Raw genomic sequence first — 57,671 nt, 5'->3', positions numbered from 1 at the left:
ATGTAGGCTTTTGGTTAGTGAATTGTAAGATTGTCCGCAAACTATGTAAAACTCATCGTACAATTTGTATTAAATTGATGGATGCCCCTTTTGGGTTGATGGATGCCCTGTTTGAATTGAGGAATGGACAAATTCACCTGTGAAATGAAAGCAAATTGTCGTTGAAATTTATGCAAAGTGCGTGTTGTGCCCCTTGATTGCCTTTGGCATAAGAAGTCTGGAAGAACAACCCGTTCTGGTGGTGGAAAATGACTTTATTCTCGGTCCAACGAAAAATTGGAATGGTGGTCCAACTCTTGTTCCAGTTCCTTTTGAAAAGCATCCACTTCCTCAGCGGAATGGCCGAATGCTTTTTGGAACTCTTCCAAAACAGGGACCATATGGTTACGGACGCTGTCAATATCAAAATACAGCCGTCCCGTCCTTCGGATAAAAAAGTCCAATGGGGTCAACGCCATTTCATACGCTATGGTGAACTGGGCCTCCGCACGGACCATTCTTTCCAAGGAATCCCCAGATTTGGTCTGGGCATATAGCTCCAAAATGGTCTCGGTCTGTTTGCCATAAGTGGTCACGAGGTACCACGCATCGTACTCGGAAAAGCCACTGTCGTGCAATCGGTCAAAGACCGTGGCAATGTATTTCTGGACGTGTTTGAATTTCTTGAAATCGTTGCCACAAAGTGGGATCTTGTCCGTAGTGCACGGTTTTAGGTGGATGTCATGGTCTTCCTCCATGTTTCTGGCAATGCGGTTCACCACCCGCTCCGCCATTTTTCTGTACCCCGTGAGCTTGCCCCCGGCAATGCTCACCAATCCCGTATCCGAAGTAAAGATCTCGTCCTTTCGGGAAAGCTCCGATGCGGATTTTCCCTCTTCATGGATCAAGGGGCGCAAACCGGCCCATGAGGATATGATATCCGACAGTTCCAGATGGATGTCCGGGAACATATGGTTCACTGCCGAGATCAGATAGATGGCATCGGCGATGTCCGTGGTGACATGGTCCTTGTCCGCATTGAAATTGGTATCGGTGGTGCCAATGTAAGTGACCTTTCCGCGGGGAATGGCGAACATCATCCTGCCGTCCGGAATATCAAAATACACCGACTGTTGTACCGGTAACTTTTCCCTTGGGAAGACCAAATGCACGCCCTTGGTCAAATGCAGGCGTTTTCCTTTTTTGGACTGGTTCACGCTACGAAGTTCATCTACCCAAGGTCCCGCGGCATTGATGACATATTTGGAGGAGATATGGTATTCGCCCCCAAATACCTCGTCCCTGAACGTGACTCCGGCCACGCGTTCATTTTCATATACAAAATCGATGACCTTGGCATAGTTCACTGCCTTTGCCCCAAATTGGAGACTGGTCTTTATGTTTTCCAGGGTAAGCCGGGCATCATCGGTCCGGTATTCGGCATAATAGCCCGCTCCGTTCAATATTTTCTTGGGTAGAAGGGGCTCCAGTTTCAGGGCCTCCTTTTTTTCCAACATCTGTCTTTTGTCATCCCCTTCCACTTGGGCAAGGATGTCGTACACTTTCAACCCGATGGAGGTGAGCCACTTTCCATAGGACCCCCCTTCGATCAAGGGGAGCAGCATTTTCTCGGGAATCACCAAATGGGGTGCCAACTTGTGCACAATGGCCCTTTCGGAACCCACTTCCTTCACCAACCAAAAATCGAACTGCTTCAAATATCGGAGCCCCCCATGGATGAGCTTGGTGGATTTGCTACTGGTGCCTGACGCAAAATCGCCCTTTTCGAGCAAGAGGACCTTCAGCCCACGGGCAGATGCATCCAAGGCTATGCCAGCCCCTGTAATGCCCCCACCGATCACCACGAGGTCGTAAGCCTCCTGTGCCAAAGTTTGAAGGCTGTTTTTTCGGTCCGTGTTTGAAAAAGCTATGCTCTCACCCATAGTGTCTACTTGTTGAACTCGTATTCCCGTTCCACCCGGCAGATCCTTGTTTTATACCAGGAATACCATTTTTTGATCCCGTTCCTTTGTGCCTGTATGTGGTCCATGTTCGCTTTCCAATTGGCAATGGCCTCCAAACTGTCCCAATAGCTTACAGTGATGCCCAGACCGTCACGGGCACTTTCCACTCCCAAGAACCCCGGCTGCTGTTGGGCCAGTTCTTCCATTTCAAGAGCCATTTGGGCATAACCATCGTCCCCTTCGGTCCTTAGGTTGGTAAAAATTACGGCATAATACGGTTTGTCCAGTTCCATTTTTTCAGGTGATATATTCTTTCTCCAAAAAATAATTGACCAGGGCCTCCTTCATCAAAACGGTCTGTTCCCCGGCCTTTAGCGGTGGCAATTGTTCCTTTACCTTATAGTGTGGCCATCCTTCATCATCAAAAAAATCAAAGTCGTAATAACCGTAGGGTTCCAACAACCTGCAGATGGCAATGTGCATCAGGTTTACCTTTTCGTCTTTTTTAAACTTTCGATGGTAATTGCCAAGTTCCTGCACACCCACCAAATAGATGATACCATCCAATTCCAAGGGGTCACCGTCGGAAAACTGTCCCGACAGTTTACTCACCAAGTACTCCCAACGTTCCTTTAATTTTTCGTCTCTGGACATCTGTTCTAACTAATAACCCAAAGGTACAAATCAATATGCTATATTTGTTAAGATCGGATATGAGCATTTTGGACATCATTATCGGGATTCTTTTGGTCTGGGGCCTCTACAAAGGCCTCAAGAATGGTCTTTTTGTGGAAGTGGCCTCATTGGTCGCGCTCATTGCCGGGATATATGGAGCCATCCACTTTTCGCACATTACCGGGGAATACCTTGCCCAACAGTTCGATTGGAGTGAGCAGTACCTCAAGCTCGCCGCATTCCTCATCACTTTTTTTGCCATCATCGTCGTGGTGAACCTTGCAGGCAAATTCTTGACGAAGATTGCGGATTTTGCCATGTTGGGCCTTCTGAACAAGATTGCCGGGGCCATCTTCGGCATGTTGAAAGTGGCTGTTATCCTAGGGGCCTTGTTGATTTTCTTCGAACGGTTTGCTGCTCCATTGGGACTGATCAATGAAGAGACCAAACAGGAATCCATTTTCTACGAACCAATAAAGGAAATCGGCGCCCTTGTATTCTCCTATGTATTGGATGATGAAGAAAAGGACCCCGAAGTACCTGTAGAACCACAGACAGAGACCATTTAAAAGGTTCCTTTTTTCCGATTAAAGGAGCTTGGGTCACCGGTCCAAAAGACATCAAATCCCACTTTTTTGCCATTCAACGTAAGAATCTGCCCTCCTGTGGAAATTTTATGGCAAAGGAGCCGTACTCCACTAGCTTAGCAAACAGAACACTACGGAGCTTAGAACACTCCTGAAAACACCCCGAGAATGAAAAAAATATATGTCGCATTGATGGCCATGGCATTGCTATTCGTATTTGGTCAATGCAGTACAACATCTCCCGAAGAAGAAGAGAAATACACCGAGGCCCAACTCGGAAATGAAAAGGTGACCATAGATCCCGTAGCCTTGGAAGATGAGATCGTGGACATGGTGAACCAACATCGAAATTCGATTGGGTTGAATCCTCTTCAAGACAATCCCGCTTCATATAAATATGCCGAGGAACACAACGATTACATGATTTCCAAAAACAGGTTGAGCCACGACAATTTTGAGTCCCGTGCATCCAAAATAGCCGAGGAGTCACATGCCGTGGGCGTTTCAGAAAATGTGGCCAGATACTACACTTCAGCAAAGCTGACCGTGGATGCCTGGTTGGAGAGCACATCGCACAAAGAGGCCCTGGAAGGGGATTATACCCACACCACCCTGAGCATCCAACTGGACAAGGAGGGCAGGCCATACTTTACCCAGATTTTTATAAAAGTGGAATAACGAACCTTCTACTCACATATAAAAGACCTGCACCCATTGCAGGTCTTTTTTGTTATTCCCTATGTTGCCATCTAGGTTTTTTTTACCTTTCGTAAAATCTTTGATCATGGCAATACAGGCTCCTTTTAACCTCAATAAATGGCTCGAGGAAAACCGAGACACCCTTAAACCCCCGGTGGGCAACAGAAACCTTTATAAAGAGTCCGGGGACTACATTGTTATGGTCGTTGCCGGGCCCAATGCCCGAAAAGACTATCACTACAATGAGACCGAGGAACTGTTCTATCAGTTGGAAGGGAATATTGAGGTACACATCCAAGAAGATGGAAAGAAAAGGACGATGAAATTGGGCCCCGGTGATATGTACCTGCATCCTGCCAAGGTTCCCCATTCCCCTGTACGCCACGAAGGCTCCATAGGGTTGGTGGTGGAACGCAAAAGAGCCGATATGGACGTAGATGATGGACTGTTGTGGTTTTGTGACAACTGCAACCACAAACTCTATGAGGCCTATTTTACCCTCAACGACATCGAGAAGGACTTTTTGGCCCACTTCAAGCACTTTTATGGTTCCGAAGAACTGCGCACCTGCGACAATTGCGGAACGGTTATGCCTGTTGATGAACGTTTTGTAGCCAAGGAAGAATGATACTGTTCGTTTCAAAAATCATTATAGCCGTTGTGGCCTTGCTCCATTTCTACTTTTTATGGTTGGAGATGTTCGCATGGACTACCAAGGCAAAAAAGGTGTTCCGCAATTTTCCTGAAGACCTTTTCGAGCCCACCAAGACCTTGGCGGCAAACCAAGGGCTGTACAATGGCTTTTTGGCCGCAGGGCTAGTGTGGTCCCTCATCATCCAAGACCCTCAGTGGCAGATATATGTCGCTTTGTTCTTTCTGGGCTGCGTAGCCGTTGCCGGGATATATGGGGCACTGACCGCTTCCAAAAAGATCTTTACCGTCCAAGCCTTGCCCGCCCTCTTGGGGATTGCATTGCTCTTGGCCCATCAAATGCTTTGAAAATCATCATTTTTCTTGTGAAGTATTATTTGTATTTTCGTCAAAATATAACAATTCACACGTAAAAAGTTATAAATGTCAAAAACAGCTACTGCTTTTGGAATGGACGAGGCCTTGGAACAACTTGGCCTTCAAGAAGCCAACTATGGAACATCGACAGGCTCGCAAAATTTTGGTTCAGGGAATATCATCTCCTCTTTTTCCCCAGTCGATGGGGCACTCATCGGAAAAATAAAGACCACCTCTCCTGCCGATTATGAAAAGGTGATGGTCTCCGCCACATCCGCTTTCAAGGAATGGCGTATGGTTCCCGCACCGCAACGTGGGGAAATTGTAAGACAGTTTGGAGATAGGTTACGCGAACTCAAGGAACCTCTGGGCAAATTGGTATCCTACGAAATGGGGAAATCCTATCAGGAAGGTTTGGGCGAGGTTCAGGAAATGATCGATATCTGTGATTTTGCCGTGGGACTGTCCCGACAATTGCACGGATTGACCATGCATTCGGAAAGGCCCGGGCACCGCATGTACGAGCAATACCATCCACTTGGCGTAGTGGGTATCATATCCGCCTTTAACTTTCCTGTAGCCGTTTGGGCATGGAACACAGCCCTTGCTTGGGTCTGCGGGGATGTCTGCGTATGGAAACCCTCAGAAAAGACACCTCTTTGTGGCATTGCCTGTCAAAATATCATAGCCGAGGTCTTGAAGAAGAACAACCTTCCCGAAGGCATTTCCTGCCTCATCAATGGAGATTATAAGGTGGGCGAACTCATGACGCGGGACAAACGTATTCCATTGGTTTCGGCTACGGGATCTATCCGAATGGGAAAAATTGTGGCCCAGGCCGTAGCGGCCAGATTGGGCAAATCGCTTTTGGAGCTGGGGGGCAACAATGCCATCATCGTTTCGCCTGATGCCGACATTAAAATGACGGTGATCGGGGCCGTGTTCGGGGCCGTCGGCACCGCTGGCCAACGCTGCACCTCTACCAGAAGATTGATTGTGCATGAATCTGTTTACGATAAGGTGAAGGATGCCATCACAGAAGCCTACAAACAACTGAAAATCGGCAATCCGTTAGACCAATCCAACCACGTTGGCCCCTTGATCGATACCGATGCCGTCAAAATGTACCTCAGTGCCCTGGAAAAGGCGAAAACGGAAGGAGGGAAAATATTGGTCGAAGGTGGTGTGCTGGAAGGTGAAGGATATGGCAGTGGTTGCTATGTGAAACCCGCCATCGTGGAAGCCCAGAACAGTTTCAAGATCGTACAGGAAGAGACCTTTGCCCCCATATTGTACCTGCTAAAATATTCCGGTGGGGTCGAAAATGCCATTGAGCAACAGAACGGAGTGGTACAGGGACTTTCCTCTGCGATAATGACGAACAGTTTACGGGAGGCCGAACACTTTTTGTCGGCCGCTGGCAGCGACTGCGGAATCGCCAACGTGAACATTGGAACCTCGGGGGCCGAAATTGGTGGTGCCTTTGGTGGCGAAAAAGAAACTGGGGGCGGTCGTGAAAGTGGCTCAGATGCCTGGAAAATATATATGCGCAGACAGACCAACACCATCAACTACACCACGAAACTTCCTTTGGCGCAAGGAATAAAGTTTGATCTATAAAAAAGCCGCCCATTTAGGATGAACACTAAATGGGCAGTCTTTAAAACCAACTTAACTAACTCAAACTTAATTTAAAACCCTACTCCAATGCCGGATCTTTGTCGGGAGAAATAGGGTTGTTTACCTAATATTCGACCCTAATTTCTCACTATTTTGACAGGTTTCCATGGGGTATCATACAAGTGGTCCCAAAAAGTGTATGGTTGGTTCTTTTTGATATATTTCCTGCTCCTATTTTTTACAAACCCTCTTCGACCATTTTCTAAATAGCTCAAATTCTATGAATTATATTTAAAATTTTAAGATTTTTTTAATATTTTGGATATACAGTTTCATCAACCTAATCAACCTCAAAATGAACCTAGAAATTTCAACAATTTGGTTTTGGATCATCTTGGGTGTCACCGGGATAATCTCAGGGGTAGTTGGCTATCTTTTTGGCAAGGTCAATGCTGGTTCCGACTCGGACAATTCATTTCAGATCAATTTGTTGGAAATCGAAAATGCTAAATTGAAAGCGGACCTGGACACGTGTAAAAAGAGGTTGTCTGCCGCAAAACCTTCCAAGGAAAATGTGATTGATCCTCCTGTTCCGATTTCAAAACTTGCGCCGACATTCCATGCCAATGAGGCAAAAACGGCCTTCGGGAAGAACATCAAAGAGAATGATCTTAAAATAGTGGAGGGCATTGGTCCAAAAATCGAGGAACTTTTCCACAAATTCGACATCAAAACCTGGAAAGCACTTTCGGAGACCTCTGCAGACACCTGTCAAGAAGTGCTCAATTCCGGAGGCAAAAGATACCGAATCCATGACCCGGCCTCATGGCCCATGCAGGCAAAAATGGCCTATGAAGGGCACTGGAAACAACTTGCAGAATGGCAGGAAAAACACCGTGCAGGCAAATACTAGATAGACTGACCAGTCTTTCTATATCTTCCCATTGGCCTCAACCCATTTGAAGGTCTGCTGCTTTTGGGAAAACTGCATCCGTTCGGCTATGCGCTGTAATCTGTCGGGAAGTTTCATCAGGTAATCCCTGGCCTTTTCCGCTTGATCGGAGAGACCTCCCAAACGTCCTATTTCCCAATATTCGTTCAGCTTTTTCAAAATTTCGATGTAGTCCTGTGCAGTATAGACCCCCAATCGTTGCGCACAGTTGGAGAACTGCTCGAACGCTTCACCAATGGAGCCTCCCGATTCCCTCAAAAAGTGTGCGGGCATCACGATTTTTTTCTTCATCATATCGGCGAAGGCCAAAACCATACCATTGGGGTCCTGTCCCATAATGGTCTTTACAAACTCGCGATAGGCCAAATGGTGCCTCATCTCATCACCTGCAATTATGGTACACATCTTTGCCAACAATCCGTTGCCCTTCTGTTTCGCCATTTTTCCGACCCTTTTGTGCGAGATGTTGGTGGCCAGCTCTTGGAAAGTGGTATACACGAAATTCTTATAGGGGTCCCTGTCCGTTCCAATGTCGAAGCCATCAGCGATCAAATGTTGGGTGGTGATCTCCACCTCACGCATATTCACGCGTCCAGAAAGGTAGAGGTATTTGTTCAGTACGTCCCCGTGCCTGTTCTCTTCGGCGGTCCATGCCCTTACCCATTTGCTCCACCCGTTGTCCTTTCCACTGTGCTGATCTATTCCCTCAACGTCCATCAACCAAGATTCGTAGGTGGGAAGTGCTTCTTCGGTAATGGTGTCCGCCACTAGCGTCACCCAAAAATCATAACCGAGTTCCTTTGCTTCTCCCCGAATCTGTTGCACTTCATCAAAAAAATCATCACTCTGGGAATCCGGCAAAAAATCCGTAGGTTGCCATATTTTTTCGATGGGCACCAAAAATTCTTCCATAAACCCCTCAACCTTAGGTTCTATGGCCTGCATCACCTCCAATCGTACATTTTTAATCGACATATAGCTGCTTTTTGCAAAGGTCTCGATTAAAATTCTATTATGGATGGAATAATGCTAATTTCTTCCCCGCTCGCCGGGATAAAGGGTGTGAACAGGATCACTCTGCCAAAATTCCTTGGTGTCCACGTCCAGCATGGTCAGCTTTCCCATAAATGCAGCACCGGTGTCCACGTTCCAAACATTGGCGGCATTTTGCGGTGGAACCACTCTGAGTTTGGAAATGGGGGTATGCCCAATGAAGACTTCTTTGTAGTGGGTCAATCGTTTGGGAAATTTAGGGTCTGTGGGTTCCAGATCAGGGCTTAGCGCAGTTGCCAATTCCCATAACGTCCTGTCCCAATAGAAGGATTGTTCAAAATACTCAAAATCGATACCCTTGAGGTTGGTGTACCCGGCATGGAGGTACAGTCTGTTATCCTTGGCCAAATAATAGTTCTCCAGCCCCGCATAAAAGTCCAGGTGAAGCTCCCACTTCTGCCTATTGGCGCCTAAATACGAATCTCTAGTCGCCGTTCCCCCATGTATCAGCCATTGGGGATTCTCCCTTTGGGTGAGCAGCCATTCCCTGCAAAGCTCATCGTGGTTGCCCCGTATGAAAGTACAATTGTGGGTGTCCTTTATCCGTATCAAAAAGTCGATGGTCTCAACGGCCGTGCTCCAGCCATCCACATAATCCCCCAAAAAAATAATGTGGTCCTCTGATGAAACATTGGCCTTGTCCATGAGTTGCTCCAAGGCCCTTACTCCGGAATGGACATCTCCCACAACCAGCGTGCGCATAGAAAAGTTTTTCGCAATATTACACACAAATGACCGGGCACCTATGAAATTGAGGCAAAGTTTATCAACCGGAACGAAGACCTTGATGCAAAAAAGGAATACCCATTTTTGGTCGTGGTATGATTTTCTATGTACCTTAGGATATTTCGAAAACTATGAAAAAAGTATTCTGTGTCGGTGAACTGTTGATCGATTTTGTTGCTGAAAGACAGGGGAGCAATCTGGTCCAGGCCACGGATTTTACCAAGAAAGCGGGCGGAGCTCCGGCCAATGTGGCCTGTGCCATCGCCAAGTTGGGAGGCAGGGGCATCTTTTTGGGCTGTGTGGGCAACGATCCCTTCGGAACATTCCTCTTGGACACCCTCAAAAAGGAGGGGGTAGATATTTCCTTGGTACAACGGTCCAAAACGTTCACCACACTCGCCTTTGTCTCACTGGCCGAGGACGGGGAACGCGATTTTGTGTTCTGCCGCGGGGCCGACAAGGCGTTGGAATATGACCCCAACCTACGAAAAATTCTCCACGGCAACATTCTTCATCTGGGAGCTGCCACCGCACTGTTGGGCGGTTCGTTGGAAAAGGCCTATGGCAAATATCTGTTTGATGCGCTCACCAAGGAAATGTTCATCAGCTTTGACCCCAATTTTAGGAGGGACCTTTGGAAAGATGATGAGGACACCTTTATAAAAAAATGCACCCCCTTCATTGAAAAATCGCATTTGTGCAAGTTCAGTTTGGAGGAAGCACAGCTTTTGTCAGGAAAAAAAGATCCGAACGAGGCTTGCGACGTTCTCCATGAGGTAGGTACCAAAATCATCACCGTAACCATGGGTAGTGAAGGGACCCTGCTGAGCATGGCCGGGACCAAAAAAACCATCCCGAGCATCGAGGTTTCCCCTGTTGATACCACTGGGGCAGGAGATGCCTTTATCGGATGTCTGCTCTACCAGATTTCGGGCCTAGGCAATTTTGACCCCGTTTTTGAAGACTTTACACTTCTGGAAAATATGGTCGCCAAGGCCAATGTGGCCGGGGCCATTACCACGACCAACTACGGGGCCATCGTCGCCCTTCCCACAAAAGACCAGATCGGAATCTAAATGAACCAGGCTCAGTTACATCGGCTCGTGGCCCAACAGTCAAAGGAAAAGGACAGCACAGCACTCTTCGAGCTTCGGTTGGCCACCAATCTTACCCTCATCCAACAGTTGTTTTTTTCGCTTTATCCTGAAAATCAACATGGAGCATATTTCAACAAATTGTTGGATTTGCTCCCCAAAGTTTTTGCTTCCAGACCCTCGGACCTAAAGGAACAGGACCTTCTCCGATTGAACGCCGGGAACTGGTACCAATCCGAAAAAATGTTGGGGATGCAGATGTATGTGGAGCATTTCAACAAAGACCTGAACGGGCTGCGCCAAAAAATCCCTTATCTGAAAGAACTGGGGGTGAACTTTCTGCATTTGATGCCGATCACCTCCAGACCCAAGGGCGAAAATGATGGGGGCTATGCCGTGAACAGCTACCTTCAGGTGGACAAAAGGTATGGAACCAAGGAAGACCTGCTCGCACTCACTTCCGAATTCAGAAAGGAGGGCATCTATTTGATGTTGGATTTTGTGGTAAACCACACTTCTGACGAATTCCCATGGGCCAAAAAGGCCATCAAGGGCGATAAAAAATACCAGGGGTACTACTATACGTTTGACGACCGCACCGTTCCGGATGAATTTGAAAAGACTCTTCCTGAGGTGTTTCCGGAAACCTCGCCCGGCAACTTTACCTACATTCCCGAAATGGAAAAATGGGTGATGACGGTCTTCAACAGCTACCAATGGGACCTCAACTACACCAACCCGGAAGTGTTTTTGGAAATGCTGATCAACTTGGCAAAGTTGGCGGATATGGGCGTGGACGTGGTACGGTTTGATGCACTCGCTTTCCTTTGGAAGAAGATAGGGTCCATCTCCCAAAACCTTCCCGAGGCCCATACCCTTGTTTCCTTGTTCCGGATGTGCCTCCAGGTGGTGGCTCCAGGTGTTATCCTTTTGGCCGAGGCCATTGTGGCCCCAACAGATATCGTAAAATATTTTGGAGAGGGACAAACGTTGGGCAATGAATGTGAGGTGGCCTATAATGCATCGTTGATGGCCCTACTCTGGAACTCCATCGCCACCAAAAAAACCAATCTACTCTACAAAAGTCTGGCGCACGTGCCCGGAAAGCCAAAAGACTGTACCTGGATCAACTACATCCGCTGCCATGACGATATTGGCCTGGGTTACGAGAACCAATTGATATGGGAACTGGGCTGGTCACCCGAACTCCACCGCAAGTTTTTGTTGGATTACTATTGCCAAAAACTGGACTGGTCGCCAGCCATGGGATTGCTTTTCATGTACAACCCAAAAACGGGCGATGGGCGCATCACTGGAAGTGCCGCATCGCTTTTAGGGCTGGAAAAAGGCGTAATGCTCAAGGATAAGGAGCTCATAGATCGATCTATTGCCAAAATCATCATGCTGCACGGCATTGTATTTGCCTTTGGTGGTATTCCTCTGATCTATGCTGGGGATGAAATCGGCACCCTCAACGATTATTCTTTCCGAAATGATAATGCCAAAAAAGGGGACAGCCGATGGGTGAACCGACCGCTCCAGGATTGGGATGCCGTTTCACGGCTTGGGGAAGAAACCTCTCCCCAAGCCCAGATTTTCCACACCCTACAAAAACTGATCCAGATCCGAAAGAAGAACCCCTTGTTCGCGGACAACAATGATATGGAGCTTTACCATACGGGCAACGACCACATCCTTGCCTTTGGACGGAGCAATGGTGACAGACAAGGGCTATTGGTCCTCTGCAATTTTGACGAAAAGCCTCAAGTGATCGAAACGGGCTGGATCAAAAAAATGGGCTATTTCACCAAAGGTGACCCTCTGGATCTGGTGTCGGACCAGCAAATCTCCGTGAAAAGTGGACTATTGGAAATCTTGCCCTATCAAATGATCTGGTTAAAAAAGGGCTAGCTGTACCGAACTTTCCTTAATACACGCTGCGATTCCTTCAGGGATTGATAAATGCCACTATCATAGGACTTAAGGATGGATCTGGAACGGTCCATCTGCTCCTTGGCCTCTTCAAAGCCGTTTAGGTAACAGATGAGATAGGTGGCGGGAAGATGGGTCAGGTCCCTTTGTTCCGATTCGGTCAGGGGAATCCTGTTCTCCACTTTTTTCAGGAGTGCATTGTTCGTATTGTACACATGGTAGAGCGTTTTTTTGTCGTACTGTGGCGGCTCAAACACCAGTTTGCTATTGATGGTATATTTTCCGTTCTCCGAAAACGTGATCACCATTTCTTCCAAAGGATAATATTTCTGTTCGGACCCTAATCCCAGTTGCACATACTCCAAGGTGGCAAAGGAATCATTGTCATAGTCGATGGTGATCTCGTCCAAGGCGGAATAAAACAGTTTCACCTGCTCATTGATGAGCTCAATGTCCACCCGGGAATAATAGGTCTTGTTCTTGATTTTCTTTTTGATGCCCGCCCAGCAGACCACGAACTGTTCCTTGAAGACTTTATAATTGCTGGTGAGATCGGGGTGTCGGGTATTCATGAAATTGATCACGGCATCCAGGGTGAGCTCAATGTTGTTCCTGGCATGTTGCTCAATCGTGGCGACTTTTTCGGAGTTGATGTCTTTCAACTCTATGCCATACGCCTTGGGAAGACTGATGCTCCCTTCCCTGAAAAACACTGAACCGCCATAGTATTTCCAGATGTTTTTCCGCAGGGCACATACTTTTCCATTGGAACGAATGGTGACCAACCCGACCACTTTCCCTTCTGGCAGGTGCGGAAAGGGGATGTTCTCGTACGAAATGATGGGCGGATTGTCCAAATAGGCATTGACCAAGTTTTGGATCTTGCTGTCATCGAAGAAATCGACCCCTACGATGTCATTGTCCGCATCCTCCACTCCGATCACGATAAAAGAGTTGTTCTTGGGGTTGCTGTTGGCCAAGGCACAGACATGTTTTAGAAACTTTGCCTTTCCTTCTTTTTCACCTATGGATATAAAACGCTTTTTGTCATAAAAACTGTTCTCATCATTATGCGCTAAAAGATTTTTTACCAGTAGGCGTTTGTTGATCATGACATCAGGTTTCGGGATTCGGGTTGAGGGTGAAAGGCTTGTTTTTTAATCATATTTTGCCCCTTTTCTTTCAGATTTCTTGAGATATGCCATAAACGCCCCTATTTTTTTGCCTTCTGTGATGGTCTTTGAAAAAACCCGGTCAAACTCTTCTTGTGAAATGTGTTCTCTGTCCAAACAGCGATATAATTGTAATCTCAGCTCACCGCAGGATGCCTTTGCTATACTCAAAAACTGAGTAAATTCCTTATTTCCGTTTCGTTCAAATCCTTCAGCAACATTATCCATAATGGACCCTGATGAGGCGTTCATTTGGTTCTTGAGGCTATAATCCTTGCCTAAGGAAGTCTTTTCCATGAAATGCCAGACATCGTTGCAAATCTCCCTTGCCAATTTCCAGATTTCCAATTCTTCAAAACTGTTCATCTTGCTTGTTTTAAACGTTAAACCCGGAACACGAATCCCGCAACTATGTTTTGTTCACAATTGTGCTGCTTGCCTGGGCCGTGGGCATGACCACCAGGTCCGCAATGTTGACGTGATACGGCCTTGTGACCACAAAATGAATGATGTCGGCGATATCTTCCGGTTTCAGGGGCTGAAACCCTTTGTAAACATTGGAAGCCCTTTCCTTATCCCCTTTGAACCGAACATTGCTGAATTCCGTTTCCACCAGTCCCGGGTTTACCGCCCCAACGCGGATACCGTAGGCATTCAGATCCATGCGCATGCCCTGGTTGATGGCATCCACGGCATGTTTGCTGGCACAATACACATTTCCGTTGGGATAAACTTCCTTGCCTGCTGTAGACCCAATATTGATGATATGTCCGGACTTGCGTTCCACCATCTGGGGCAAAATGGCTTTAGATATATATAAGAGTCCCTTCACATTGATGTCCAGCATGGCATCCCAATCATCCGGGTTTCCCTTGTCAATGGGGTCCAGTCCATGGGCATTTCCGGCATTGTTCACCAAAATATCGATTTGGGAATATCCCATGGGCAAGCCTTCAATGGCGGCGAAAACCGCTTTTCTGTCCCTCACATCAAAATGGAGAAGGTGTACCCCAGTCCATTTTTCCAGGTCCTTTTTGATCTCATCCAATCGTTCTTTCCTACGGCCACAGAGAACAAGGTTGAACCCTTGCTTTGCAAAAAGTTCGGCCGTTGCCTTTCCTATTCCACTGGTGGCCCCAGTGATCAATGCTGTTGTTGCCATCTCTTTTACTCTTTAAGGAACATCGTGGCCTTGGCTGGCCACTAAAAGGGCAAACCAATCCTGAAGTTCCAGTTCAATCTGAGCGGCTTTTGCCGACAGTGTTATCCTCTCTTTGCTCGTGGTCCCTATCACCGGATAGATGTTGGCCGGGTGCCTTAAGATCCACGCCAGGAGCAATTGGCTTTCATCTGCCCCATATTTTTCCATCAATGGACCCATCACCTTTGCAATACGCTTCGTTCGCCCATCCTTTTCACGGAAGAAATCACCCAAAGGGCTCCACGCCATGGCCAACCTCTTGCCGGCAATACAATCGTCAAAAGTGCCATCGTACATGGGCTCATCATGCGTCAGTGAAAACTCCACTTGGTTTGCGGTAACCGGAATGGCCTTTTCCAACATGGCAGTTTGCGAGGGCGTGAAATTAGAGACCCCAACCTGTTTTACCTTTCCGCTATCGAGCAGATGTTGTAGCGCTTCGGCCATTTCAAAAGGTTCCATCAATGGGCTTGGACGGTGCATCAAGAGCAGGTCCAAGTAATCTGTCCGAAGCTTTTTCAGGCTTTGCTCGGCCGACCAGATGATGTAATCTTTATCGTATTGGTAATGGTTGATCTTGTTGTCCCTACCCCGTGTCAGCTGGATTCCACACTTGGAGACCAATTGGATGTCCTCCCTATTTATACCGCTGTCGGCAAAGGCATTGCCAAAATCCGCTTCGGTGGAATAGCTGCCATAAATGTCGGCGTGGTCAAAGGTGGTCAATCCATTTTCAATACAATGGTGCATCAATTCCACCATTTCTTTTTGTGAAAGTTGCTTGCCCCAACTTCCCCATGTCATGGTTCCAGATACGATTCTGGAAAATTTGTCTATCTTTCGCATATGGGATGAAAGTATAAAATTAAACCCTTAAATCCTTCATAAAACTAGGGGTTTGGCTTTTATTTTAACCATTAATTAACAGGTGGATTTTAAATAAATTTTCATTTTGCACACCCTAGCAAAATCACTGACAGTAATACCTAACAATAGAAGTTATAATGGAAGAAAACACTACTATCGATATTAGTGCTGTGAATGAGAAAATCGCCCAAGAGAGTGCTTTTATTGATCTTCTAAAGGTTGAGATGAACAAGGCCATTGTGGGCCAGAACCATATGGTGGAGCGTTTGCTCATCGGCCTATTGGGAAAGGGACACATCCTGCTCGAAGGGGTTCCCGGACTCGCAAAGACACTGGCCATCAACACTTTGGCAAAAGCCGTCAAAGGAAGTTTTAGCCGGATACAGTTTACTCCCGATCTTTTGCCCGCCGATGTGGTCGGAACCCTCATATACAACATCAAGGAAAACGATTTTTCCATCAAGAAAGGGCCCATTTTTGCCAATTTCGTATTGGCGGACGAGATCAACCGTGCGCCCGCCAAAGTACAGTCCGCCCTACTTGAGGCCATGCAGGAAAAGCAGGTTACCATTGGGGACGAGACCTTTAAACTGGCGCCTCCCTTTTTGGTCATGGCCACCCAGAACCCCGTGGAACAGGAAGGTACTTACCCGCTTCCCGAAGCGCAAGTGGACCGTTTCATGTTGAAAACAGTGATCGACTACCCAAAACTCAACGAAGAGCAACTCATCATCAGACAAAATCTCAGGGGTGATGTTGAGGAAGTAAAACCAGTTGTCTCCATTAACCAGATCTTGAGCGCACAAGATGCGGTCCGTGCGGTCTATATGGACGAAAAAATAGAGAAATACATCCTGGATCTCATCTTTGCCACCAGGTATCCCGAAAAATATAATTTGGGGGGCCTCAAGCCCCTGATCAGTTTTGGAGCATCCCCCAGGGGAAGTATCAATTTGGCCAATGCCTCCAAATGCTATGCCTTCATCAAACGAAGGGGCTACGTGGTGCCAGAGGATGTAAGGGCCGTGGTACACGATGTTCTCCGACACAGGATCGGGATCACTTACGAGGCCGAAGCGGAAAACATCACTTCCGAAGAGATCATCAACAAGATTGTCAACGAGGTAGAAGTGCCGTAACGGTTCAATGTTTCTCGGTCAAAGTAGCAATACTTTTTAGCCAACCCGAAAACCTATCTCCTGAACCAAATGGATACAAAAGAACTACTTAAAAAAGTACGTAAGATTGAAATAAAGACCCGGCGTCTTTCCGACCATATTTTTGGTGGGGAATACCATTCTACGTTCAAGGGTAGGGGTATGACCTTCAGTGAGGTACGGCAATACCAGTTCGGGGACGATGTAAGGAGCATCGACTGGAACGTGACCGCCCGGTACAACGAACCTTTTGTAAAGGTGTTCGAGGAGGAACGGGAACTCACCATGATGCTGATGGTTGACGTGAGTGGATCGGAGCTTTTTGGCACCGCCGATCAGTTCAAGAAAGAGGTCATCACGGAAATCTCGGCCACACTTGCCTTCTCGGCCATGCAGAACAACGACAAAGTGGGCGTCATCCTTTTTTCCGATGAAGTGGAACTCTACATCCCGCCCAAAAAAGGAAAGAGCCACGTGCTGCGTATCATCCGGGAACTGTTGGAATTCACTCCAAAGAGCAGCAAGACCAACATTGCAGAGGCATTGAAGTTCCTCACCAATGTGATGAAGAAAAAAGCCATCGTTTTTGTACTCTCGGATTTCATTGCCGATGATTACGACAACACGCTGCGAATCGTGGGCAACAAGCACGACGTTACGGGCATAAGGATATTCGACGAGAAGGAAGAATCCATCCCCAATTTGGGCATGGTGCAGATGCAGGATGCTGAGACCGGTGCCTTGCAACTGGTGAACACACAATCCAAAAAGGTACGCTACGCCTATGGCGAGTTCCACAAACAAAAGGTGGCCTATTTCATGGATTCGTTCACCAAATCAGGATGCGGGGTCATCAATTGCCGGGTTGACGAAAGCTACGTAAGAAAACTATTGGGATATTTTAAACGAAGGGGATAATGCAAGTTGAAAATTCAAAATTGAAAATTCAAAATGTCCCAACACCATTTGTGTTGATGGCGCTGCTGTTCCTTTTTCTTTTGCCCAACACCCTATTTTCCCAAACGGAACCCAAAATCTCCACGGAAGTGGATACCTTTTCCATCAAAATTGGGGAACAGATCCATTACACGATCACCGTTGAAACGGATTCCACAGATGTGGTCCATTTTCCCGAAGGGCAGACCTTCTCCCCCTTGGAAACCGTGGAGGCCATCATGGCCGACACCATCAAGAACAAAAACAGGGTCACCCTGCAACGGATCTATGCCCTGACCCAATTTGACAGCGGTGCCTACACCGTACCCCCACAGATTGTCACGGTCAACGAGAAGCAATTTTTCACGGATTCCTTCCGAATCAAAGTGGCAGATGTGGCCGTGGACACCACCAAACAAAAGATGTACGACATCAAGCCGCTCATGCAAGTGGAACGTAGCCGTGCCAAGCTCTTAAAAATAGTGCTTTGGGTCCTATTGGGCCTTGTTGTCGTGGGTGGACTGGTCTATTGGTTTTTCCTTAGGAAGAAACCTTTGACCGAGGAAGAGAAAGTAGCCTTGTTGCCACCCTATGACCGTGCCCTTTTGGAACTGAAAAACCTGGAAAATTCCAAATACCTCATCCAAGACCAATACAAGGAATACTACTCTGAGCTTACCGATATTGTGCGTTCGTACCTGGAAGACGAGGTGCATGTGACCGCTATGGAAAGTACCACGGGACAGTTGATCACCAAACTGGAACTGTTGAAGGATGCCGGTGAGCTCAAGCTGGATGACGATACCATCCAGCAGTTCAAAAAAATTCTGGAAACGGCCGATTTGGTGAAGTTCGCCAAATCAAAACCGGCAACTTCTGTCGCGGAACAGGATAGAAAACTGGTGGAGCAAATCGTGGTGAAGACCCATGAGGCCATGCCCGAACCTACCGAGGAGGAACTTTTGCGGGACGAAGAATACCTAGAGGAACTGGCCAAGAAAAAACAACGAAAGCGAATCTATTGGGCTGCCGCCATATTCGTCGGGATATTGTTTCTCGGAGGTGTTTTCTCCGTAGTCTATTTTGGTTTCAAGCAAGTAAGGGATACCGTTTTTGGCTATCCCACCAAAGAGCTTTTGGAAAACGAATGGGTGTCCAGTTCCTATGGCTTTCCCCCAATACAATTGGAAACCCCGGACGTCTTGGTCCGACAGGATGTGGAACTGCCCAAGGAGACCCAGGAACTCATCAAGGAGTTACAGGCCTTCTCGTATGGCAGTTATGTGGGTGTTTTTTCGGTAAGCGCCAGTTCGGTGACCTATAAAGAAGAGTCCGACCCCAATTTTGAGGCCGCAGTAGGTTCCATTTTGGCCGGTTTTGAAAAATTGGGGCTGAAGAACATCATCACCAAGCAGGAAGAGTTTGCAACCACTTCAGGCGTAAAGGGCATCAAGACCTTCGGAACCGGAACTTTTGAAAATCCAGCCAGCGGTGATTCCAAAAGGGCCAAGTACAATATCCTTTCCTTTGGCGGAAAAGGCTTCATGCAACAGGTGGTCATCACTTGGGAAGAGGGGGACGAATATGCAGAACAGATCGTGGACCGTATATTGAACAGTTTGGACGTAAAAACACAGGCATAAATGTTTGAGAATATAGAATTTGCAAATCCTGAATTTTTTTGGCTGCTCCTGTTGCTGCCATTGGCTTTGCTATGGTATTTTTTCAAACGGAAAAAGGAAACCGCTTCCCTTCGCATTTCAAGCATCAAGGGGTTCACTGTAAGCAGTTGGGCCTCAAAGGCAAGGCCCGTGCTTTTTACGTTGCGCATCTTGACCTTGGCGGCCATCATCACCGCACTGGCACGACCGCAGACCGAGGACATTTCCACGAGGACCAAGACCACAAAGGGTATCGACATTGTCATGGCCATTGACGTATCATCAAGTATGCTGGCCCGCGACCTGAAACCCAACCGTCTTATAGCCCTCAAAGAAGTGGCGGCCAACTTTATCGAACAGCGCCCCAACGACCGCATCGGCATCGTGGGTTATGCCGGGGAAAGCTATACCAAGACCCCGATCACCAGCGATAAGACCATCGTGCTGAACGCGCTCAACGAAATCACCTATGGTGAACTGGAAGATGGTACTGCCATCGGGATGGGGCTTGCCACCGCGGTAAACCGCCTCAAGGAAAGCAAGGCCATTAGCAAGGTCATCATTTTATTGACGGACGGGGTGAACAATTCTGGGTTCATCGAGCCCAAAACAGCTGCCGACCTTGCCGTGGAATTTGACATAAAGACCTACACCATCGGACTGGGCACAAACGGAAACGCACTCACACCCATTACATACAACCGAGATGGTTCCTTCAGATATGGCATGAGGCAAGTGGAAATAGATGAAAACCTTCTAAAGGAAATTGCGGAAGTCACTGGCGGAAAATACTTCAGGGCCACGAACAACGAATCTTTGGAAGAAATCTATGATGAAATCAATAAATTGGAAAAAACGGAAATAGAGGAATTCAAATATTACAAGTATGGTGAGAAGTTCAGGCCTTTGATATTTTTGGCAGGGGCTTTGCTGTTGTTGGAATGGGTATTGCGCAATTCCATATTTAAAAGTTTTATTTAGGAAATGATTCAGTTTGACCAGAAAATATATTTCTATCTGTTGGCCATTGTTCCCGTAATGGTCCTGGCTTTCCTTATGCTCCAAATCTGGAAGAAGAAGACACAGCGCCGGTTTGCAGACTCCAAACTGTTGAAACGTTTGGCCCCGGATAGGTCCAGTTTTAAATCTACCCTAAAGCTCATCTTTCTTTTGCTCGGACTTTCGTTCCTTGTGCTTGGACTGGTCAATCCCAAAATCGGAACCAAACTGGAGACCGTAAAACGGGAAGGGGTGGACATTGTATTTGCCCTGGACGTTTCCAAAAGTATGTTGGCCGAGGACATTGCCCCCAACCGATTGGAAAAGGGCAAGCGCATTGTATCGGAAATCATCAACCAATTGGCCAGTGACCGTATCGGCATCATCGCCTATGCAGGACAGGCCTATCCGCAACTTCCCATCACCACGGACTATGGTGCGGCAAAAATGTTCCTGCAGAGCATGAACACCGATATGCTGTCTTCCCAAGGAACAGCTATAGATGCCGCCATTGACTTGGCCAGCACCTATTACGATGATTCCCAACAGACCAACAGGATCCTTTTTATTGTTTCTGACGGGGAAGACCATTCCGAAAGTTCCACGGCCGTCTCAGTGGAGAAGGCCACGCAGAACGGCATACGCATCTTCACCATTGGTGTGGGCAAGGCCAAAGGAGCGCCCATTCCCATCAAAAGGAACGGAATTGTGGAAAGTCTCAAAAAAGACAATGAGGGCGAAGTGGTCATCACGAAATTGAACGAACCCATACTCACCGAGATTGCGGATAGGGGCAATGGAGAGTACATTGATGGTTCCAATACCGAAAAAGCTGTGGAATACATCAAGGAACAGTTGGATCGGATGGACAAGACCGAGTTTGAGGCCAAGCAATTTGCTGAATACAAGGACCAGTTCCAATGGTTCCTTGCTGCTGGCTTTTTATTTTTATTTTTGGACATTTTCGTTTTGGACAGAAAAACACAATGGCTGAAAAAACTGAATCTTTTTAATGAGCATGACGATGAATAAGGTAAGATTGATGTTTGCCCTGCTGCTTTGTTTTGGTTTTGCACAGGCACAGGACGAGACAACGGAAAAAGAGAACAAGGAAGCTGAAAAAGCACTCCGGTCATCCACCAACATGACCTGGGAGGCCAACAACGAACTTACCGCCAACGATTTTGTCAACTCGGAGGCCAAGTACAGGAAGGCCATATCCAAAAGCAAACAGAACGTAGCGGCACCCTTTAATCTGGGCAACGCCTACTATAACCGTGAAAGCTATGGGGAGGCCTTTGGCCGGTTCAAACAGGCAGGCGAAGCAGCCACTGAGAAACCTGAAAAACACAAGGCCTACCATAATATGGGCAATGTGTTCATGAAGAACAAGGAATATGAAAAGGCCGTTGAGGCCTACAAACAGTCCCTTCGTAGCAATCCGGATGACGACGAGACCCGATATAACCTTGCCCTAGCGAAAAAAATGCTGGAGAAGCAACAGGACGAGCAAAAGAACGACCAGAACAAGGACAACGAGGACAAACAGGAACAGAAAGATCAGGAACAGGACCAGAACAAGGACCAGAACAACCAAGGGGGCGACAACGAGAAGAAGGACGAAGGAGAACAGGACGAGAACAAGGACAAGGGCGACCAAGGGGATAAAGGAGAGGACAAGCCCGAGGAAAACCAAGAAGGGGACGGGGACAAGAAAAAGGAGCAGGAGAAAAAGCCCAACGAGGGTGACCAGCCCAATGACCAAAAGCAACAGCCCCGACCCAACCAACTCTCTGAGCAACAGATCCAGAACCTATTGGAGGCCATGGAAAACGAAGAGAAAAAAGTACAGGAAAAGATGGAGGCCAGAAAGGTCCGAGGTAAAAAAATCAGGAACGAAAAGGATTGGTGATGAAGGCGTTGAGGGGCAACATTGTGTTTTTGTGGATCGCAGTCCTTTTTTGGGGTCCCATTGTCCATGCCCAAGAAGAGGAAGGGGTCACTTTCGACATGAGCCTCAGCAAGGAAAAACTGGGCATCAACGAGAGACTCAGGGTAGATTTTACCATGAACAAGGACGGGGACAATTTTACCCCCCCTCCCTTTGAAGGTTTCAATGTGGTCATGGGACCCTCGCAATCCATCAGTTCTTCTTGGATAAATGGAAAGCGGAGCTTTTCCAAAACCTATACCTATATATTGGTGCCCACGGGCAGGGGCAACTTCACCATTGGACAGGCAACCATAGAGATCAGTGGGCAAACCTACAAAACCTTGCCCAAGGAAGTTGAAGTAACCGCAGCTGTGGACAAACCCAATGACCAAAAGACCGTGGACGATGTTGCAGACGAAAGCCTTCACCTCGTTGCGGAAGTTTCCAAGGGCAACCCATACCTGAACGAGGCCGTAACCGTCGTCTATAAACTATATGTAAGCCCAAATATCAGTGTCACCAACTACCGACCGTTGGACAACCCCACATACAACAATTTCTGGAGCCAAGACATTCCAGTTACCAAGCACACGGCCCAAAACGGCACCTATGAGGGCAAGCCCTATAGGTTCGTTGTCCTGAAAAGGGTGGTACTGTATCCCCAAAAATCCGGGGAATTGGAAATAGAGCCCCTTTCCTTGGAAATTTTTGTGGACGTGCCCACCAACAAACGTGATTTCTTTGGGGGCAGGATATATACCCAGACCAGCAAAACGGTTTCGGCAGGGAAAAGGACCTTAAATGTGAAGCCTCTTCCCGAAGCGGGAAAACCGGCTGATTTTGGCGGAGCCGTAGGTGATTTTGACTTTTCGGTGACCACCAGTAAAAAAGAATTGAATGCTTCCGAATCGCTCCAAGCAACCGTAGAGGTTTCTGGAAAGGGCAACCTTAAGTTGTTCCAACTTCCCGAGCCCGAACTTCCCAGTTCTTTGGAAGTCTATGACCCCGAATATGAAGAGAACATCCAGACCTATAGTTCTGGAATGGAAGGCAAAGTGTCCAACAATTACACCATAGTTCCCTCATTTAGAGGAAAGTACCCAATCCCGAGCATCTCTTTCAGTTATTTCAACCCCGGCACGGAAAAATATGTGACGCTCCATTCGGAAGAAATCAACATTGAGGTATTGGAAGGCCCTACAGCCTCCTCGGACAATGCCGTTTCAGGTCCTTCGGTCAACAAACAAGCCGTCGTGGCCACGGGCAAACAGTTTCATTTTATAAAATTGGACCCTAATCTAGCTCCGAAGGAAACAAGCTGTTTTTTGGGCTCACGTGCCTTCTATCTGCTGCTTTTCATTCCTCTTTTGCTCATTCCCATTGCCATCTTTTTCTTCAAGAAAAGAGAGGCCATCGCCAGTGATGTGGTGGGCAATAAGATAAAGCAGGCCAATAGGTTGGCAAAAAAATACCTGTCCACGGCCAAAAAGGAACTGGGCAATAAAGAAGCTTTCTATGTGGCTTTGGAAAAAGGACTGCACAACTATTTGAAGGCAAAACTGAAAATAGAGACCTCGGAGTTCAGCAAGGAAAAAATAACCGATATCCTTACGAACAAAGGAGTTGCCGTAGAGGATATCAATGCCTTCATAGAGCTTTTGAAAAACTGCGAGATGGCCCGTTACAGTCCGTTTTCCAATGTACAGATGCAGAACGATTATGATAAGGCCAGTGAGGTGATTTCTAAATTGGACAAACAGCTATGACCGTGAAAAAGATTGTTTTTTTGATATGCCTGTTATCCTTGTCCCTTGGATTCTCCCAAAACGAGGCCCTCTTCTCCGAAGCAACGGAACTTTACAATAAGGGGGAATATGCAAAGGCCATAGAAAACTATGAGCAAATTTTGGAGACTGGCCAACATTCTGCTGCAGTCTACTTCAATCTGGGCAATTGCTATTATAAGACCAACTCCATTGGTCCCAGTATTTACTATTATGAGAAGGCACTACTCTTGTCCCCCAATGATAGCGAAATAAAGAACAATTTGGGGTATGCCCAGAACATGAGGTTGGATGCCATAGAAGAAGTCCCAAAGACAGAGATTGCCCAGGCCTATGACAAAACCATCAACCTTTTCACCTGCAATCAATGGGCCTACCTCGCGGTCGTGTTGGTCATGCTTTTTGTGGTGGCCTATTTGGCTTATTATTTCCTTCGCTCGGCAAACCAAAAACGCATTGCCTTGATCACAGGAATTTTCTCATTGACACTTGGACTACTGAGTATTTTGCTTTCCTATCTCCAACATGAACAGTACAGAAAGGATAATCCCGCCATTGTTTTCGGTAAAGAAGTCAGGGTTTCTTCCGAACCCAATGGGAGCAGCGATGTTATCTTCACATTGCACGAAGGCACCAAGGTAAATGTACTGGAGGAGTTGGATGGTTGGGAGAAAATAAGGATTGCCGATGGGCAAACTGGCTGGCTTTTGGGTGAGAACATCAAACACATCAAGGATTTTTAGACATTCTTTAACACAAAATCCCTCTGTTCGCCTTATTTTTGGGGAAAATCAAGTATAGTGCTTAAACTACTGGCCTTTCCCATTGTCTCCGTGATGCTCGTCTCCATTTTGATGGCATCACCATTTGTTCCCCTACTGGGGCGGGAATACAGTACGGCACTTATCCTTGGGGCCTCGGAAGAGGAAAACAACAGTAACGAAACAGCGAACGGCAAAAACTTTGAGAGCAAATTTTTTGTGTTCCGGAATTTCTTCCCTGTTGACCCATCCTTCTATCAAGAACAAAATCTTACCTCTTTAGGGTATGTCTTCCAGCTCATGGAGCATACGATTGAGATTCTTGACCCTCCTCCCAGAAAATTGGTTTGAAACGTCACAGATAACATTCAAATCAATTTCTAACTGTCTTTAACCAAATATGGGTTGAAGGCAAAACTATTTTTATATATGTTCAAGTATCTCAAAAATGACCTGCCAGCCAGTGTTGTGGTCTTCTTTGTAGCATTGCCCCTTTGTTTGGGCATTGCATTGGCCAGTGGCGCCCCTCTTTTTTCTGGGCTGATTGCCGGAATTGTCGGGGGCGTTGTTGTAGGCGCGTTGAGTGGCTCCCAATTAGGGGTCAGTGGTCCTGCAGCCGGACTTGCCGCCATTGTGCTCACTGCCATAGGCAGCTTGGGAGGTTTCGAAAACTTTTTGGTGGCTGTGGTACTCGGCGGTATCATACAGATCCTGTTCGCTGTCCTCAAAGGAGGTATCATTGCCTACTATTTTCCTTCGTCGGTAATCAAAGGCATGCTGACCGGAATAGGAATCATCATCATCTTGAAACAGATTCCCCACTTTTTTGGCTATGACGCCGATCCTGAGGGTGATCAAGCCTTTTTTCAGGTCGATGGGGAAAATACCTTCAGTGAAATCCTTGTCGCACTCAACAATATAAGTCCTGGGGCTACATTGATTGCTGTAGCGGCACTTGCCATCCTTATCCTATGGGACAAGGTACTGACCAAAAAATCAAAAATATTCCAGTTGATCCAAGGCCCGTTGGTGGCTGTTGTACTGGGCATTCTTTATTTTGTATTTACTCAGGGCGATGCGACTTGGGGCATTTCTGGGGAGCACCTTGTACAGGTCCCGGTCTTGGATAGCTTTGCCAATTTTGGAAGCCTGTTCCAGTTTCCCAATTTTTCAGTCATTGGTAACACGGAGATTTGGATCACGGCCTTTACCATTGCATTGGTGGCCAGTCTGGAGACCTTATTGTGCGTTGAGGCCACCGACAAATTGGATCCTTATAAAAGGACCACGCCCGCCAATAGGGAATTGTTTGCGCAAGGTGTCGGTAATTCCATATCCGGCCTACTTGGTGGACTGCCCGTGACCCAAGTGATCGTGCGAAGTTCAGCAAACATCCAATCGGGGGGACGCACCAAACTGTCGGCCATTATCCACGGCCTTCTTTTGTTCATCTCGGTCATGTTGATCCCGAAACTGCTCAACATGATTCCCTTGTCCGTTCTTGCCGCTGTGCTGTTTATCGTCGGTTTCAAACTGGCCAAGCCCAGCTTGTTCAAGACCATGTACCAATTGGGGTGGAAGCAATTCGTCCCCTTCATTGTCACAGTAGTAGGACTTGTTCTCACCGACCTTCTTATAGGCATTGCACTTGGTCTGGCAGTGGGTATTGTGGTCATTCTCATCAAGAGTTATCAAAATTCACACTTCCTCCATATTGAGGATAAGGGCAATGGGCAGAACATGATCAAAATGACCCTAGCGGAAGAGGTGACCTTCATCAACAAAGGGGCTATCCTAAAAGAGTTGGACCGACTTCCTGAAAATTCCTATCTGGAACTGGATGTCCGCAAGACCAGATATCTTGATAACGACATCATTGAGATCTTGGAAGATTTTTCGGGCAAGGCCAAGAGCAAGAACATCAACATAAAGTTGATTTCTGAAAGAGGTGTGGTCGAGAACCCCGAGAGTTACATCAAATTTTTTAATCTAAGACCGAAACAAACGGCATAACAATATCGTATGAAAGCACACACAAAAGAAACACAGGCCACCATGACGCCGGAAAAGGCGCTCCAATTTTTGAAAGAGGGCAACGAGCGTTTCCAAAATAACCTAAAGGCCAATAGAAACCTGTTGCAGCAGGTCAACGAAACCAAAGATGGCCAGTTCCCCTTTGCCACTATCCTTAGCTGTATCGATTCAAGGGTATCCGCAGAGTTGGTCTTCGATCAAGGACTTGGAGATATCTTCAGTATCAGGATAGCGGGCAACTTTGTGAACGAGGATATCTTGGGAAGCATGGAGTTTGCCTGTAAGCTTGCCGGGACCAAACTGATCGTGGTTTTGGGCCATACCAGTTGTGGCGCGGTAAAGGGGGCATGTGACCATGCCCGTTTGGGCAACCTCACCACATTGATCAACAAGATAGAGCCTGCCGTCGAAGCCGTTAAAGAGCCGAAGGACGAATCGTTGAGGAATTCCAAAAACTTGGACTTTGTGGACGCCGTTGCGGTAAAGAACGTGGAGATTGCACTGGAAAATATCAAAGCACAAAGCCCTATCCTGAAAGAGATGGAAGAAGAAGGAGAAATAGCCATTGTCGGGGCCATGTACGATCTCTCTGACGGTAAGGTGGTCTTTTTGTAAAATACCGTTCCATATATACAAAGGGTCGATGGGTTATAATATCCATCGACCTTTTTTTGTTCCAGAATTGTTACCTTCACCCGTACAACCGAAAGCCATGTTCAGAAACCTTAAAGGAGACCTTTTTGGAGGAATCACTGCCGGGATCGTCGCCCTACCTTTGGCGCTTGCGTTCGGCGTGAGTTCGGGATTGGGGCCAAGTGCAGGATTGTACGGTGCCATCTTCATTGGTTTTTTTGCTGCCCTGTTTGGTGGCACGAACACCCAAATTTCAGGTCCTACAGCCCCCATGACCGCAGTGAGCATGGTCATGGTCTCAAGCATCTTGGCCATCAACAATGGAGATCTAGGCAAGGCACTCCCAGTCATTTTGACCGTTTTCTTACTTGCAGGACTCATGCAGATTGGCCTTGGGCTCATCGGTTTGGGGAAATACATAAAATACATTCCTTATCCTGTCGTCTCTGGGTTCATGACCGCAATCGGTATCATTATCCTAATTACCCAGACCCTTCCGGCTGTTGGGTATTATCCAAAGGAAGACATTTCATTCGTGAACAGTTTTAGGCCAAAAGCTGAAGAAAGGATATTGAACAGGATTTTGGAACAAGAAACCGAACAGGGCATTTCGGTTCTTGAGGATTTTGAAGAGACCATCAAAAGGGCCAAAAACATTACTGCTGCCGACATGGACAAAGAAGCCAAGGCCTTCGCCGGAAAAGAATCGTCCGGCGTCATCGGTACTTTTAAGGTATTGCCTAGGGCCATCGAAAACATTGATGGACTGGAACTCGCTTTGGCTTTGGGCACCATCCTCATTGTATATGGGTTTAGGCGCATCACAACTGCCGTACCCAGCACCTTGGTGGCCTTGGTCGCCGTATCTGGAATTGCCTATGGACTTGGCTTGGACTACCGTCCTATTGAGCAGATTCCCAGTGGACTCCCGACCCCCCATCTGGAAATTTTCACCGATTTCAGTCTTGGCTCGATTGCTCCGTATATATTCACAGCGCTTACGCTTGCCCTGCTCGGGGCCATTGATTCCCTGCTCACATCTGTGGTTGCGGACAATATGACCCAAACCAAGCACAACCCCAATAAAGAACTCATGGGACAGGGAATCGGGAACAGCATAGCCTCCCTCTTCGGTGGAATCCCAGGTGCCGGTGCCACCATTAGAACGGTGGTGAACATCAATTCTGGGGGCAAAACTCGGCTTTCAGGTATGATCGCAGGATTGCTCTTGCTCATCATTCTGCTTGCCCTGGGTCCCGTAGCCTCACAAATTCCTGCAGCGGTATTGGCGGGCCTACTCGTCACCGTCGGGATCGGCGTTATGGATTATAAAGGGTTAAAGGCCATTCCCAATATGCCCAAGGACATCAAGTTCGGTCCTTTCCGATTAAGCTCCGAAGTAATAGTCATGCTGGTGGTCATGGTACTTTCTTCGGTATGGAACCTTGTATATGCTGTAGGAATCGGTCTGATCATTGCCTCATTGATGTTCATGAAAAAAATTGGTGATATTACTTCCAAAAGGTCAAATGTCACCTCTTTGAAAGAGGAAGATTGGCCAGATGAAAAGGATATTCCCGAAAAGTTGAAAGATGGGGTCTTTATAAAACACATCAACGGTCCTCTTTTCTTTGGGTCCACCAGTGAATTCCAGCTATTGGGCGACCAGATTCCAAAAAATGCATCCATTGTGATCATCCGAATGGGGCGAATGCCCTATTTGGACCAATCGGGGCTTTATGCCATGGAGGAAGTCATCCATGATCTGAAACAAAAAAACATCACAGTTCTGCTCTCCAAGGTTTTGGAGCAACCAAAATACATGTTGGGCAAAATAGATATCGTTCCAGGCCTCGTTCCAAACGAGCACGTTTTTGAAAATTTCAAGTCGTGCCTAAATTGGTTAAAGGACCACAAGGTGCATCCTGACCATTAACTGTTTTTATCGGGCCGTTTTTTGAACAAGTACAGTACATTTCTTTATTCTCCCCATAATTCTTGTACAATTTGCTAAATTTGTCCGCGAATAGTGCTGAACATGATCGAGACCATAAAGGAACACTTGGCCGAAGTAGAAAAATTCTCTTCAACCTCAACAGAAGAAATTGAAACTTTCCGAATCAAATATTTGGGAAAAAAAGGACTTTTGAACACTTTCTTTGCCGAGTTCAAGAATGTGCCCAATGGGGAAAAGAAAGAATTTGGGCAGGTCATCAACCAATTGAAGAGTGCAGCGACCGAAAAGGTGAACGCACTCAAGGAGGCCTTGGAAAATCAAGCTGACACCAAAGGGAAGTTCGGTGACCTCACCCGGCCTGGAGAACCCATAGAAATTGGGGCAAGACATCCTATATCCATCGTAAAAAACCAGATCATCGATATCTTTTCAAGGATTGGCTTCAATGTTTCCGAAGGGCCCGAGATAGAGGACGACTGGCATAATTTTACGGCATTGAACCTACCGGAATACCACCCTGCACGTGACATGCAGGATACCTTTTTCATCCAGACCGATCCAGATATCCTACTGCGTACCCATACTTCTTCCGTGCAAGTGAGGTATATGGAAAGCCATAAACCGCCCATCCGTACCATTTCCCCTGGGAGGGTATATCGAAACGAGGCCATTTCAGCACGCTCCCACTGCTTTTTCCACCAAGTGGAAGGACTGTACGTGGACAAGAATGTATCCTTTGCCGATCTGAAGCAGACCCTACAGTACTTTACTTCGGAAATGTTCGGAAAATCCAAGATCAGGTTGCGTCCATCCTACTTCCCTTTCACCGAGCCCAGTGCCGAAGTGGATGTGTATTGGGGGTTGGAAACCGAAACGGACTATCGCATGACCAAGGGCACCGGTTGGTTGGAAATCATGGGTTGCGGTATGGTGGACCCCAATGTCCTTAAAAATTGTGGCATAGACCCAGAAGTCTATTCCGGTTTTGCCTTCGGAATGGGTATTGACCGAATAGCACTCCTTCTCCACCAAATTTCTGATATCAGACTGCTGAGCGAGAACGACGTCCGCTTTTTGGAACAGTTCAAAAGCGCCCTTTAGTCACGAAATACCTGCTTAAATCGACTGCCAGCAAATCGCGGGGCCAAGGACCGGAGGTCGGGAATTGGGAATCAGTTTTTAGTATGCAGCTGCAGTTTGCAGTTGTCCAAGCCCACATTAAATCCAATGAAAATCAACAAAGTAATCGAGCAACTGCACCCCTAAACATCTTTTTTCTATTTTCTATTGTCCAGTTTCTAGCATATGGCATTTGGCAACAAGCATTGAACTTTTAACACAACTTTAAGTTCGTTTGGTTTTGTTTGTTCCGAACCAATATTAATTTTGCGCCTTCAAAATATATTGGATACTATGGCAAAAACGAAGGATGAGTTGATAGAAACCTTGGGGCTCCACCTGGAAGGCGAACATAATCTCCCCCCATTGGCGGCCCGTATCTATGCCATTTTGGTCATGACCAATGAAGACGGCTTAACCTTTGAGGATTGTCTGGAAAAACGTGGAGCAAGCAAAAGTTCAACCTCCACCTCCCTGAACCTGTTGCTCAACATGGGCATCGTCACCTATTTTACCAAGCCGGGCGACAGAAGAAGATACTTTACCCTTGCCAAGAAAAAGACATTCTTCCTCACCAAGCTACAAGAAAACCTGAAACGCCTTGAAAAAGAAAAAAACATCATCATCTCGGTGATGGACTATCATGAAACAAACAGTCCGAAAAAATTTGAGGAGGGCAAGGCCAAAACGAATATTTACCTTGACTACATCCATAAAAACGAGACCCTTTTAAAAGAATCCATCAAAAAACTAGAAATCATATTGGATTAAAAAATTCAATGTCCAACTATCAAAACCTAAACACCTTAAGTTCGTACATGAAAACAATCAAGATACCCTTTGTATTGGCAGGAATAGTCCTTTTAATGTCCTGTGGCGGCAAAACCCAGCAGCAATCCGCTCCACCACCGCCATCTCTAAAAACCACTGCCCTGAAAAAGCAGGACATCACCATATACAATACCTTCTCCACCTCGATGGAGGGTGTACAAAACGTGCAGATCTGGCCCAAGGTTTCAGGATTTGTCCAAAACATTTATGTAGAAGAAGGACAAAAAGTGAAAAAAGGACAGTTGCTTTTCAAGTTGGAGACCCAGACCCTATCCCAAGACGCCAATGCAGCCAAAGCTTCGGTGAACGTGGCCCAAGTGGAAGTGGACAAATTGGTGCCCTTGGTAGAGAAAGGCATCATCAGCAATGTACAGCTGGAAACCGCCAAAGCCCAATTGGAACAGGCCAAGAGCAACTACAACAGCATCACCGCAAACATTGGCTACTCCAACATCGCGAGCCCTGTGAACGGCTATATCGGTGTGATTCCCTACAAAGTAGGGGCCCTCGTGAGCAGCACTATGGCGCAGCCCCTGACCGTAGTCTCGGACATCAGCGGCATCAGGGCCTATTTTTCCATGAACGAAAAAGAACTGCTCCAGATGAAAACGCAAATGGCAGCAAAGACCAATGAAAGTACTGCACCAGAGGTGGAATTGGTCATGATCAATGGTGATACATATCCTTATAAAGGGAAAATAGCCATGATCAATAACATCATCAACCCAACCACCGGAAGTGTTTCCCTTAGGGCCGATTTTGAGAATCCCGATCTTTTGTTGAGTTCTGGGAGTACCGGAACAATCAGGGTTCCTTCCACCTACAAAGATGTGTGGGTAATCCCCCAATTCGCCACGGTCGACCTTCAAGGGACCAAAATGGTCTATGTGCTCAATGGCGAGACCGTGAACACAAAGCCTATCAATATTGTTGCACAGACCGATACGGAGTTTATTGTATCCGAAGGCCTTGAGGAGGGAACAACCATCGTGACCGAAGGTGTATCCAAATTAAGGGATGGACAGACCATCAACCCTATCAAATAATTGTACCGTCAACCCTATTAGAACAAACAATCCATGTTCCAAAAATTTATAGACCGTCCCGTACTGTCCACAGTAATATCCGTCATCATTTTGATCTTGGGTATTCTGGGACTCAGTGTGCTCCCCGTAGAACAATATCCTGAAATTGCACCGCCCACCGTTCAGGTCACCGCCAACTATACGGGTGCAAGTGCAGAAACCGTTTTAAAAAGTGTGGTCATCCCACTCGAAGAGCAGATCAACGGTGTGGAAGGCATGACCTACATGACCTCTTCCGCCAGTAATGATGGTGCTGCCAACATCAGCGTATATTTTGAATTGGGCGTTGATCCAGACATCGCGGCTGTTAACGTACAGAACAGAGTGTCGCGGGCGAACAGCCTATTGCCCCAAGAAGTGATCCAAACGGGTGTGAATACGCAGAAGGCACAGAACAGTGCCCTGCTCTTCTTCTCCATTTTCTCCAAAAATGAAAACTACGACGGAACCTTTGTGGAGAACTATGCGAAAATCAATCTGGTGCCCAAACTCCAAAGGATCAAGGGGGTTGGTAACGTAAACGTGTTCGGGGCCAAGGACTATTCCATGCGGATTTGGATCTCCCCCGATAAAATGGCTGCCTACAATCTAGTTCCTGCCGATATACAAGCGGCACTCCGGGAACAGAACCGCGAGGCCGCTACTGGTAAGATCGGAGAAAATGCAGATGGGATCTTCGAATATGTGATGAAGTACAAGGGCCGTCTTTCCGAGGTCGAGGAATACCAAAACATCATTCTAAAGACCACTGAGGATGGGGGCTTTCTCCGTTTAAAAGATGTAGCCGAGGTTGAACTCGGGGCATTCAGCTATGTCAGGAAAAACTCGGGGATGGGCAACCCTGGTGTTGCTGTTGGGGTATATCAGACCTCAGGTTCCAATGCCAAAGAGATCATCGACCAGATAGAGCTCATTTTGGAAGAGAGCAAAGCTGAATTTCCAAAAGGGTTGGATTATGTGATTCCATTCAACTCCAAGGATTTCTTGGACGCTTCCATAGACCACGTGGTCCAGACGTTGATCGAGGCCTTTATCTTGGTGTTCATCGTGGTGTTCCTGTTCCTTCAGGATTTCAGGTCAACCTTGATCCCGGCCATTGCCGTGCCCGTCGCCATTGTGGGAACCTTTTTCTTCCTCCAGTTGTTTGGGTACTCCATCAACATGCTTACCCTTTTTGCCATGATCCTGGCCATTGGGATTGTGGTTGATGATGCGATCGTAGTGGTGGAAGCGGTCCACGCCAAACTTGAGGAAGGTGCCACCTCGGCAAAATCTGCATCCAAAAAAGCTATGAGCGAAATTTCTGGGGCCATCATCTCCATCACCTTGGTGATGTCTGCCGTGTTTATCCCAGTATCCTTTATCCAAGGGTCATCCGGAGTATTTTACCAGCAATTCGGTATCACACTGGCCGTGGCCATTCTTATCTCCGCCATCAATGCTTTGACACTCAGCCCGGCTTTGGCCGCACTGTTCCTGAAGCCGCATGATCCCGAAAAAGGCCATAAGTCCAATTTTATGACGCGCTTTTTCAAGGCTTTCAATGTTGGTTTCACTGCCATCACCAATAAATACACCAATGCCGTTGGCCGCATGGTCAAGAGGAAATGGATCACTGTTGTCCTCTTGTTGGCCTTTACCGGACTTGCCATATTTCTGTTCAAATCCACTCCATCAGGTTTTGTTCCCGATGAGGATAGGGGCATCATTTTTGCCAATGTGAGCATGCCTCCCGGAACCACCATAGAGAAGACAGAAGAGACCATCATGAAGCTCGATTCCATTTATGCATCCATGGACATCATTGATGCCCGGATGAGTGTGGCAGGATTTAGCTTACTGAGCCGTGTAAGTGCAGGTTCCTATGCATTCTCCATTATGAAGTTGAAGGATTGGAGCGAAAGAAAGGCAGATTCCCTATCCGTTGAGGCCACTTTGCAGAAACTATATGGTATGTCGGCACAGTTCAAGGATGCCCAAATCATCTATTTTACTCCACCCAGCATACAAGGTTTTGGTACCAGTTCTGGTTTTGAGGTACAATTGCAGAGCAAGGGAGGTGATGATTGGCTTTCCATCAACGATGTGAAGAACCAATTTTTGGGAGCTCTTAACGCAAGACCTGAAATCCAGTATGCCATTTCCCAGTTCGATCCAGGATTCCCCCAATATGATCTGGATATTGATATCGAAAAGGCAAAAATGTCAGGGTTCTCCGCTACAGATATCTTCAATGCGCTACAAGGCTACTATGGAGGAATCTATGCTACGGACTTTAACAAGTTTGGGAAACAATATCGTGTCATGATCCAGGCCAAACCCGAAGATCGCGCCAATGAAAATTCTTTGAACCATGTTTTTGTGAGGAACGCCAATGGCGAATCCGTAGCAGTAAGCCAGTTTGTGGAGCTGAAGAAAATCTATGGACCGGAAGTGGTGGAACGCTTCAATCTGTTGAGCTCCGTGAAGATCACTGGGGTGCCCAACGCAGGCTACAGTACCGGTGACGCCATCAATGCCATCGAGGAGGTGGCCGCACAAGTGTTGCCCAACTCGTATACCTATGACTACTCAGGGCTTACCCGAGAAGAGACCAATGCTGGGTCGCAGACCATCCTCATCTTTATTTTGAGTTTGGTGTTCGTATACTTTTTGCTCAGTGCCCAATACGAAAGTTATATCCTGCCCTTCTCCATTTTGCTGTCGCTCCCCGTGGGAATTGCAGGCGCCATTCTCTTTATCAACTTGGCCGGGCTCCAGAACAACATTTATTTCCAGATTGCACTCATCATGCTCATAGGGTTATTGGCCAAGAATGCCATTTTGATCGTGGAGTTCGCCCTTCAACGTAGAAGGGCCGGACTATCCCTGTTCGATGCCGCTGCCGATGGTGCACGTGCGAGGTTACGACCTATTTTGATGACCTCTTTCGCTTTCATCTTTGGTCTGCTGCCCTTGGCACTTTCATCAGGCATTGGGGCTATCGGAAATCAATCCATAGGATTGAGCGCCGTGGGCGGAATGCTCATTGGGACCATTTTGGGTGTCTTTGTCGTACCGGTACTCTTTGTCGTGTTCCAAGCGTTGCAGGAACGGATTTCGGGCAAACCCTCAGAAATAAATGCATAACCACAACTTAGTACTAGTACTCATGAAAATAAAACCCACATATAAACTGTTCCTCATCCTTTCGGCTCCTTTGCTCTTGCAATCCTGCTTTGTGGCGAAAAACTATTCCCGTCCCGAATTGGAGACCGAAAATTTGTACAGAACAGACAATTTGCCCCAAGACAGTATTTCCATGGCCAACGTGTCGTGGAGAGAACTGTTCAATGACGAACAATTGAAATCCTACATCGCCCAAGGATTGGAGAACAACCTTGATATTAGGATTGCCCTTCAAAATGTAGTTGCCGCTGAGGCCTATGTGAAACAGGGCAAAGCGGGCTACTATCCAACCCTTTCCGGAACGGCCAGTTTCACTAGGACCAAAAACTCCGAAAACAGCCAGTTCGGAAGTTTCTTTACACGTCCATTGGAGCAATATGAGCTTTCCGGTTCGCTTTCATGGGAGGCCGACATTTGGGGGAAAATCCGAAGCAACAAAAGGGCCTTTGGCGCCTCCTACTTGCAAAGTGTTTCGGCACACCAAGCGGTAAAGACCAATTTGGTGGCTTCCATCGCAAGTACTTATTATCAACTTATGGCCTTGGACAAACAACGCCAGATAGCCGAGCAGACCCTTGAGGCCCGAAAAAGCAGTCTGGAAACCACTTTGGCCCTAAAGGAAGCAGGACAGGTTACCGAAGTGGCCGTCAAACAGACCGAGGCCCAAGTACATACCACAGAGATCATCCTCATCGACTTGGAAAACAACATCAAGTTGTTGGAAAATGCCTTCTGTATCTTGATGGGTGAGCCTTCCCACAAAGTGGAAAGAGGCAGTTTGGACAACCAGACCATCGGGACCGACCTGAAAACTGGCGTACCCTACCTGCTCCTCACCAATCGCCCTGATGTCATGCAGGCGGAATATGGTCTCATCAATGCCTTTGAGCTGACCAATGTGGCCAAGAGCAGCCTATACCCATCCCTAAGCCTTTCAGCAAATGGAGGGTTCCAAAGTCTGGAATTTGAAAATTGGCTGGATGCCAGCTCGCTGTTTTCCCAATTGGTGGGTTCCCTCACACAGCCCATCTTCAACGGACGGAGGCTACGCACCCAAATGGAAGTGGCGAAGGCCCAGCAAGAGCAGGCGCTATTATCGTACAAAAAAACCTTGCTCACTGCGGGCAGGGAAGTGAGCGATGCGCTCTACACCTATAGTGCTGAAACGGAAAAATTGGAGGCCCGTTCCAAAGAACTCGATGCCTATGCGACTGCGGAAGACTACTCCGAGGAATTGCTGAACAACGGTCTTGCCAATTATCTGGAAGTATTGACCGCAAGGCAAAATGCACTGAACTCAGAACTCAGCTACGTGGATTCCCAGTACGGTCAACTGAATGCCATGGTGGAACTGTACAGGGCTCTTGGTGGTGGATGGAAGTAAAAACATTGCATTGTGGACACTAGGGAAGAATTGTTGGAATTTGCCATAGAAAACTTTACCAAGTTTGGGAGCAAGCGTTTTTCGATGGATGAACTGGCCCAAAGCTTGGGCATTTCCAAAAAGACCCTCTATAAACATTTCGGTAGCAAGGAAGAATTGGTTACGGAAAGCCTCCGGTTCTTTTTGGAGAAAATAAGGAGCAATGTGGACAACTACATGCTTGAAAACCCCAACGAGGACCAACCGCTGTCCACCATCATCTTCATTTATAAACAAGGGTTGATGGTCCTTCAGGAAATGAGCCCCTCCTTTCTTTATGGATTGGACAAATATTACCCCAAAGCATCCGAACTGTATTCAGAATTTAAAAAGGACATTGTTTGGAACATTGTATGCCCTCTGCTGAACAAAGCACAAACAATGGGACAGGTCCGGCAGGGTGTCAAGGTTAAACTGGTCTGTATGCTCTTTCTTTCCCGAATGGAGGATACGGTTTACTCCAACAGCAGCCTGTTTGATGAATATAGCATCCAAGAACTCTTGGAGCATATCATCATCAACAACCTAAGGGGAATCCTGACCTTGGATTACCTCAAGACCTGTCCTCTGGAAAAATAACTCCTGAAACACTCCATATGGTGGCAAAATGAAAAAAAGAAGGGGTTTATTTTTCAATAGCCATATTTTAAGGTGCTGATTTTTATGTTTTTAGCATTGGTTTTAGCGGAATAATCATATAAATTTAAGTTCTGCTAAAAACTGATCTAACATGGGAACAACCAACATCAACCGAAGAGACTGGATACGAAAAAGTATGCTCACCGCAGGTGGGGCCATGGCCCTACCCTATTTTGGCCTTGCCGAGACACCGAGGATGCCATTGCAATTGGACATTCAGGGAAATGCGGTTTATAGTCCTTTTTTCAAGGAATACCTACCAAATTTGGATTCAGGACTGCCTGATTTGGTTGCAAAACTGAATGCAAACGAAAACCCTTACGGCCCTTCCCCTATGGCCTTGGAAGCTTTTAAAAATGCTGCTTCAGGAGGAAATAGGTATGCTTGGAAAGAACTCTTCCAACTCGTGGGCAAGATTGCTGATTTTGAAGGTGTTCAAAGCAAAAATATCATGATGGGCCCTGGATCCTCCGATCTTTTGGAGAAAACGGCCATGGTACTGTTCATGAACGGTGGCAATATCGTTTCGGCAGATCCTGCCTATATGTCCCTCATCAGGGTGGCCGAGTCTGTTGGTGCCACTTGGAAGCCTGTTCCGCTCAAAAATGATTGGTCGCATGACTTGAAGGCCATGGAAGAGGCCATTGATGCTGACACCAAATTGGTCTATATCTGTAACCCCAACAACCCTACCGGGACCATCACGGAACATCAAGAACTTGTGGATTTCTGTTCCCGGGTTTCCGAGAAAGTCCCTGTATTTGTCGATGAGGCCTATCTGTGGTTCTTGGAGGACAATGCCAAAAAAAGCATGGTGTCCCTTATCAACGAGGGCAAGGATGTTATCATTGCCCGCACATTTTCCAAGATCCACGGTATGGCCGGTCTTCGCGTAGGCTATATCGTTGCACAGGAGTCTACCTTGGACAAACTCCAAAATATCACCCGTGGGGGGATGGGTATTTCCTATCCTTCAGTCTATGCCGCTATCGCTGCCATGGACGATTCCGCTTTTATCGACAAGTCCCGTACCCTTAACGCAGAGTGCAGGGAATATGTTTACAAAAGTTTGAATCAGATGGGCATTGAATATGTTCCCTCGCACACCAGTTTCTTGATTTTCCCTATAGAGATGGAGGGCAAGGCTTTCCTCGAAAAGATGACGGAACTCCAAGTAGGTGTAAGGGCCTTTGAGTTTATGGGAAAAAATTGGTGTAGGGTGAGCATGGGTACTATGGACGAAATGAAAATGTTCACTGCCGCGCTCAATAAAGTGTTGGTATAGTGGATATTGGATTTCAAAAAACCATCGTATTTCTTTTTTTCATCTTCATTGGCATCTTGCTCAAGAGCAAGTTCAAATCCAAGGAAGAGATTTCGGGCATCAAAAAAATAATCCTCAACCTGGCCCTGCCCGCCACTATTTTTATTGCGCTCTTGGGCATAAAGGTCGAGCCACATCTTTTGATATTGCCCTTGTTGGCCCTTGGGCTCAACCTATTATTGTTCTTGGCCATGCCCTTCATATTGCCTGTAATGGGGATTGGTAGGGGGACCCCTGAATTCCGGACGGCAAAATTGTTGGTCCCATCGCTTGCACCCGGTTTGTCCTCCTTTCCGTTCATCTTGGAATTTTTGGGAGAAGACTATCTGGCCAAAGCAGCCATGTCCGATTTGGGAAACAAGGTATTTGTGCTCTTCTTCCTATATCTGGTTGCCATGAACTGGCACTATGGACTTCAATCCAATGGCAAAAAAAATGAGGGGAAAAAACTTGGCCCCCTGATCAGGGCCATGGTTTCCGAACCGGTGAACATCTTTATTGGAGTGGCATTGGTATTGCTCTCTTTTGGCATGTCCATGGATTCACTGCCCTTTTTCCTCAGTGAAACATTGGAGAAACTCAGTTTGATCATGACCCCTTTGGTGTTGCTTTTCATTGGCTTGGCCGTAAAGATCAAAAGAAAACAGTTCTTTCAGATTTTCTCCCTGCTTTGCACAAGAGCTGGATTGGTTCTTCTGATCAGTGGAATCTTTATTTTGATTTCTGGCATACAGGCCCAAAACGAAATATTGCTCATCTTGGCCTTTGGCCTAAGTGCCTGCAGTTTTTGGCCCTATGCCCACATCGCTGCGGTGGACAGTATGGAAATGGAGGTGGAACCCCAGAAAAAAACTTTTAGCAGCAGCTTTGGGGTAGCTGTTCTTGCATTATCATTCCCCTTGTCCACCATGCTCATCCTGGCCGTTTTGAACAGTGGTTCCTTTTTTGAGCATTCCTACACCATCTTATTGGTTGCTCTTTTGTTGCTCGCCATCGGATTGTCCATTCCCCTATGCATCGGATTGAACAAAAAATGGTCTATCCAAAGGATAGTCGGGTACAAATTAAAGTCAGCCACTGAGAATGCTTGATCTTTACCCCTTCTGTTTGGCAACAATGTGATAAGTGGCATTGGAAATCAGGGCTATGCTGAGCCAATAGGTCCCTAAAATGACCAATCCGGACAGATAAAAGGGTGATTTGAACTTTGCTATGGCTATCATGGTGTCGGAAAACATAAACAATAGGACCGCCAAGGCAATCCATTGGTAGGCCTTTCCCTTATCCCTTAAAAAAGTTCCTATACCCTGCCATGCCATGAACGAAATCACAAGAACATACAGTGCTACAGGCACCATGAACGTGCCCAAATCAGGTTTCAACCAAAAAAACAGGGCCGTTGCTATTCCGAACAGGGCCACGAACGAACCCCAATGTAGATAAAAACCCTTGTGCCTGATGAATGCAAGGGCAAAAAGTACATGCCCCACCAGAAAAGCGGCCAAACCATATACAAAGTATGCCTCAAAGAGCAACAGCACATCACCCACCAGGCAGAAAAACAGCGCTGCCAAAATCCCATTCCTGAATGAAGCATTGGAAAGAAAAAAGAGATGGGACATGATCAATATGGTGGTCAGGGGCTTCAGAAAAATATAGATTTCCCTTTTTCCCGACATCTCAAAATAAATGGCCAAACTGGCCGAGACCAGACACAATAGATTGATGAAAACCGGTCTTTTGAGTGGTGTTACCATTCCTTGAAAGGTGTTTTGCTCAATTGGGAGTTGTAATATTTTCTTTGGCCCGTGACCTCTTCCCCAAGCCAATCGGGTCTTTCAAAAGGTTCGTCCTCGTGTTCGAGTTCCACTTCGGCCACAACGAGGCCTTTGTTCTCGCCCAAAAACTCATCCACTTCAAAAATGTGCTTTCCGCAGGGCACCTCAAAACGGTATTTTTCCAGTATCCCTGTTTCACATAGGTCGATCAAATTGGCGGCCTCAGCCGTACTGATCTCTATTTCCCATTCAAAACGGGTCGTGCCCGAATCGTTGGAAGCGCCCTTTACCGTCAAAAAACCCTTTTCCCCCATGATCCTGACCCGTACGGTACGGCTTGGATCAGTGTTCAAAAATCCCTGTGCAATACGGGTCTGGGATGTGGCCGATTGCTTATAGGCATCCGAGCTGACCAAAAATTTCCGTTCTATTTCCAGATGTTCCATCAAACTAAATATACCCTAAATTTGGGTATGGATTTCGATTTTCCCTTCAGAAAAATCATTCATGTGGACATGGATGCGTTCTATGCTTCCGTGGAACAGCTGGACAATCCAGAACTGAAGGGAAAACCTGTTGCCGTTGGTGGGGGTTCGCCGCGTGGAGTGGTCTCAGCTGCCAGTTATGAGGCCAGAAAATTTGGGGTTCGGAGCGCCATGTCGGGATATTTGGCCCAAAGAAATTGTCCGGAGCTCATCTTTGTCAAACCCCGTTTTGACCGCTACAAAGAGGTTTCCAAACAGATTCGGCGCATTTTTTTGGAATATACCGACCTCGTGGAACCGCTTTCCCTGGATGAGGCCTATCTGGATGTCACCGAGAACAAGGTTGGGAATCCCTCCGCGACCCTCATCGCCAAAGAAATAAGGCAAAAAATATGGGATAGGACAGGTTTGACGGCATCTGCCGGAATTTCCATCAACAAGTTTATCGCCAAAGTTGCCAGTGATTACAATAAACCCAACGGCCAAAAGACCGTGAACCCGGAAGAAGTGATCCAGTTTTTGGAGGAGCTCGATATCCGAAAGTTCTATGGGGTGGGAAAGGTAACGGCCGAAAAAATGTACAAACTGGGCATTTTCACAGGAAAGGACCTCAAGGAAAAGTCCTTGGAGTTTCTGGACGGGCATTTTGGGAAGAGTGGCAAGTTCTACTACAATGTGGTCCGCGGTATTCATCACAGTGCCGTGAAACCGCACCGCATTCCAAAATCGGTAGGGGCCGAGCGCACTTTTTTCGAAAACCTGAGCAGCGAAGTGTTCATGTTGGAAAAGCTTGACCACATTGCCCAAGAACTGGAAAGAAGACTCCAAAAGTCCAAAATAGCGGGCAAAACGGTCACCTTGAAGATTAAATACAGCGACTTCAGCCTGCAGACCCGAAGCAAAACACTCCCATACTATGTGGCGAGCAAGGACCTCATCCTCGAAACGGCCAAAGAACTCCTCTACCAATCCGCTTTGGAAAACTCGGTGCGGCTGTTGGGTATTTCGCTGGCCAACCTCAACACTGAAAAAAAGAAGAAGGAAGAAACCCAAAAAGAGACCGTCTCGGTACAGCTCAAGTTTGATTTCTAAAAAAAGAAAACCTCCCGTTTGGGAGGTTTCCAGTCTTTAATTTTTAATATCCGTTTCTATCGGTTTCACCGCTGGGTTCTTAGGGTTCCCATCCGCATCGATTTCCACGATGTTGTCAAAACCGAGTGCATCCAGTTTGTTGATGATCTCGGCCCTATCGCCCACCATGAACCAGTTGATCTTTTCCGGTTTCACCACTTGGTTGCTCACTTGCTTGATGTCATCCACTGAAAGATTCCTCACGCTTTGATCATACGTTTGGTAATAATCATCAGGCAGGTTATATCGGACCAAATTTCTAACCGAGCTGTTCACAGAGCTATTGGTCTCCCACTGGCCGGGGAGTTTTAGCACTTGATTGGTCTTCACTTTTTCAAGCTCTTCCTTGGTTGCGGGCCGTGTGGAGGTAAACTCTGAGATTTCCTTTCTGATCTCCGTCACGGATTCTGCGGTCTTATCGGTCTGCACGGGAGCATACACTATGAAAGGACGTGCTTCTTTGGAACCTATCACAAAACCTCCAGCCCCATAGGACCAGTGCTTGTCTTCCCGCAGGTTCATATTGATCCTTGAAGTGAAATCCCCTCCGAGAATGTTCACCATTTGCTCCAAGGCTATCTCGGAAACGTCCCCATACTTTTCGGTCAAATGTCCTGCCAAGATTACCGATTGTTGCGACTCTGGCCTGTTCATCAAATAAAGGGTGTTCTTGGAGTCCGTTTTTGGTGCGTTGAAGGTAATCTTGGGCACATCACCTTTCTTCCATTTACCCAGTGTTTTTTCCAATTTTGACTTCAACTCGTTCATTTCCACATCCCCCGTTACAATAATAGTGGAGTTGTTCGGTTTGAACCAGGTGTTGTAAAAATCCACGACATCGTCCCTGGTCAGTTTTGAAACAGTGTCCTCATATCCCGTTCCAGTATAGGGGCTGCTGTACGGATGGTTCTCCCCGTAGAGATATTTGTTCATGACCCTCAATGCCATGGTGATGGGTTGTGATTTTTCCTGTTTGATGTCGTTAATCTGTTCGTCACGCAACCGTTCAAATTCCTTTTCAGGAAATACGGGGTTGAGGACTACATCTAAAAAGAGATCCAAACTGGCATCCAAGCTTGGTTTCAGGGTGGTCATGTACACATTCGATTCATCCTGGCTGGAAAAGGTGTTCAACGATGCGCCCAACAATTGGAGCTGTTCGTTGATCTCCAGGGCATCTTTGTCCTTGGTGCCCTCATCCATCAAGTTCATGGCCAACTTGGCCGTTCCGGGACTGGACAGATAATCGGTCTTGTACCCTGCATCTGCGACCAAATTGATCACAATGGTGGGCACTCCCTTGCGTTGGGCCAAGATAACATTGAGCCCATTGGAAAGTTGGGTACGTTGCAGCTCCGGGAATTTTGAATTTTTCTGGGGGCCCAGTTCCGGTAATTTGCTCCTATCCACCGAGGATTCCACAATGCCATATTCAGGGAATGGATTGCAGATCAGGATATGTTTTCCTTTGGAAAGCCATTTGGCTGCCGTGTTCTTCAGATCGGCGATGGTGGCCTCTTCAACATATTTCAAGGTTGTTTTATAGTAGGCCGGGTCTTTGTGATAGGTTTGGTTAGAGGCTAGGATGTCAGAAATTCCTCCAAATCCTCCTATACGCTCCATACCTTTGATGAAACCCGAAAAATAACTGGCCTTTGCCCTTTTGAGTTCTTCCTCGGTAGGGCCTTCCTTGATGAACTTGTCAATTTCAGCCCAAAGTTCCTTTTCCAATTTTGCGGGGTCTTGACCCTGTTTTACGTTCACCCACGTGATGAACTCACTGGCTATTTCGCTGGAGGATTGGAAAGAGACCGCTGCACTGGCAGACTGGTCCTGATATATGAACTTTTGGTACAATCTTGAATTTTTCCCGCTGGTGAGTATGGAGGATATCAGGTCAAAATGAAGGTCTTCCCTGGACCCAAACTGGGGAGTGTTCCATGCAAACAGCACCCTGGTTTCCGGAACACGGTCCTCATATACCTGTCTGGAATCATTGACCTTGTTGGGAATGTTCACTTCTTGCCTTTCCACGGTAGGGCCGGAAGGGATGTCCCCGAAATATTTGATCACTTTTTGATGGACTTCCTCCGCATCGATGTCACCTGCCACGGCAACCACGGCATTGGCCGCTCCATAATAGGATTTGAACCAGTCTTGCACATCTTCCAAGGAAGCAGCGTTCAGGTCCTCCATTTCCCCGATCACTGTCCAGGAATAGGGGTGGCCCTTGGGGTACATCGCCTTGGTCAAATAGTCCCACTGCATCCCGTAGGGTTGGTTCTCTCCTTGTCTTTTTTCGTTTTGCACCACCCCTCGTTGCTCATCCAGTTTCGCTTGGTCAATGGCTCCCAACAAATGTCCCATTCGGTCAGACTCCAAAAACAATACCTGGTCAAGTGCGGACACCGGCACATTTTGGAAGTAGTTGGTCCTGTCCGTGTTCGTGGTACCATTAAGGTCAGTTCCCCCGATGCTCTCCAAGGCCTGGAAATAATCGGTGTTGTAGTTCTCACTTCCATTGAACATCAAATGCTCAAATAGGTGGGCAAATCCACTTTTGCCGGGCTTTTCATTTTTGGACCCTACGTGGTACCATACGTTCACGGCTGCTATGGGCGCTTTGTGGTCTTCATACACCAAAAGTGTAAGCCCATTCTCCAAAGTGTACTTTTTGTAAGCGATGTCTATGTCATCCGCTTTGAACTGAAAACTCTGTCCATAGTTTACAGGACAGAACAATAGGCCTATGATCAAGGCCAGAAGTAATTTTTTCATTGAAAAAGTTTTAATTATTTGATTGATAAAATTGAATACAACAAGATATGAAATAGTTTACAATCCACACGATTTTAATCAGTTAGCTTACCTATAAATGAAGTGAATGCCCTCAGAAACCTCTTTTATGGCACAATCTCCCCGGCAAACATGTATCAACTCTTTTGGTATCTTCCTTTTTGTTAAATTTGTAAGCATGCAGCGTCCTGAATTGCACCAACATATCATTACCACAGCGGGCAACCTGTTCTATGTACAGGGTTACAATTCAACGGGGATCAATGAAATCATAGAGAAGTGTGGCATAGCCAAGGCCACGCTCTATGGACACTTCAAGTCCAAGGAAGATATCTGTGTGGCCTATCTGGAGCAACGGCACGATGCCTTTATGCATTCACTAAAGAGTTTTGTGGGTAGAAGAAGTCGGGGGAAAAACCAGTTGTTGGGTATTTTTGACCTCTTGCAGGACATGTACCGCGAAGAAAACTTCCAAGGTTGTTGGGCCCTGAAAACCCTAGGGGAGCTGTCGCCCGATCAAAAAAAGATACTCGGCGTCATCCAGAAACAAAAAAAAGACCTGTTGTTGTTCTTGGGCGAGGTCGTTGGGGAAAACATTCCCAACCTGTCCCGTGCCGAAATGGAAAAGACCTCGGGAGGACTCTACTTGCTGTACGAGAGCGCCATCACTGAAAGCCATCTGTTCAAGAACGATTGGCCCATCTATATGGCCAAGAGCATCGCTCCCTCATTGTTCACGGAGCTGGAATAAAAAAGCCCTTTCACAATACTGAAAGGGCTTTCTTTTTAGCTGTCCTACCTATTCTTAGGCTTCCACTTCTTCCAAAGCTTGCACTTCGGGAAAGTCGATAGGGGTGTCCACCACGTTGTTGATATAGTTGGAGATGGTCTTGTCCCCCACCAATACTATGGTGTCAATGAGGTTTTCTTTGGTCCATCCTGCTGCGAAGAAATTATCCACAACTTCAGGACTGGCAATTCCCCTATTCTCTGTGATGTTCTTGGCCAGTTTTGCCAAAGCGTCCAATCTGTTGTCAAAGGAGGCTTTGCCTGCCCTTAGTTCCAAAATCTGGCTGTCGGTAAATCCGTTCAATTTGCCAATGGCCGTGTGTGCTGCCAAACAATACAGACAGTCATTGACCTGGCTCACCGCCAAGTTCACCACTTCCTTTTCTTTGGCCTTGAGGGAAGTCTTGGCATTGGCAAAGGTCAAATAGTTCCCCAATGCATTTTCCGAATGGGCAAAAGTCGCATACAGGTTGGGGACAAATCCCAACGCTTTTTTAAGGTTGTCAAAAATGGCCTGGTTGGCCGGACTTACTTCTTCTCTTGTGGGTACATTGAATGTGCTCATGATTTTCAAATTTTAGATGTTATACTGATTATGATTTTTGTACAAAGGGTTTTTCTGCATCACAGTAGTAATCGTGATGGTACTTTTGCTTGCAGTGTTCTGCAACGCTTACAACCGGTGGTGCGGTTCTCCGCATCTGCCGAAAAATCTCAATGAGATTAAAAATGGGTTTGTCCATTGCTTTCATCTTTTACCTTGATTTGAATTACATGGCAAAGATGCTGCGAAAGAAGAGGTAAGGGTTAGGAACGATTTCCCGATGGCTTGCCCAATTTTCCCTTAAGTGCCCAAAACGGGGTTTCCACGGTATTCGGAGGGGGTCATTTGGGTCATTTTCTTAAAAAACCGGCTAAAATGGGCCGGATCGTTGAACCCCAGTTCAAAGGCAATTTCTTGGTTTTGCTTATCGGTGTAGTTGATCAGCCGCTTTGCTTCCAAGGCAATACGGTCCAAGATGATCTGTTGTGGGGATTTTTGATTGTAGATGGCAAACAGGTTGGAGAGTGTTTTGGGCGACTTGAAGAGCATATCGGCATAATCGCTGACCCTTCTTTTGGTCTTATAGTGCAGGTCCACCAAAAAATTGAACCTCCGGATGGTATCTATCTGTTCATTGTCCAGTGTTTGGACGATGAGTTGTTCCTTGGCCAATCGGGTGCCCATGATGATGAGGCGTTTCAAGAGCATCTGGAGCATATCGCCCTGGATATTGTCCGGGGTGGAAAATTCTTCCACGAACATATCGTACAACAAGTTGAACTTGGACTGATGTTCCTTCGACAAAGTGATGATGGGGACATCCTGCGTGCCAAAGAACAAAATCCCATTACAAGAAACCTCACTGTCATGGTCAAAAACACAATAAAATTCCCTGTTGAAAAGAATTGCCGAAAGCGGCAAGGTTGTCTTGGCAAGGGACACATGCTGCAAGTAGGTGACCGTGATCAACTGGTTGGGCAAGAGTTCCAAGGGTACTCCGTCCACATCAATGGTCAGTGCCTGCTCATTTCTGTTCCATAAAAACTTGATGGTCTTCGAGGTGTCGGAAAAACGGTCTTCGTCACTTTTAAAGTCTTCGGTCAGCCCCAGAATGGCCCCTAATTTTTGATCGGTGTACTCGTACCTCATGTGTGGTTTGGTATCAGTTGAAAATTTAGTCTAGCCGTCCCTGCTAAACTTACAGCTACACCGAGTACAAAAAAACGGGACCCAAGTTCCCCAAAGAACTTATGGTCCCGCTGTTATGTATGGTATACTGTACCCTTAAAAGTTGCAGCTCGTAATCTCGGTCACCCGAAGGGTGTTCACCATTCCTTTCGCCTTGATGGGCATGGCCGCCAAGCTGACCAACATATCCCCAACCTCCAAGAAACCTTTCTTGCAGGCCATCTGGTTCACATCTTCTATGGTTTGGTCGGTGGACACAAACTTATCATAGTAAAAGGCCTTGACCCCCCAAAGCAGATTCAGCTGGGTCAATATTCTTTTGTTGGAAGTGAACACCAAAATGTGGGCGCTGGGTCTCCAAGCTGATATCTGAAAGGCCGTATAGCCACTGTTCGTAAGTGTGGAAATGGCCTTGGCCTCGATTTCGTTCGCCATCAGGGCAGCGTGATAACATACCGATTTGGTAATGAACCTATTGGTCCTGATGTGTGGTGGTGTCTGTGGTACCTTGATCAAGCTTGAGTTTTCAACACTGGTCAGAATGCTGGACATTCTTTCGATCACTTGTACAGGATAATTCCCTACCGAAGTCTCTCCGGACAACATCACGGCGTCAGCCCCGTCCATCACCGAGTTGGCCACGTCGTTCACCTCGGCGCGGGTGGGCGTAAGGCTGGTAATCATGGTCTCCATCATCTGGGTAGCAATGATTACGGGTATCCTACCTTTTTTGGCCCTCAACACAAGCTTTTTCTGTATCAACGGAACCTCATGGGCAGGCACTTCCACTCCCAAATCCCCGCGGGCCACCATAAGACCGTCGCAGTGTGTGACGATTTTGTCAATGTTCTCCACCGCCTCAGGTTTCTCTATCTTGGCAATGATCGGAATTTTATGGTCGGAGTGCTCCTTGATGAGTTCTTGAAGGTCGATAAGATCCTGACCGTGACGCACAAAGGAAAGTGCCATCCAATCCACCTTGTGTTCTATGGCAAAAATGGCGTCCTTAATGTCCTTCTTGGTCAGTGCAGGAAGGGAAATGTCAGTATTGGGCAGATTTACTCCCTTTTTGGATTTCAAGGGGCCTCCCTGGATCACGGTCGCCTTCACCTCGTTCTCCCCATTGGTGGACTTCACCTCAAATATGAGTTTGCCATCGTCCAGAAGAACACGCTCCCCTGGTTTTACGTCCTTGGGGAAGTTTTGGTAGTTCATGTAGACCCTTTGTGCATTGCCTTCGAAGGGCTCCCCTGTGGCAAAGGTCACTTCATCACCTGGGGCAACTACGGCTTCCTCGCCCATTACACCCACTCTCAGCTTGGGTCCCTGAAGGTCTGCAAGGATGGATGTGTTCACCTCCAACTCCTCATTCAGTTCCCTTATCATTTTGATCCTTTCCGCCACATCGTCATATGAGGCATGGGAAAAGTTTATCCTAAAAACATCCACCCCTGCCTCGATCATCGCCTTGAGGGTTTCCTTTTTACTGGTGGCAGGTCCCAAGGTTGCTACAATTTTAGTCTTCTTTCTAGTTGGCATTGTTAAAAGATTAAGTTTCTTTTTGATTTTAATGTCTGTGTTTCCAAAGGGTATGCTGTTATGACTTTGTCTATCCTTTTGATATCCCTTAGCTTTTGGGAAAGTGTGGCCTCGTCGGCCGCTTCCACTTTTAGGAAATAATCGATCTCTTTTCGTTCTTTGATCAGATGATCGGTCCTTGCGGAAATGTTGTTCTCAAACAGACCTCCTGAAGGTATAACTTCCTCGACCACACATTTGTTCGAGATCAGTGTCCAATAAATGTCGTTCATCCCATCATCCCAGTCAAACACAGAAAAAGATAGATTTTCATCCAGATGAAGGTCTATTTTCATCCTTTTCAAATACAATCCGCATTGGGAATTTATGGCATAGGTCATGGCATAATCTTCCAAATCACTGTGAATGGCGATGAGCCTGAAACTATCGTCATATAAGTCTGCCGATATCCTATGTGTTGTCATCATGCCCTTAACACGAACTGTAAATATACTCTTAATCCAATTGAATGCCTAGTCAATACAAAACAATACACTTGTTAAACCCTTCGAAAACGATTGAGTTTACCTTTATTTAATGTCATTGGTTCTCCATTCTGTTCTGTAGGGCAAAATAGGCTCGCTTCGATGCTTTTTCCTCGGCTTTCTTTTTGGATGTGGCCCTTGCCTTGGCCAAAATCCGGCCTCCGATTGTCAGTTTTACCGCAAAATGTTTCAGCTCGTCATTGCCCGTGTCCTCATAGACATTATAACTGAAAGGGGTCTTTTGTTTTTGACACCACTCGATCACCAAACTCTTGTAACTGATGACCTTACCTTCCAGTTGTTCGATGTCCACATAAGGTTCTATGACCCTTTCATTGATGAACTTTTCACAATAGGCGTAGCCCCTGTCCAGATAAATGGCCCCGATGAGCGCCTCGAACACGTTGCCATGGATGTTCTCCCCAAAATGGGTCTTGGGTATCCTGCTCTCCACAAAACGTAAAAGTCCCAAATCTTTTCCCAGTTCGTTCAGATGTTTGCGGCTCACCACCTTGGAGCGCATTTTGGTGAGGTAACCCTCGTCCCCTTCGGGCACCTCATTGTAGAGGTGTTTTGATATGATGGTGCCCAACATGGAATCCCCCAAAAACTCCAAGCGTTCATAGTTCATTGGGTTTCCGTCGGCGTCTTTTTTGTTGACGGAACGGTGAAGAAATGCCTTTTTGTAGATTTCTAGGTTCTTGGGCTTAAACCCTAGAATCTTTTTCATTCCCAAAAAAAAATCCCCATCCGAGCTAGGATGGGAATTGAATATTTTGGAGGTGAATTTCATGTTATAAAACTACCCCAATTTTTTGAATACGAGACACGCATTGTGCCCGCCAAAGCCAAACGTATTGCTCATGGCCACGTTTACTTCTCTCTTCTGCGCCTGGTTCAGTGTCAGGTTGAGCGAAGGGTCTATCTGATCGTCCACCACACTATGGTTGATGGTCGGTGGCACCATCCCGTGTTCCATGGCCAAAATGGAGGCAATGGCCTCAATGGCCCCTGCTGCACCGAGCAAGTGTCCGGTCATGGATTTGGTGGAATTGATGTTGATCTTAGGTGCATGTTCCCCAAAAACTTTGGAAATGGCCTTGAGCTCGGCCACATCGCCCAATGGGGTAGATGTTCCGTGCGTATTGATAGCATCTACATCCTCAGGTTTCAGACCTGCATTCTGCAGACAGTTTTCCATCACTTTGACCACCCCTATTCCTTCTGGATGTGGTGCTGTCATATGATAGGCATCACTGGAAAGGCCTCCGCCGAGTACTTCGGCATAGATCTTCGCCCCTCTTGCCTTGGCGTGTTCGTATTCTTCCAGAATCAATGCACCTGCACCTTCTCCAAGAACAAACCCGTCACGTGTGGCATCAAAAGGTCTGGATGCCGTTTCAGGGCTTTCGTTCCGTGTGGAAAGGGCATGCATGGCATTGAATCCCCCCATACCCGCCATGGTAACGGCGGCCTCACTTCCTCCGGTCACGATGACGTCGCAATGGCCCAAACGGATATAATTGAGCGCATCTATCATGGCGTTGGCTGCTGATGCACAGGCCGAAACGGTGGTATAGTTTGGTCCCATGAACCCATGCTTGATGGAAATGTTCCCTGGTGCGATGTCCGCAATCATTTTTGGGATGAAGAAGGGGTTGAAACGAGGTGTCCCGTCTCCCTCGGCAAATCCGATCACCTCGTTTTGGAAGGTTTCCAATCCGCCGATTCCGGCTCCCCAGACAACACCGACCCTGAATTTATCCACAACATTGAGGTCAATCCCAGAGTCTGCAATGGCCTCATCTGAAGAGACAAGGGCATACTGTGCGAACCTGTCCAGTTTTCTCGCCTCCTTGCGATCAAAATAATCTTCGGGGTTGTACCCTTTCAGCTCACAGGCAAATTTTGTCTTGAACTTCTCGGTATCGAAATATGTGATGGGTGCAGAACCGCTTTTGCCGGTCCGTAGTCCTTCCCAATAGGCTTCCAGATTGTTGCCAATTGGAGTAAGCGCCCCCATTCCGGTAACCACAACTCGCTTTAACTGCATTGAACTATTTTTTTACCCTTTAGACCTAAATTATAAAAAAAATTATCCATGCGATAATCACCACATGGATAATTTAAAATCTTTAGCGATATATCATAAAATTATTTAGCTTCTTCTATATAGCTAATGGCCTGACCAACAGTGGCAATGTTTTCTGCTTGGTCATCTGGTATTTGGATATCAAATTCTTTCTCAAACTCCATGATAAGTTCAACAGTGTCCAAGGAATCCGCACCTAGATCGTTGGTAAAGCTAGCCTCAGCTACAACCTCATTCTCATCAACACCCAGTTTATCAACGATAATAGCCTTTACTCTTGATGCAATGTCTGACATAATTATTGTGGTTTTAAAAATTTAATCGTTGGCAAAAATATAAAACTTTGGATTAAATACACTATTTGTCGATAAATTGTGTCCAAATTAAACATCTTAAGGCTCAGTACATTACTTTAGCCGCCTGAAGTTAATCCAAAATCACGTCAATTCCTAACCCATGAAACGAATTGTTATCTTGGCATCGGGCAGTGGCTCAAATGCAGAGAATATCATTGTCCATTTCAAGGAAAATCCACAGGTTGAGGTCGTTGCGGTACTCACCAACAAGAGCTCCGCAAAGGTACTGGAACGCTGCGATAGACTACAGGTCCCAGCTTTTTACTTCAACAGGCCCGCTTTTACGGCATCGGATGCGGTGGTCCGGTTGCTCAAAGGGCTTGGTGCTGACCTTATCGTTCTTGCCGGCTTCCTTTGGAAGATTCCCCAAAATATCATAGATGCCTATCCCAATCAAATCATCAACATACACCCTGCACTATTGCCCAAATATGGGGGAAAGGGCATGTATGGGGAAAAGGTGCACCAAGCGGTAAAGGAACAGGGGGAGACGGAAACGGGCATTACCATACATTATGTAAATGAACATTATGACGAAGGCGCGATCATCTTCCAGGCAAAAACTGCCGTGGAACCTTCCGACAACCCCGATAGCATTGCACAAAAAGTGCACCAATTGGAATATGAGCATTTTCCAAAAGAGATAGAAAAACTCCTTTTATAATGGCAAAAAAGAAGTTTTATGTGGTCTGGAAAGGCAAGCACCCTGGCATTTTTGAGTCTTGGGCCGATTGCAAGGCACAGATCGAGGGGTTCAAGGGCGCCCAATACAAATCGTTTCCCACCTTCGCCGAAGCCAAAAAGGCCTATAATGGCAACTACTCGGATTACAAGGGCACCACAAAAGGCAAATCGGAACTTTCGCAACAAGAGCTGCTCAAAATAGGTGACCCCAACTATAACTCCATCGCAGTGGATGCAGCTTCCAGTGGCAATCCGGGCAAAATGGAATACCGGGGCGTGGACACCAAGACCAAAAAAGTACTGTTCCACCAAGGGCCTTTTGAGCAAGGGACCAGCAATGTGGGCGAGTTCTTGGCATTGGTGCACGGTCTTGCTTTTTTAAAGCAGAAAAAAAGCGATCGGATCTTGTATTCCGATTCCAGGATTGCCATCGGTTGGGTCCGAAAGGGCAAATGTGGCACCAAACTGGACAAGACCGCCAAAAACGAAAACCTTTTTGAGCTTATCCAAAGGGCCGAGGACTGGTTGAAAAAGAACAGGTACACCACCCCCATCGTGAAATGGGAGACCAAGGCATGGGGTGAAATCCCCGCAGATTTTGGCAGAAAATAATCGTGCCGCGGCCCATTTTCCAAAATTTTGACAATTGGAGCGAGCATAGTACCAAATGCATTGCTAAACCGTATATTTGCACCAAATTTTAACGAATGGGCAAATTGCTGATCGTGGGAAGCATGGCCTTTGATGCCATTGAGACCCCATTTGGAAAAACAGGCAAGATCTTGGGAGGCGCCGCAACGTTCATTGGCCTGGCCGCGACCCAGTTCAAGCTAAGGTCTGCCATCGTCTCCGTGGTGGGTGAAGATTTTCCCAAAGCATATATGGACATTTTGAAGGATAGGGACATTGACCTTTCCGGTGTCGAGGTGGTAAAAGGGGGCAAGACGTTCTTTTGGCAGGGCAAATACCATAATGATCTCAACTCAAGGGATACTTTGGCAACGGAGCTCAACACCTTGGCCGACTTCAACCCTATTGTCCCCGATGGTTTTGCCGATGCGGACGTGGTCATGTTGGGAAATCTGCATCCCAATATCCAAATGAGTGTAATTAATCAAATGGAAGAACGACCAAAGCTCATCATACTGGACACCATGAACTTTTGGATGAACCATACCTGGGACGAGCTTATGGACGTTATCGGGAAGATAGATGTCATCACCATAAATGACGAAGAGGCCCGACAAATGACCAAGGAATATTCCTTGGTGAAGGCCGCTGCCAAGATCCAGGAGATGGGGCCCAAGTATGTGGTCATCAAAAAAGGGGAACATGGAGCACTTTTGTTCCACGAAAACAATATTTTCTTTGCGCCCGCTCTTCCTTTGGAAGAGGTTTTTGATCCGACAGGTGCAGGGGACACCTTTGCCGGTGGTTTTGCGGGCTATCTCACCATGACCAGGAACATTTCGTTCGAGAGCATGAAAAATGCCATCATACACGGTTCCAATTTGGCTTCCTTTTGTGTGGAGCGTTTTGGCACCGAACGCATGGTGGAACTGAAAAAGCATGAGGTGGAGGCCCGTTTGATACAGTTTAAGGAATTGACACAGTTCAATATTGAATTAACATAAATACCCGCCCTGAAATTTTCGGGGCTTTTTTTATTTGGTTTGTTATGAGTGATGCCATTAAGCACGAATGCGGAATATCACTGATCCGTTTGCTTAAACCCCTGGAATACTACAAGGAGAAGTACGGTACGGCTTTCTATGGAGTGAACAAAATGTACCTGATGATGGAAAAGCAGCACAACCGCGGACAGGACGGTGCCGGGTTTGCGAGCATAAAGCTGGACATGAAACCGGGAGAGCGTTACATGAGCCGGGTGCGATCTGCCCAACAGCAGCCCATTCAGGATATTTTTGATCAGATCAATTCGCGCATAAATACCACCCTTGCCGAAAATCCGGGACACGATGATGATGTTGCCTGGCAGAAAAAGAACATTCCCTACATCGGTGAGCTTTTGATGGGGCACGTGCGCTATGGCACATTTGGCAAAAACAGCATAGAGAGCGTTCACCCGTTTTTGAGGCAGAACAACTGGATGCACCGTAACCTTATCGTAGCGGGCAACTTTAACCTCACCAATGTTGACGAGCTTTTTGGCAATCTGGTGGAATTGGGTCAGCACCCCAAGGAAATGGCCGATACCGTGACCGTTATGGAAAAGATCGGGCACTTTTTGGACGATGCCGTGGCCAAACTCTACAAACAGATCAAAAAGGAAGGATACAACAAAAGGGAGGCCTCCCCTTTGATCGCAGAACGCCTGAACGTGGCCAAAATATTGAAAAAAGCATCCAAAAACTGGGACGGTGGCTATACCATGGGTGGTCTTTTGGGCCATGGAGATGGTTTTGTGGTCCGTGACCCTGCGGGAATCCGACCCGCCTATTATTATAAGGACGACGAAGTGGTAGTGGTCGCTTCGGAACGGCCCGTGATCCAAACCGTTTTCAATGTAAAATTTGAAGATGTCATGGAATTGGATCCAGGGCACGCCATCATTGTAAAGAAAAACGGCTCCGTATCCATCAAGGAGATTTTGGAGCCCTTGGAGCGCAAGGCCTGCTCCTTTGAGCGCATCTATTTTTCCCGTGGTAGCGACAAGGAAATCTATCAGGAACGGAAAATGCTCGGAAAATTGGTCTTCCCGCAGATCTTGAAGTCGATAAATGATGATCTGGCCAACACGGTGTTCTCCTATATCCCCAATACCGCCGAGACTTCCTTTTTTGGTATGGTAAAAGAGGCCCAGAGCTATCTCAACAAAAAGAAAGAGGAACAGATTTTGGCCTTGGGGCCCAATATAACCGGGGAACAGCTCCATGAAATCTTGGATGTACGGCCACGGATCGAGAAAGTGGCCATAAAAGATGCCAAGCTGCGCACCTTTATCACCCAAGATAGCAACCGTGACGATCTGGTGACCCACGTTTATGATATTTCGTACGGCTCTGTGAAGGAGACCGACAACCTTGTCATCATAGATGACAGTATCGTAAGAGGGACCACCTTAAAAAGAAGTATCCTAAAAATATTGGATAGGCTCTCACCCAAGAAAATCATCGTGGTCTCCTCCGCACCGCAGATCCGTTATCCGGATTGCTACGGTATCGACATGGCCAAGTTGGAGGACTTTGTGGCCTTTAAGGCCGCCCAGGCCCTGCACGAAGAGCAAGGGACCACACACAAGATCAAGGAGATCTACGAAAAATGCCTTACGCAGTTGAAATCCAAGGACAAGGACGTTGTCAACTATGTGAAAGAGTTCTATGAACCGTTCACACCGGAGCAGATCTCCAAAAAGATTGCCGAGATATTGAGCCCTGAAGGCATAAAGGCAGAAGTGGACATCATATACCAGACCGTGGAAAGTCTGCACGAGGCCTGCCCCAAAAATTTGGGTGACTGGTATTTCACGGGGGATTATCCCACTCCTGGCGGTAACCGCGTAGTGAACCGGGCCTTCATCAACTTCTTTGAAGGGAAGAACGAAAGGGCTTATTGATTCTATATATCCATCGGCCCATATAAGAGTGTGCATTTCATCGATGAAACGAGTAGATTAGCGGCTTTTTATACAATGGGCAGGACACAATCCTACTTTAGTATTGCCATAGCATAAGTAGGTTAAGTTCATGGTAAGATTTGGGGCAAAAAAGGTGGAATTTCTTCCACCTTTTTTATTTTCTACCCTTCCCAATCAGTTCTGTTTCCTCCTATTCCAATTCAATTTTCACTATAACATTGCGGAAAAACCCCGGTTTTTTTAAGGTTTTTGTCCAATGCAGATTATAGGTCAAAGTTGTTATCTTGGGCCAACACACAACCCCCATACTTGTACAGTGCAGCAAAACCGTATATGAGCACAATGTTCATATACACCATGTTGCGTCGTATTTTAAAGATTCCCCCAAATCTTATTATCAATTTAAAACTTGACAAGTATGAAACCATTGAAAAACCTACTACCGGTAATGCTACTGGCCCTGCTCATGGCCTGTGAAAAACAGGAAGCCACCTATCCGGAACCAAACCAGGAAACGGACGACAGGAACGTCAGGCTAGAATCCCTGACCATTGACGAACTGCCCCAACTTGTTGGGGCCATAGAAAAGCGGGGCTCCAAAATGGGATGGGCCTCCAAAAGCGAAGGTGGGGACATTGTGCTGGACGGCAGCCGTGTACTGGCCGTGACGGACTCCGTGGGGAACAGGACCTACTCCCTGAGGATGTACGTGCCCGGAACGCCCCACAACGTGTTCTACAACGTGGTGGGCAAACAGACCCACGATGGGGTGCAGAACGAGCCCTTTGTGCTACGCTACGAAGTGGACGAGGACTACTGGCCCGAGTACGCGGCAGGGCCAAGACAGGAAAAGCCGTTCAGGGGAAAGATTGGTCTGTACAATCTGGAGACCTTTGGCCTGCAGAACATGCAGGAGGGCAGGACGGGCGGCACCCCCGAGCCCTGCTACGAGGCGATCGCTGACGGGAACGGGAACGGTGGCAGCGGGGGAAACAACAGTGGCGGGAGCTCCAACGGGGGCACGGACCACGACCCGGGGAGCGACTACCAATATTGGAACACCTATGCCCCGGACAATGGCGGGGGTTCGGGAGGGCGAGAGCCCTTCGTGGAAGTGGGCGAGGGCAGGTTCGGCGACTTTGGGACGGACGGCACATGGAAAAGGGCGTTGACGGGCAAGAGTGCGGACTGCCC

54 protein-coding genes are annotated in these 57,671 nt (G+C 47.0%); 35 read left to right on the top strand and 19 right to left on the bottom strand.

Features of this window, described 5'->3' with window-relative positions:
• Positions 1 to 254: 254 nt before the first annotated feature.
• From D2V93_RS03535 to D2V93_RS03525, 3 genes are read right to left on the bottom strand one after another with little or no spacing between them, the layout of a single operon-like run.
• Positions 255 to 1,922, bottom strand: a complete 1,668-nt coding sequence (locus D2V93_RS03535; RefSeq protein WP_119618419.1) for a glycerol-3-phosphate dehydrogenase/oxidase — start codon at positions 1,920 to 1,922, stop codon at positions 255 to 257.
• 5 nt (positions 1,923 to 1,927) lie between these two features.
• Positions 1,928 to 2,236, bottom strand: coding sequence for an antibiotic biosynthesis monooxygenase family protein (locus tag D2V93_RS03530; protein WP_119618418.1), 309 nt, complete (start codon positions 2,234 to 2,236; stop codon positions 1,928 to 1,930).
• A gap of 4 nt (positions 2,237 to 2,240) precedes the next feature.
• Positions 2,241 to 2,597: a hypothetical protein gene (locus tag D2V93_RS03525; protein WP_072876209.1), complete on the bottom strand. Its 357-nt coding sequence runs from the start codon at positions 2,595 to 2,597 to the stop codon at positions 2,241 to 2,243.
• A 59-nt stretch (positions 2,598 to 2,656) separates the two neighbouring features.
• On the opposite strand from D2V93_RS03525, the gene D2V93_RS03520 reads away from it, so the two are divergent.
• The 6 genes from D2V93_RS03520 to D2V93_RS03495 all read left to right on the top strand — a co-directional run bounded on the left by D2V93_RS03520 (position 2,657) and on the right by D2V93_RS03495 (position 7,445).
• Positions 2,657 to 3,187: a CvpA family protein gene (locus D2V93_RS03520; protein WP_119618417.1), complete on the top strand. Its 531-nt coding sequence runs from the start codon at positions 2,657 to 2,659 to the stop codon at positions 3,185 to 3,187.
• 186 nt (positions 3,188 to 3,373) lie between these two features.
• A complete protein-coding gene (locus D2V93_RS03515; protein ID WP_119618416.1) occupies positions 3,374 to 3,883 on the top strand; it encodes a CAP domain-containing protein in 510 nt (169 codons plus the stop codon).
• Positions 3,884 to 3,989: 106 nt separating this feature from the next.
• Positions 3,990 to 4,532, top strand: a complete 543-nt coding sequence (locus D2V93_RS03510) for a 3-hydroxyanthranilate 3,4-dioxygenase (protein WP_072876859.1) — start codon at positions 3,990 to 3,992, stop codon at positions 4,530 to 4,532.
• Entirely contained in the window at positions 4,529 to 4,903 is a 375-nt protein-coding gene (locus tag D2V93_RS03505; protein ID WP_409557886.1) for a DUF1304 domain-containing protein, read from the top strand. Before D2V93_RS03510 ends, D2V93_RS03505 begins: the two co-directional genes overlap by 4 nt.
• Before the next feature lie 75 nt (positions 4,904 to 4,978).
• Complete coding sequence (gene amaB, locus D2V93_RS03500) at positions 4,979 to 6,532, top strand: L-piperidine-6-carboxylate dehydrogenase (protein ID WP_119618415.1); 1,554 nt, start codon at positions 4,979 to 4,981, stop codon at positions 6,530 to 6,532.
• Between the two features lie 355 nt (positions 6,533 to 6,887).
• On the top strand, positions 6,888 to 7,445 hold the full coding sequence (locus D2V93_RS03495) for a hypothetical protein (RefSeq protein ID WP_182849935.1): 558 nt from the start codon (positions 6,888 to 6,890) through the stop codon (positions 7,443 to 7,445).
• A gap of 18 nt (positions 7,446 to 7,463) precedes the next feature.
• On the opposite strand, the gene D2V93_RS03490 is transcribed toward D2V93_RS03495, so the two are convergent.
• Together D2V93_RS03490 and D2V93_RS03485 are read right to left on the bottom strand one after the other, a co-directional pair.
• Positions 7,464 to 8,459 (bottom strand): acyl-ACP desaturase, encoded by a 996-nt coding sequence (locus D2V93_RS03490; RefSeq protein ID WP_119618414.1) that lies wholly within the window; start codon positions 8,457 to 8,459, stop codon positions 7,464 to 7,466.
• Between the two features lie 54 nt (positions 8,460 to 8,513).
• Positions 8,514 to 9,239, bottom strand: coding sequence for a metallophosphoesterase (locus tag D2V93_RS03485; RefSeq protein ID WP_119618413.1), 726 nt, complete (start codon positions 9,237 to 9,239; stop codon positions 8,514 to 8,516).
• A 155-nt stretch (positions 9,240 to 9,394) separates the two neighbouring features.
• Here D2V93_RS03485 and D2V93_RS03480 point away from each other — a divergent pair, with 155 nt between their 5' ends.
• Positions 9,395 to 10,339, top strand: a complete 945-nt coding sequence (locus D2V93_RS03480) for a carbohydrate kinase family protein (RefSeq protein ID WP_119618412.1) — start codon at positions 9,395 to 9,397, stop codon at positions 10,337 to 10,339.
• The gene (locus D2V93_RS03475; RefSeq protein ID WP_119618411.1) at positions 10,340 to 12,268 is read left to right on the top strand and encodes an alpha-amylase family protein; all 1,929 of its coding nucleotides are present in this window, start codon (positions 10,340 to 10,342) and stop codon (positions 12,266 to 12,268) included.
• Here D2V93_RS03475 and D2V93_RS03470 read toward each other — a convergent pair.
• The 4 genes from D2V93_RS03470 to D2V93_RS03455 are packed head-to-tail and all read right to left on the bottom strand — an operon-like array spanning position 12,265 to position 15,508.
• Positions 12,265 to 13,401, bottom strand: a complete 1,137-nt coding sequence (locus D2V93_RS03470) for an ATP-binding protein (RefSeq protein WP_072876229.1) — start codon at positions 13,399 to 13,401, stop codon at positions 12,265 to 12,267. The two genes, D2V93_RS03475 and D2V93_RS03470, sit on opposite strands and share 4 nt — an antisense overlap.
• 45 nt (positions 13,402 to 13,446) lie before the next feature.
• On the bottom strand, positions 13,447 to 13,827 hold the full coding sequence (locus D2V93_RS03465) for a four helix bundle protein (RefSeq protein WP_119618410.1): 381 nt from the start codon (positions 13,825 to 13,827) through the stop codon (positions 13,447 to 13,449).
• Between the two features lie 43 nt (positions 13,828 to 13,870).
• Complete coding sequence (locus tag D2V93_RS03460; protein WP_072876233.1) at positions 13,871 to 14,623, bottom strand: SDR family NAD(P)-dependent oxidoreductase; 753 nt, start codon at positions 14,621 to 14,623, stop codon at positions 13,871 to 13,873.
• A gap of 12 nt (positions 14,624 to 14,635) precedes the next feature.
• The gene (locus D2V93_RS03455) at positions 14,636 to 15,508 is read right to left on the bottom strand and encodes an aldo/keto reductase (RefSeq protein WP_119618409.1); all 873 of its coding nucleotides are present in this window, start codon (positions 15,506 to 15,508) and stop codon (positions 14,636 to 14,638) included.
• A 158-nt stretch (positions 15,509 to 15,666) separates the two neighbouring features.
• Here D2V93_RS03455 and D2V93_RS03450 point away from each other — a divergent pair, with 158 nt between their 5' ends.
• The 20 genes from D2V93_RS03450 (at position 15,667) to D2V93_RS03355 (ending at position 40,064) form a co-directional block, all read left to right on the top strand.
• Positions 15,667 to 16,668 carry an AAA family ATPase gene (locus tag D2V93_RS03450; RefSeq protein WP_119618408.1) on the top strand — a complete coding sequence of 334 codons (1,002 nt, stop codon included), beginning with the start codon at positions 15,667 to 15,669 and terminating at the stop codon, positions 16,666 to 16,668.
• 69 nt (positions 16,669 to 16,737) lie between these two features.
• Positions 16,738 to 17,604 carry a DUF58 domain-containing protein gene (locus tag D2V93_RS03445; RefSeq protein WP_072876239.1) on the top strand — a complete coding sequence of 289 codons (867 nt, stop codon included), beginning with the start codon at positions 16,738 to 16,740 and terminating at the stop codon, positions 17,602 to 17,604.
• Positions 17,605 to 17,660: 56 nt separating this feature from the next.
• On the top strand, positions 17,661 to 19,265 hold the full coding sequence (locus D2V93_RS03440; protein WP_245978080.1) for a BatD family protein: 1,605 nt from the start codon (positions 17,661 to 17,663) through the stop codon (positions 19,263 to 19,265).
• Complete coding sequence (locus tag D2V93_RS03435) at positions 19,266 to 20,264, top strand: vWA domain-containing protein (protein ID WP_119618406.1); 999 nt, start codon at positions 19,266 to 19,268, stop codon at positions 20,262 to 20,264. It abuts the gene before it with no gap.
• Positions 20,265 to 20,267: 3 nt separating this feature from the next.
• Positions 20,268 to 21,314, top strand: a complete 1,047-nt coding sequence (locus D2V93_RS03430; protein WP_119618405.1) for a VWA domain-containing protein — start codon at positions 20,268 to 20,270, stop codon at positions 21,312 to 21,314.
• On the top strand, positions 21,307 to 22,194 hold the full coding sequence (locus D2V93_RS03425) for a tetratricopeptide repeat protein (protein WP_119618404.1): 888 nt from the start codon (positions 21,307 to 21,309) through the stop codon (positions 22,192 to 22,194). Before D2V93_RS03430 ends, D2V93_RS03425 begins: the two co-directional genes overlap by 8 nt.
• Positions 22,194 to 23,981, top strand: a complete 1,788-nt coding sequence (locus D2V93_RS03420) for a BatD family protein (protein ID WP_119618403.1) — start codon at positions 22,194 to 22,196, stop codon at positions 23,979 to 23,981. Before D2V93_RS03425 ends, D2V93_RS03420 begins: the two co-directional genes overlap by 1 nt.
• Positions 23,978 to 24,742 carry a tetratricopeptide repeat protein gene (locus D2V93_RS03415; protein ID WP_072876251.1) on the top strand — a complete coding sequence of 255 codons (765 nt, stop codon included), beginning with the start codon at positions 23,978 to 23,980 and terminating at the stop codon, positions 24,740 to 24,742. The genes D2V93_RS03420 and D2V93_RS03415 overlap by 4 nt, the downstream gene beginning before the upstream one ends.
• Before the next feature lie 57 nt (positions 24,743 to 24,799).
• Positions 24,800 to 25,111 (top strand): hypothetical protein, encoded by a 312-nt coding sequence (locus D2V93_RS03410; protein ID WP_072876253.1) that lies wholly within the window; start codon positions 24,800 to 24,802, stop codon positions 25,109 to 25,111.
• 78 nt (positions 25,112 to 25,189) lie between these two features.
• Positions 25,190 to 26,773, top strand: coding sequence for a SulP family inorganic anion transporter (locus tag D2V93_RS03405; protein ID WP_119618402.1), 1,584 nt, complete (start codon positions 25,190 to 25,192; stop codon positions 26,771 to 26,773).
• Positions 26,774 to 26,782: 9 nt separating this feature from the next.
• The gene (locus D2V93_RS03400) at positions 26,783 to 27,409 is read left to right on the top strand and encodes a carbonic anhydrase family protein (RefSeq protein WP_119618401.1); all 627 of its coding nucleotides are present in this window, start codon (positions 26,783 to 26,785) and stop codon (positions 27,407 to 27,409) included.
• 97 nt (positions 27,410 to 27,506) lie between these two features.
• The gene (locus D2V93_RS03395; protein ID WP_119618529.1) at positions 27,507 to 29,363 is read left to right on the top strand and encodes a SulP family inorganic anion transporter; all 1,857 of its coding nucleotides are present in this window, start codon (positions 27,507 to 27,509) and stop codon (positions 29,361 to 29,363) included.
• Positions 29,364 to 29,465: 102 nt separating this feature from the next.
• Positions 29,466 to 30,485, top strand: coding sequence for a phenylalanine--tRNA ligase subunit alpha (pheS, locus tag D2V93_RS03390; RefSeq protein WP_072876259.1), 1,020 nt, complete (start codon positions 29,466 to 29,468; stop codon positions 30,483 to 30,485).
• Positions 30,486 to 30,797: 312 nt separating this feature from the next.
• A complete protein-coding gene (locus D2V93_RS03385; RefSeq protein ID WP_072876261.1) occupies positions 30,798 to 31,274 on the top strand; it encodes a GbsR/MarR family transcriptional regulator in 477 nt (158 codons plus the stop codon).
• A gap of 47 nt (positions 31,275 to 31,321) precedes the next feature.
• Positions 31,322 to 32,380 carry an efflux RND transporter periplasmic adaptor subunit gene (locus tag D2V93_RS03380; protein ID WP_245978079.1) on the top strand — a complete coding sequence of 353 codons (1,059 nt, stop codon included), beginning with the start codon at positions 31,322 to 31,324 and terminating at the stop codon, positions 32,378 to 32,380.
• Positions 32,381 to 32,413: 33 nt separating this feature from the next.
• Positions 32,414 to 35,548: an efflux RND transporter permease subunit gene (locus D2V93_RS03375; protein WP_119618399.1), complete on the top strand. Its 3,135-nt coding sequence runs from the start codon at positions 32,414 to 32,416 to the stop codon at positions 35,546 to 35,548.
• Between the two features lie 22 nt (positions 35,549 to 35,570).
• The gene (locus D2V93_RS03370; RefSeq protein ID WP_119618398.1) at positions 35,571 to 36,971 is read left to right on the top strand and encodes an efflux transporter outer membrane subunit; all 1,401 of its coding nucleotides are present in this window, start codon (positions 35,571 to 35,573) and stop codon (positions 36,969 to 36,971) included.
• Positions 36,972 to 36,983: 12 nt separating this feature from the next.
• Positions 36,984 to 37,589: a TetR/AcrR family transcriptional regulator gene (locus tag D2V93_RS03365; protein WP_072876265.1), complete on the top strand. Its 606-nt coding sequence runs from the start codon at positions 36,984 to 36,986 to the stop codon at positions 37,587 to 37,589.
• A 151-nt stretch (positions 37,590 to 37,740) separates the two neighbouring features.
• A complete protein-coding gene (locus tag D2V93_RS03360; protein ID WP_119618397.1) occupies positions 37,741 to 38,934 on the top strand; it encodes a pyridoxal phosphate-dependent aminotransferase in 1,194 nt (397 codons plus the stop codon).
• On the top strand, positions 38,934 to 40,064 hold the full coding sequence (locus tag D2V93_RS03355; RefSeq protein WP_119618396.1) for an AEC family transporter: 1,131 nt from the start codon (positions 38,934 to 38,936) through the stop codon (positions 40,062 to 40,064). Before D2V93_RS03360 ends, D2V93_RS03355 begins: the two co-directional genes overlap by 1 nt.
• Before the next feature lie 3 nt (positions 40,065 to 40,067).
• On the opposite strand, the gene D2V93_RS03350 is transcribed toward D2V93_RS03355, so the two are convergent.
• Both D2V93_RS03350 and D2V93_RS03345 read right to left on the bottom strand, forming a co-directional pair.
• Positions 40,068 to 40,730, bottom strand: a complete 663-nt coding sequence (locus D2V93_RS03350; protein WP_119618395.1) for a lysoplasmalogenase — start codon at positions 40,728 to 40,730, stop codon at positions 40,068 to 40,070.
• Positions 40,724 to 41,197: a CYTH domain-containing protein gene (locus tag D2V93_RS03345; protein ID WP_119618394.1), complete on the bottom strand. Its 474-nt coding sequence runs from the start codon at positions 41,195 to 41,197 to the stop codon at positions 40,724 to 40,726. Before D2V93_RS03345 ends, D2V93_RS03350 begins: the two co-directional genes overlap by 7 nt.
• Positions 41,198 to 41,224: 27 nt before the next feature.
• On the opposite strand from D2V93_RS03345, the gene dinB reads away from it, so the two are divergent.
• Positions 41,225 to 42,328 carry a DNA polymerase IV gene (gene dinB, locus D2V93_RS03340; RefSeq protein WP_119618528.1) on the top strand — a complete coding sequence of 368 codons (1,104 nt, stop codon included), beginning with the start codon at positions 41,225 to 41,227 and terminating at the stop codon, positions 42,326 to 42,328.
• 36 nt (positions 42,329 to 42,364) lie between these two features.
• Here the strand turns inward: dinB and D2V93_RS03335 are convergent, their stop codons facing one another.
• A complete protein-coding gene (locus tag D2V93_RS03335; RefSeq protein WP_119618393.1) occupies positions 42,365 to 45,145 on the bottom strand; it encodes a M16 family metallopeptidase in 2,781 nt (926 codons plus the stop codon).
• 196 nt (positions 45,146 to 45,341) lie between these two features.
• On the opposite strand from D2V93_RS03335, the gene D2V93_RS03330 reads away from it, so the two are divergent.
• A complete protein-coding gene (locus D2V93_RS03330) occupies positions 45,342 to 45,914 on the top strand; it encodes a TetR/AcrR family transcriptional regulator (protein ID WP_072876277.1) in 573 nt (190 codons plus the stop codon).
• A 54-nt stretch (positions 45,915 to 45,968) separates the two neighbouring features.
• Here D2V93_RS03330 and D2V93_RS03325 read toward each other — a convergent pair whose 3' ends face one another.
• The 7 genes from D2V93_RS03325 to D2V93_RS03295 form a co-directional block, all read right to left on the bottom strand.
• Positions 45,969 to 46,517 (bottom strand): carboxymuconolactone decarboxylase family protein, encoded by a 549-nt coding sequence (locus D2V93_RS03325; protein ID WP_072876869.1) that lies wholly within the window; start codon positions 46,515 to 46,517, stop codon positions 45,969 to 45,971.
• A 279-nt stretch (positions 46,518 to 46,796) separates the two neighbouring features.
• Positions 46,797 to 47,645 carry a helix-turn-helix domain-containing protein gene (locus tag D2V93_RS03320; protein ID WP_119618392.1) on the bottom strand — a complete coding sequence of 283 codons (849 nt, stop codon included), beginning with the start codon at positions 47,643 to 47,645 and terminating at the stop codon, positions 46,797 to 46,799.
• 135 nt (positions 47,646 to 47,780) lie between these two features.
• Entirely contained in the window at positions 47,781 to 49,223 is a 1,443-nt protein-coding gene (gene pyk, locus D2V93_RS03315; RefSeq protein ID WP_072876281.1) for a pyruvate kinase, read from the bottom strand.
• A 2-nt stretch (positions 49,224 to 49,225) separates the two neighbouring features.
• Complete coding sequence (locus D2V93_RS03310) at positions 49,226 to 49,690, bottom strand: IPExxxVDY family protein (RefSeq protein ID WP_072876283.1); 465 nt, start codon at positions 49,688 to 49,690, stop codon at positions 49,226 to 49,228.
• Positions 49,691 to 49,802: 112 nt separating this feature from the next.
• Complete coding sequence (rnc, locus tag D2V93_RS03305) at positions 49,803 to 50,540, bottom strand: ribonuclease III (RefSeq protein ID WP_072876285.1); 738 nt, start codon at positions 50,538 to 50,540, stop codon at positions 49,803 to 49,805.
• A gap of 9 nt (positions 50,541 to 50,549) precedes the next feature.
• Positions 50,550 to 51,800: a beta-ketoacyl-ACP synthase II gene (fabF, locus tag D2V93_RS03300; RefSeq protein ID WP_119618391.1), complete on the bottom strand. Its 1,251-nt coding sequence runs from the start codon at positions 51,798 to 51,800 to the stop codon at positions 50,550 to 50,552.
• 101 nt (positions 51,801 to 51,901) lie between these two features.
• Positions 51,902 to 52,135, bottom strand: a complete 234-nt coding sequence (locus tag D2V93_RS03295; protein ID WP_009778413.1) for an acyl carrier protein — start codon at positions 52,133 to 52,135, stop codon at positions 51,902 to 51,904.
• Between the two features lie 160 nt (positions 52,136 to 52,295).
• Here D2V93_RS03295 and purN point away from each other — a divergent pair, with 160 nt between their 5' ends.
• From purN to D2V93_RS03270, 5 genes are all read left to right on the top strand, one after another.
• Positions 52,296 to 52,859, top strand: a complete 564-nt coding sequence (gene purN / locus D2V93_RS03290) for a phosphoribosylglycinamide formyltransferase (RefSeq protein WP_072876289.1) — start codon at positions 52,296 to 52,298, stop codon at positions 52,857 to 52,859.
• Positions 52,859 to 53,491 (top strand): ribonuclease H1 domain-containing protein, encoded by a 633-nt coding sequence (locus tag D2V93_RS03285; protein ID WP_119618390.1) that lies wholly within the window; start codon positions 52,859 to 52,861, stop codon positions 53,489 to 53,491. Before purN ends, D2V93_RS03285 begins: the two co-directional genes overlap by 1 nt.
• 95 nt (positions 53,492 to 53,586) lie before the next feature.
• A complete protein-coding gene (locus D2V93_RS03280) occupies positions 53,587 to 54,513 on the top strand; it encodes a PfkB family carbohydrate kinase (protein ID WP_119618389.1) in 927 nt (308 codons plus the stop codon).
• Positions 54,514 to 54,557: 44 nt separating this feature from the next.
• Entirely contained in the window at positions 54,558 to 56,456 is a 1,899-nt protein-coding gene (locus tag D2V93_RS03275; RefSeq protein ID WP_072876295.1) for an amidophosphoribosyltransferase, read from the top strand.
• 439 nt (positions 56,457 to 56,895) lie between these two features.
• A partial coding sequence (locus D2V93_RS03270) for a hypothetical protein (protein WP_220473616.1) occupies positions 56,896 to 57,671 on the top strand: 776 nt, incomplete at its 3' end.

Source organism: Flagellimonas taeanensis (genome assembly GCF_003584105.1).
In the GTDB taxonomy this organism is placed as follows: Bacteria; Bacteroidota; Bacteroidia; order Flavobacteriales; family Flavobacteriaceae; genus Flagellimonas; species Flagellimonas taeanensis.
The sequence above is the reverse complement of the archived record's forward strand: the minus strand, read 5'-3'. Positions and strand labels throughout refer to the sequence as shown.

What these genes read in the sequence shown, in the direction of transcription:
- purN (WP_072876289.1), top strand. Translation starts at nt 52,296, where the DNA reads ATGAAACGAATTGTTATCTTGGCATCGGGCAGTGGCTCAAATGCAGAG.
- D2V93_RS03360 (WP_119618397.1), top strand. Translation starts at nt 37,741, where the DNA reads ATGGGAACAACCAACATCAACCGAAGAGACTGGATACGAAAAAGTATG.
- D2V93_RS03280 (WP_119618389.1), top strand. Translation starts at nt 53,587, where the DNA reads ATGGGCAAATTGCTGATCGTGGGAAGCATGGCCTTTGATGCCATTGAG.
- D2V93_RS03310 (WP_072876283.1), bottom strand. Translation starts at nt 49,690, where the DNA reads ATGATGACAACACATAGGATATCGGCAGACTTATATGACGATAGTTTC.
- D2V93_RS03345 (WP_119618394.1), bottom strand. Translation starts at nt 41,197, where the DNA reads ATGGAACATCTGGAAATAGAACGGAAATTTTTGGTCAGCTCGGATGCC.
- D2V93_RS03295 (WP_009778413.1), bottom strand. Translation starts at nt 52,135, where the DNA reads ATGTCAGACATTGCATCAAGAGTAAAGGCTATTATCGTTGATAAACTG.
- pheS (WP_072876259.1), top strand. Translation starts at nt 29,466, where the DNA reads ATGATCGAGACCATAAAGGAACACTTGGCCGAAGTAGAAAAATTCTCT.
- dinB (WP_119618528.1), top strand. Translation starts at nt 41,225, where the DNA reads ATGGATTTCGATTTTCCCTTCAGAAAAATCATTCATGTGGACATGGAT.
- D2V93_RS03480 (WP_119618412.1), top strand. Translation starts at nt 9,395, where the DNA reads ATGAAAAAAGTATTCTGTGTCGGTGAACTGTTGATCGATTTTGTTGCT.
- rnc (WP_072876285.1), bottom strand. Translation starts at nt 50,540, where the DNA reads ATGAAATTCACCTCCAAAATATTCAATTCCCATCCTAGCTCGGATGGG.
- D2V93_RS03495 (WP_182849935.1), top strand. Translation starts at nt 6,888, where the DNA reads ATGAACCTAGAAATTTCAACAATTTGGTTTTGGATCATCTTGGGTGTC.
- D2V93_RS03375 (WP_119618399.1), top strand. Translation starts at nt 32,414, where the DNA reads ATGTTCCAAAAATTTATAGACCGTCCCGTACTGTCCACAGTAATATCC.
- D2V93_RS03330 (WP_072876277.1), top strand. Translation starts at nt 45,342, where the DNA reads ATGCAGCGTCCTGAATTGCACCAACATATCATTACCACAGCGGGCAAC.
- D2V93_RS03400 (WP_119618401.1), top strand. Translation starts at nt 26,783, where the DNA reads ATGAAAGCACACACAAAAGAAACACAGGCCACCATGACGCCGGAAAAG.
- D2V93_RS03275 (WP_072876295.1), top strand. Translation starts at nt 54,558, where the DNA reads ATGAGTGATGCCATTAAGCACGAATGCGGAATATCACTGATCCGTTTG.
- D2V93_RS03490 (WP_119618414.1), bottom strand. Translation starts at nt 8,459, where the DNA reads ATGTCGATTAAAAATGTACGATTGGAGGTGATGCAGGCCATAGAACCT.
- D2V93_RS03325 (WP_072876869.1), bottom strand. Translation starts at nt 46,517, where the DNA reads ATGAGCACATTCAATGTACCCACAAGAGAAGAAGTAAGTCCGGCCAAC.
- amaB (WP_119618415.1), top strand. Translation starts at nt 4,979, where the DNA reads ATGTCAAAAACAGCTACTGCTTTTGGAATGGACGAGGCCTTGGAACAA.
- D2V93_RS03380 (WP_245978079.1), top strand. Translation starts at nt 31,322, where the DNA reads ATGAAAACAATCAAGATACCCTTTGTATTGGCAGGAATAGTCCTTTTA.
- D2V93_RS03460 (WP_072876233.1), bottom strand. Translation starts at nt 14,623, where the DNA reads ATGGCAACAACAGCATTGATCACTGGGGCCACCAGTGGAATAGGAAAG.
- D2V93_RS03520 (WP_119618417.1), top strand. Translation starts at nt 2,657, where the DNA reads ATGAGCATTTTGGACATCATTATCGGGATTCTTTTGGTCTGGGGCCTC.
- fabF (WP_119618391.1), bottom strand. Translation starts at nt 51,800, where the DNA reads ATGCAGTTAAAGCGAGTTGTGGTTACCGGAATGGGGGCGCTTACTCCA.
- D2V93_RS03335 (WP_119618393.1), bottom strand. Translation starts at nt 45,145, where the DNA reads ATGAAAAAATTACTTCTGGCCTTGATCATAGGCCTATTGTTCTGTCCT.
- D2V93_RS03370 (WP_119618398.1), top strand. Translation starts at nt 35,571, where the DNA reads ATGAAAATAAAACCCACATATAAACTGTTCCTCATCCTTTCGGCTCCT.
- D2V93_RS03475 (WP_119618411.1), top strand. Translation starts at nt 10,340, where the DNA reads ATGAACCAGGCTCAGTTACATCGGCTCGTGGCCCAACAGTCAAAGGAA.
- D2V93_RS03455 (WP_119618409.1), bottom strand. Translation starts at nt 15,508, where the DNA reads ATGCGAAAGATAGACAAATTTTCCAGAATCGTATCTGGAACCATGACA.
- D2V93_RS03505 (WP_409557886.1), top strand. Translation starts at nt 4,529, where the DNA reads ATGATACTGTTCGTTTCAAAAATCATTATAGCCGTTGTGGCCTTGCTC.
- D2V93_RS03395 (WP_119618529.1), top strand. Translation starts at nt 27,507, where the DNA reads ATGTTCAGAAACCTTAAAGGAGACCTTTTTGGAGGAATCACTGCCGGG.
- D2V93_RS03515 (WP_119618416.1), top strand. Translation starts at nt 3,374, where the DNA reads ATGAAAAAAATATATGTCGCATTGATGGCCATGGCATTGCTATTCGTA.
- D2V93_RS03420 (WP_119618403.1), top strand. Translation starts at nt 22,194, where the DNA reads ATGAAGGCGTTGAGGGGCAACATTGTGTTTTTGTGGATCGCAGTCCTT.
- D2V93_RS03530 (WP_119618418.1), bottom strand. Translation starts at nt 2,236, where the DNA reads ATGGAACTGGACAAACCGTATTATGCCGTAATTTTTACCAACCTAAGG.
- D2V93_RS03525 (WP_072876209.1), bottom strand. Translation starts at nt 2,597, where the DNA reads ATGTCCAGAGACGAAAAATTAAAGGAACGTTGGGAGTACTTGGTGAGT.
- D2V93_RS03510 (WP_072876859.1), top strand. Translation starts at nt 3,990, where the DNA reads ATGGCAATACAGGCTCCTTTTAACCTCAATAAATGGCTCGAGGAAAAC.
- D2V93_RS03470 (WP_072876229.1), bottom strand. Translation starts at nt 13,401, where the DNA reads ATGATCAACAAACGCCTACTGGTAAAAAATCTTTTAGCGCATAATGAT.
- pyk (WP_072876281.1), bottom strand. Translation starts at nt 49,223, where the DNA reads ATGCCAACTAGAAAGAAGACTAAAATTGTAGCAACCTTGGGACCTGCC.
- D2V93_RS03405 (WP_119618402.1), top strand. Translation starts at nt 25,190, where the DNA reads ATGTTCAAGTATCTCAAAAATGACCTGCCAGCCAGTGTTGTGGTCTTC.
- D2V93_RS03485 (WP_119618413.1), bottom strand. Translation starts at nt 9,239, where the DNA reads ATGCGCACGCTGGTTGTGGGAGATGTCCATTCCGGAGTAAGGGCCTTG.
- D2V93_RS03350 (WP_119618395.1), bottom strand. Translation starts at nt 40,730, where the DNA reads ATGGTAACACCACTCAAAAGACCGGTTTTCATCAATCTATTGTGTCTG.
- D2V93_RS03435 (WP_119618406.1), top strand. Translation starts at nt 19,266, where the DNA reads ATGTTTGAGAATATAGAATTTGCAAATCCTGAATTTTTTTGGCTGCTC.
- D2V93_RS03445 (WP_072876239.1), top strand. Translation starts at nt 16,738, where the DNA reads ATGGATACAAAAGAACTACTTAAAAAAGTACGTAAGATTGAAATAAAG.
- D2V93_RS03450 (WP_119618408.1), top strand. Translation starts at nt 15,667, where the DNA reads ATGGAAGAAAACACTACTATCGATATTAGTGCTGTGAATGAGAAAATC.
- D2V93_RS03385 (WP_072876261.1), top strand. Translation starts at nt 30,798, where the DNA reads ATGGCAAAAACGAAGGATGAGTTGATAGAAACCTTGGGGCTCCACCTG.
- D2V93_RS03320 (WP_119618392.1), bottom strand. Translation starts at nt 47,645, where the DNA reads ATGAGGTACGAGTACACCGATCAAAAATTAGGGGCCATTCTGGGGCTG.
- D2V93_RS03465 (WP_119618410.1), bottom strand. Translation starts at nt 13,827, where the DNA reads ATGAACAGTTTTGAAGAATTGGAAATCTGGAAATTGGCAAGGGAGATT.
- D2V93_RS03535 (WP_119618419.1), bottom strand. Translation starts at nt 1,922, where the DNA reads ATGGGTGAGAGCATAGCTTTTTCAAACACGGACCGAAAAAACAGCCTT.
- D2V93_RS03415 (WP_072876251.1), top strand. Translation starts at nt 23,978, where the DNA reads ATGACCGTGAAAAAGATTGTTTTTTTGATATGCCTGTTATCCTTGTCC.
- D2V93_RS03440 (WP_245978080.1), top strand. Translation starts at nt 17,661, where the DNA reads ATGGCGCTGCTGTTCCTTTTTCTTTTGCCCAACACCCTATTTTCCCAA.
- D2V93_RS03425 (WP_119618404.1), top strand. Translation starts at nt 21,307, where the DNA reads ATGAATAAGGTAAGATTGATGTTTGCCCTGCTGCTTTGTTTTGGTTTT.
- D2V93_RS03285 (WP_119618390.1), top strand. Translation starts at nt 52,859, where the DNA reads ATGGCAAAAAAGAAGTTTTATGTGGTCTGGAAAGGCAAGCACCCTGGC.
- D2V93_RS03430 (WP_119618405.1), top strand. Translation starts at nt 20,268, where the DNA reads ATGATTCAGTTTGACCAGAAAATATATTTCTATCTGTTGGCCATTGTT.